Annotated in this window: 60 protein-coding genes, 1 tRNA gene and 1 riboswitch (2 of these 62 running past the window's edge); of the genes, 28 read left to right on the top strand and 33 right to left on the bottom strand. The window is 64.6% G+C overall.

What is annotated here, in order from left to right; genetic code table 11:
- Positions 1–771, bottom strand: partial view of a lipopolysaccharide assembly protein LapB gene (locus tag KUL97_RS09340; protein WP_217796724.1) — the 5' portion only. It extends 78 nt beyond the left edge of the window; 771 of the gene's 849 nt are visible here — the first part of the coding sequence; the start codon lies at positions 769–771; the stop codon falls past the left edge of the window.
- Positions 772–874: 103 nt separating this feature from the next.
- Between KUL97_RS09340 and KUL97_RS09335 the strand changes: the two genes are divergently transcribed.
- From KUL97_RS09335 to KUL97_RS09315, 5 genes are read left to right on the top strand one after another with little or no spacing between them, the layout of a single operon-like run.
- A complete protein-coding gene (locus KUL97_RS09335) occupies positions 875–1,531 on the top strand; it encodes a hypothetical protein (protein WP_217796723.1) in 657 nt (218 codons plus the stop codon).
- Between the two features lie 2 nt (positions 1,532–1,533).
- Positions 1,534–2,190: a hypothetical protein gene (locus KUL97_RS09330; RefSeq protein ID WP_217796722.1), complete on the top strand. Its 657-nt coding sequence runs from the start codon at positions 1,534–1,536 to the stop codon at positions 2,188–2,190.
- Complete coding sequence (gene larC / locus KUL97_RS09325) at positions 2,190–3,419, top strand: nickel pincer cofactor biosynthesis protein LarC (protein ID WP_217796721.1); 1,230 nt, start codon at positions 2,190–2,192, stop codon at positions 3,417–3,419. Before KUL97_RS09330 ends, larC begins: the two co-directional genes overlap by 1 nt.
- Positions 3,416–4,390, top strand: coding sequence for a lysylphosphatidylglycerol synthase domain-containing protein (locus tag KUL97_RS09320; RefSeq protein ID WP_217796720.1), 975 nt, complete (start codon positions 3,416–3,418; stop codon positions 4,388–4,390). Before larC ends, KUL97_RS09320 begins: the two co-directional genes overlap by 4 nt.
- Before the next feature lie 22 nt (positions 4,391–4,412).
- A complete protein-coding gene (locus KUL97_RS09315) occupies positions 4,413–4,895 on the top strand; it encodes a Fur family transcriptional regulator (RefSeq protein WP_217796719.1) in 483 nt (160 codons plus the stop codon).
- Here the strand turns inward: KUL97_RS09315 and KUL97_RS09310 are convergent.
- The 4 genes from KUL97_RS09310 to KUL97_RS09295 all read right to left on the bottom strand — a co-directional run bounded on the left by KUL97_RS09310 (position 4,875) and on the right by KUL97_RS09295 (position 7,870).
- The gene (locus tag KUL97_RS09310) at positions 4,875–5,021 is read right to left on the bottom strand and encodes a hypothetical protein (protein ID WP_217796718.1); all 147 of its coding nucleotides are present in this window, start codon (positions 5,019–5,021) and stop codon (positions 4,875–4,877) included. The two genes, KUL97_RS09315 and KUL97_RS09310, sit on opposite strands and share 21 nt — an antisense overlap.
- A gap of 65 nt (positions 5,022–5,086) precedes the next feature.
- Positions 5,087–5,662, bottom strand: coding sequence for a HupE/UreJ family protein (locus KUL97_RS09305; RefSeq protein WP_217796717.1), 576 nt, complete (start codon positions 5,660–5,662; stop codon positions 5,087–5,089).
- 29 nt (positions 5,663–5,691) lie between these two features.
- Positions 5,692–5,854, bottom strand: a riboswitch (cobalamin riboswitch).
- Positions 5,855–7,039, bottom strand: a complete 1,185-nt coding sequence (locus tag KUL97_RS09300; RefSeq protein ID WP_217796716.1) for a GTP-binding protein — start codon at positions 7,037–7,039, stop codon at positions 5,855–5,857.
- Between the two features lie 75 nt (positions 7,040–7,114).
- A complete protein-coding gene (locus KUL97_RS09295; protein WP_254896380.1) occupies positions 7,115–7,870 on the bottom strand; it encodes an amino acid ABC transporter ATP-binding protein in 756 nt (251 codons plus the stop codon).
- Positions 7,871–7,896: 26 nt separating this feature from the next.
- Between KUL97_RS09295 and KUL97_RS09290 the strand changes: the two genes are divergently transcribed.
- From KUL97_RS09290 to KUL97_RS09280, 3 genes are all read left to right on the top strand, one after another.
- Positions 7,897–9,402: an ABC transporter permease subunit gene (locus tag KUL97_RS09290; RefSeq protein ID WP_217796714.1), complete on the top strand. Its 1,506-nt coding sequence runs from the start codon at positions 7,897–7,899 to the stop codon at positions 9,400–9,402.
- A 62-nt stretch (positions 9,403–9,464) separates the two neighbouring features.
- Entirely contained in the window at positions 9,465–9,947 is a 483-nt protein-coding gene (locus tag KUL97_RS09285; RefSeq protein ID WP_217796713.1) for a Dps family protein, read from the top strand.
- 96 nt (positions 9,948–10,043) lie between these two features.
- A complete protein-coding gene (locus KUL97_RS09280) occupies positions 10,044–10,583 on the top strand; it encodes a ferritin (RefSeq protein ID WP_217796712.1) in 540 nt (179 codons plus the stop codon).
- A gap of 269 nt (positions 10,584–10,852) precedes the next feature.
- Here the strand turns inward: KUL97_RS09280 and KUL97_RS09275 are convergent, their stop codons facing one another.
- Positions 10,853–11,833 (bottom strand): metal ABC transporter substrate-binding protein, encoded by a 981-nt coding sequence (locus tag KUL97_RS09275; protein WP_217796711.1) that lies wholly within the window; start codon positions 11,831–11,833, stop codon positions 10,853–10,855.
- Positions 11,834–11,869: 36 nt separating this feature from the next.
- Positions 11,870–13,354: an iron uptake porin gene (locus tag KUL97_RS09270; protein ID WP_254896379.1), complete on the bottom strand. Its 1,485-nt coding sequence runs from the start codon at positions 13,352–13,354 to the stop codon at positions 11,870–11,872.
- Between the two features lie 72 nt (positions 13,355–13,426).
- On the opposite strand from KUL97_RS09270, the gene KUL97_RS09265 reads away from it, so the two are divergent.
- A complete protein-coding gene (locus KUL97_RS09265; RefSeq protein WP_217796710.1) occupies positions 13,427–14,119 on the top strand; it encodes an ABC transporter ATP-binding protein in 693 nt (230 codons plus the stop codon).
- Here the strand turns inward: KUL97_RS09265 and KUL97_RS09260 are convergent.
- Positions 14,116–14,517, bottom strand: coding sequence for a Fur family transcriptional regulator (locus KUL97_RS09260; protein WP_217796709.1), 402 nt, complete (start codon positions 14,515–14,517; stop codon positions 14,116–14,118). The two genes, KUL97_RS09265 and KUL97_RS09260, sit on opposite strands and share 4 nt — an antisense overlap.
- Before the next feature lie 32 nt (positions 14,518–14,549).
- On the opposite strand from KUL97_RS09260, the gene KUL97_RS09255 reads away from it, so the two are divergent.
- Complete coding sequence (locus KUL97_RS09255) at positions 14,550–15,341, top strand: metal ABC transporter permease (RefSeq protein ID WP_217796708.1); 792 nt, start codon at positions 14,550–14,552, stop codon at positions 15,339–15,341.
- Here KUL97_RS09255 and KUL97_RS09250 read toward each other — a convergent pair.
- The 4 genes from KUL97_RS09250 to KUL97_RS09235 are packed head-to-tail and all read right to left on the bottom strand — an operon-like array spanning position 15,327 to position 18,738.
- A complete protein-coding gene (locus KUL97_RS09250; RefSeq protein WP_217796707.1) occupies positions 15,327–16,649 on the bottom strand; it encodes a hypothetical protein in 1,323 nt (440 codons plus the stop codon). The two genes, KUL97_RS09255 and KUL97_RS09250, sit on opposite strands and share 15 nt — an antisense overlap.
- Entirely contained in the window at positions 16,646–17,317 is a 672-nt protein-coding gene (locus tag KUL97_RS09245; protein WP_217796706.1) for a TIGR03943 family protein, read from the bottom strand. The genes KUL97_RS09250 and KUL97_RS09245 overlap by 4 nt, the downstream gene beginning before the upstream one ends.
- The gene (locus tag KUL97_RS09240) at positions 17,293–18,246 is read right to left on the bottom strand and encodes a permease (RefSeq protein WP_217796705.1); all 954 of its coding nucleotides are present in this window, start codon (positions 18,244–18,246) and stop codon (positions 17,293–17,295) included. The genes KUL97_RS09245 and KUL97_RS09240 overlap by 25 nt, the downstream gene beginning before the upstream one ends.
- A gap of 39 nt (positions 18,247–18,285) precedes the next feature.
- Positions 18,286–18,738: a M23 family metallopeptidase gene (locus tag KUL97_RS09235; RefSeq protein WP_217796704.1), complete on the bottom strand. Its 453-nt coding sequence runs from the start codon at positions 18,736–18,738 to the stop codon at positions 18,286–18,288.
- A 193-nt stretch (positions 18,739–18,931) separates the two neighbouring features.
- Between KUL97_RS09235 and katG the strand changes: the two genes are divergently transcribed.
- Positions 18,932–21,139 (top strand): catalase/peroxidase HPI, encoded by a 2,208-nt coding sequence (gene katG / locus KUL97_RS09230; protein ID WP_217796703.1) that lies wholly within the window; start codon positions 18,932–18,934, stop codon positions 21,137–21,139.
- Positions 21,140–21,154: 15 nt separating this feature from the next.
- Here the strand turns inward: katG and KUL97_RS09225 are convergent, their stop codons facing one another.
- A complete protein-coding gene (locus KUL97_RS09225) occupies positions 21,155–21,631 on the bottom strand; it encodes a 6-carboxytetrahydropterin synthase (RefSeq protein WP_217796702.1) in 477 nt (158 codons plus the stop codon).
- 49 nt (positions 21,632–21,680) lie between these two features.
- Here KUL97_RS09225 and hisIE point away from each other — a divergent pair, with 49 nt between their 5' ends.
- Positions 21,681–22,376 (top strand): bifunctional phosphoribosyl-AMP cyclohydrolase/phosphoribosyl-ATP diphosphatase HisIE, encoded by a 696-nt coding sequence (gene hisIE, locus KUL97_RS09220; protein WP_217796701.1) that lies wholly within the window; start codon positions 21,681–21,683, stop codon positions 22,374–22,376.
- A gap of 1 nt (position 22,377) precedes the next feature.
- Here hisIE and KUL97_RS09215 read toward each other — a convergent pair whose 3' ends face one another.
- The 4 genes from KUL97_RS09215 to KUL97_RS09200 are packed head-to-tail and all read right to left on the bottom strand — an operon-like array spanning position 22,378 to position 27,807.
- Complete coding sequence (locus KUL97_RS09215) at positions 22,378–23,490, bottom strand: efflux RND transporter periplasmic adaptor subunit (protein ID WP_254896378.1); 1,113 nt, start codon at positions 23,488–23,490, stop codon at positions 22,378–22,380.
- Positions 23,483–26,638, bottom strand: a complete 3,156-nt coding sequence (locus KUL97_RS09210) for an efflux RND transporter permease subunit (protein ID WP_217796699.1) — start codon at positions 26,636–26,638, stop codon at positions 23,483–23,485. The genes KUL97_RS09215 and KUL97_RS09210 overlap by 8 nt, the downstream gene beginning before the upstream one ends.
- Entirely contained in the window at positions 26,635–27,288 is a 654-nt protein-coding gene (locus tag KUL97_RS09205) for a peptidase (RefSeq protein ID WP_368656130.1), read from the bottom strand. Before KUL97_RS09205 ends, KUL97_RS09210 begins: the two co-directional genes overlap by 4 nt.
- 6 nt (positions 27,289–27,294) lie before the next feature.
- A complete protein-coding gene (locus tag KUL97_RS09200; RefSeq protein WP_217796698.1) occupies positions 27,295–27,807 on the bottom strand; it encodes a DUF2214 family protein in 513 nt (170 codons plus the stop codon).
- Between the two features lie 264 nt (positions 27,808–28,071).
- On the opposite strand from KUL97_RS09200, the gene KUL97_RS09195 reads away from it, so the two are divergent.
- The 5 genes from KUL97_RS09195 to KUL97_RS09175 are packed head-to-tail and all read left to right on the top strand — an operon-like array spanning position 28,072 to position 30,558.
- Positions 28,072–29,001 carry an RNA polymerase sigma factor RpoD/SigA gene (locus tag KUL97_RS09195; protein WP_217796697.1) on the top strand — a complete coding sequence of 310 codons (930 nt, stop codon included), beginning with the start codon at positions 28,072–28,074 and terminating at the stop codon, positions 28,999–29,001.
- Between the two features lie 3 nt (positions 29,002–29,004).
- On the top strand, positions 29,005–29,394 hold the full coding sequence (locus KUL97_RS09190; protein ID WP_217796696.1) for a DUF1232 domain-containing protein: 390 nt from the start codon (positions 29,005–29,007) through the stop codon (positions 29,392–29,394).
- Positions 29,394–29,723: a hypothetical protein gene (locus KUL97_RS09185; protein WP_217796695.1), complete on the top strand. Its 330-nt coding sequence runs from the start codon at positions 29,394–29,396 to the stop codon at positions 29,721–29,723. The genes KUL97_RS09190 and KUL97_RS09185 overlap by 1 nt, the downstream gene beginning before the upstream one ends.
- Positions 29,724–29,770: 47 nt before the next feature.
- Positions 29,771–30,037 (top strand): hypothetical protein, encoded by a 267-nt coding sequence (locus KUL97_RS09180; protein WP_217796761.1) that lies wholly within the window; start codon positions 29,771–29,773, stop codon positions 30,035–30,037.
- 11 nt (positions 30,038–30,048) lie between these two features.
- Positions 30,049–30,558, top strand: a complete 510-nt coding sequence (locus KUL97_RS09175) for a phosphate-starvation-inducible PsiE family protein (RefSeq protein WP_217796694.1) — start codon at positions 30,049–30,051, stop codon at positions 30,556–30,558.
- On the opposite strand, the gene KUL97_RS09170 is transcribed toward KUL97_RS09175, so the two are convergent.
- Together KUL97_RS09170 and KUL97_RS09165 are read right to left on the bottom strand one after the other, a co-directional pair.
- Complete coding sequence (locus tag KUL97_RS09170) at positions 30,470–31,015, bottom strand: Nif11 domain/cupin domain-containing protein (RefSeq protein ID WP_217796693.1); 546 nt, start codon at positions 31,013–31,015, stop codon at positions 30,470–30,472. The two genes, KUL97_RS09175 and KUL97_RS09170, sit on opposite strands and share 89 nt — an antisense overlap.
- Positions 31,016–31,019: 4 nt before the next feature.
- Positions 31,020–31,493, bottom strand: a complete 474-nt coding sequence (locus KUL97_RS09165; RefSeq protein WP_217796692.1) for a GNAT family N-acetyltransferase — start codon at positions 31,491–31,493, stop codon at positions 31,020–31,022.
- Positions 31,494–31,623: 130 nt separating this feature from the next.
- Here KUL97_RS09165 and KUL97_RS09160 point away from each other — a divergent pair, with 130 nt between their 5' ends.
- Entirely contained in the window at positions 31,624–31,989 is a 366-nt protein-coding gene (locus tag KUL97_RS09160; protein ID WP_217796691.1) for an AbrB family transcriptional regulator, read from the top strand.
- A gap of 18 nt (positions 31,990–32,007) precedes the next feature.
- On the opposite strand, the gene KUL97_RS09155 is transcribed toward KUL97_RS09160, so the two are convergent.
- Positions 32,008–34,740 carry an AAA family ATPase gene (locus tag KUL97_RS09155; RefSeq protein ID WP_217796690.1) on the bottom strand — a complete coding sequence of 911 codons (2,733 nt, stop codon included), beginning with the start codon at positions 34,738–34,740 and terminating at the stop codon, positions 32,008–32,010.
- Positions 34,731–35,939, bottom strand: coding sequence for a DNA repair exonuclease (locus KUL97_RS09150; protein WP_254896377.1), 1,209 nt, complete (start codon positions 35,937–35,939; stop codon positions 34,731–34,733). Before KUL97_RS09150 ends, KUL97_RS09155 begins: the two co-directional genes overlap by 10 nt.
- 130 nt (positions 35,940–36,069) lie before the next feature.
- Between KUL97_RS09150 and KUL97_RS09145 the strand changes: the two genes are divergently transcribed.
- Positions 36,070–36,363 carry a c-type cytochrome gene (locus KUL97_RS09145; protein ID WP_254896396.1) on the top strand — a complete coding sequence of 98 codons (294 nt, stop codon included), beginning with the start codon at positions 36,070–36,072 and terminating at the stop codon, positions 36,361–36,363.
- A gap of 2 nt (positions 36,364–36,365) precedes the next feature.
- Here KUL97_RS09145 and KUL97_RS09140 read toward each other — a convergent pair whose 3' ends face one another.
- The 5 genes from KUL97_RS09140 to KUL97_RS09120 form a co-directional block, all read right to left on the bottom strand.
- A complete protein-coding gene (locus tag KUL97_RS09140; RefSeq protein WP_217796688.1) occupies positions 36,366–36,632 on the bottom strand; it encodes a YciI family protein in 267 nt (88 codons plus the stop codon).
- Positions 36,633–36,659: 27 nt separating this feature from the next.
- A complete protein-coding gene (locus tag KUL97_RS09135) occupies positions 36,660–36,974 on the bottom strand; it encodes a hypothetical protein (RefSeq protein WP_217796687.1) in 315 nt (104 codons plus the stop codon).
- 72 nt (positions 36,975–37,046) lie between these two features.
- Positions 37,047–37,859 (bottom strand): tryptophan synthase subunit alpha, encoded by an 813-nt coding sequence (gene trpA / locus KUL97_RS09130; protein ID WP_217796686.1) that lies wholly within the window; start codon positions 37,857–37,859, stop codon positions 37,047–37,049.
- A 47-nt stretch (positions 37,860–37,906) separates the two neighbouring features.
- Positions 37,907–38,254, bottom strand: coding sequence for a DUF3007 family protein (locus KUL97_RS09125; RefSeq protein WP_254896376.1), 348 nt, complete (start codon positions 38,252–38,254; stop codon positions 37,907–37,909).
- Positions 38,254–38,505 (bottom strand): NAD(P)H-quinone oxidoreductase subunit L, encoded by a 252-nt coding sequence (locus KUL97_RS09120; RefSeq protein WP_217796685.1) that lies wholly within the window; start codon positions 38,503–38,505, stop codon positions 38,254–38,256. Before KUL97_RS09120 ends, KUL97_RS09125 begins: the two co-directional genes overlap by 1 nt.
- A 67-nt stretch (positions 38,506–38,572) precedes the next feature.
- Here KUL97_RS09120 and KUL97_RS09115 point away from each other — a divergent pair.
- The 9 genes from KUL97_RS09115 to KUL97_RS09075 all read left to right on the top strand — a co-directional run bounded on the left by KUL97_RS09115 (position 38,573) and on the right by KUL97_RS09075 (position 49,011).
- A tRNA-Leu gene (locus tag KUL97_RS09115) sits at positions 38,573–38,656 on the top strand.
- Between the two features lie 128 nt (positions 38,657–38,784).
- Positions 38,785–39,285 carry a DUF2231 domain-containing protein gene (locus KUL97_RS09110; protein WP_217796684.1) on the top strand — a complete coding sequence of 167 codons (501 nt, stop codon included), beginning with the start codon at positions 38,785–38,787 and terminating at the stop codon, positions 39,283–39,285.
- Complete coding sequence (locus KUL97_RS09105; protein ID WP_217796683.1) at positions 39,282–39,902, top strand: DUF2231 domain-containing protein; 621 nt, start codon at positions 39,282–39,284, stop codon at positions 39,900–39,902. Before KUL97_RS09110 ends, KUL97_RS09105 begins: the two co-directional genes overlap by 4 nt.
- A complete protein-coding gene (locus KUL97_RS09100; RefSeq protein ID WP_217796682.1) occupies positions 39,899–40,846 on the top strand; it encodes a cytochrome c oxidase subunit II in 948 nt (315 codons plus the stop codon). The genes KUL97_RS09105 and KUL97_RS09100 overlap by 4 nt, the downstream gene beginning before the upstream one ends.
- Before the next feature lie 6 nt (positions 40,847–40,852).
- Positions 40,853–42,541, top strand: a complete 1,689-nt coding sequence (locus KUL97_RS09095; protein WP_010310146.1) for a cbb3-type cytochrome c oxidase subunit I — start codon at positions 40,853–40,855, stop codon at positions 42,539–42,541.
- Positions 42,542–42,544: 3 nt separating this feature from the next.
- On the top strand, positions 42,545–43,150 hold the full coding sequence (locus tag KUL97_RS09090) for a heme-copper oxidase subunit III (RefSeq protein ID WP_217796681.1): 606 nt from the start codon (positions 42,545–42,547) through the stop codon (positions 43,148–43,150).
- A gap of 3 nt (positions 43,151–43,153) precedes the next feature.
- Entirely contained in the window at positions 43,154–44,668 is a 1,515-nt protein-coding gene (locus KUL97_RS09085; protein ID WP_217796680.1) for a GMC oxidoreductase, read from the top strand.
- Positions 44,669–44,712: 44 nt separating this feature from the next.
- Positions 44,713–47,355, top strand: coding sequence for a glucosidase (locus KUL97_RS09080; RefSeq protein WP_217796679.1), 2,643 nt, complete (start codon positions 44,713–44,715; stop codon positions 47,353–47,355).
- A gap of 57 nt (positions 47,356–47,412) precedes the next feature.
- Positions 47,413–49,011 carry a GMC family oxidoreductase gene (locus KUL97_RS09075; protein ID WP_217796678.1) on the top strand — a complete coding sequence of 533 codons (1,599 nt, stop codon included), beginning with the start codon at positions 47,413–47,415 and terminating at the stop codon, positions 49,009–49,011.
- Between the two features lie 22 nt (positions 49,012–49,033).
- Here KUL97_RS09075 and KUL97_RS09070 read toward each other — a convergent pair whose 3' ends face one another.
- The 7 genes in view from KUL97_RS09070 to KUL97_RS09040 are tightly spaced (at most 60 nt apart) and all read right to left on the bottom strand, a layout consistent with a single transcriptional unit that may run on beyond the window.
- The gene (locus KUL97_RS09070; protein WP_217796677.1) at positions 49,034–49,534 is read right to left on the bottom strand and encodes a DoxX family protein; all 501 of its coding nucleotides are present in this window, start codon (positions 49,532–49,534) and stop codon (positions 49,034–49,036) included.
- A gap of 60 nt (positions 49,535–49,594) precedes the next feature.
- On the bottom strand, positions 49,595–50,602 hold the full coding sequence (locus KUL97_RS09065) for a VOC family protein (RefSeq protein WP_254896375.1): 1,008 nt from the start codon (positions 50,600–50,602) through the stop codon (positions 49,595–49,597).
- Positions 50,592–51,020 (bottom strand): heme-binding protein, encoded by a 429-nt coding sequence (locus tag KUL97_RS09060; protein ID WP_217796676.1) that lies wholly within the window; start codon positions 51,018–51,020, stop codon positions 50,592–50,594. The genes KUL97_RS09065 and KUL97_RS09060 overlap by 11 nt, the downstream gene beginning before the upstream one ends.
- 7 nt (positions 51,021–51,027) lie before the next feature.
- Positions 51,028–51,285: a Nif11-like leader peptide family natural product precursor gene (locus tag KUL97_RS09055; RefSeq protein ID WP_217796675.1), complete on the bottom strand. Its 258-nt coding sequence runs from the start codon at positions 51,283–51,285 to the stop codon at positions 51,028–51,030.
- A 26-nt stretch (positions 51,286–51,311) separates the two neighbouring features.
- The gene (locus KUL97_RS09050; RefSeq protein ID WP_217796674.1) at positions 51,312–52,232 is read right to left on the bottom strand and encodes an SMP-30/gluconolactonase/LRE family protein; all 921 of its coding nucleotides are present in this window, start codon (positions 52,230–52,232) and stop codon (positions 51,312–51,314) included.
- Positions 52,229–52,690 (bottom strand): cupin domain-containing protein, encoded by a 462-nt coding sequence (locus KUL97_RS09045; RefSeq protein WP_217796673.1) that lies wholly within the window; start codon positions 52,688–52,690, stop codon positions 52,229–52,231. The genes KUL97_RS09050 and KUL97_RS09045 overlap by 4 nt, the downstream gene beginning before the upstream one ends.
- 11 nt (positions 52,691–52,701) lie before the next feature.
- Positions 52,702–53,008, bottom strand: partial view of a Rid family detoxifying hydrolase gene (locus KUL97_RS09040; RefSeq protein ID WP_217796672.1) — the 3' portion only. It continues 98 nt past the right edge of the window; 307 of the gene's 405 nt are visible here — the last part of the coding sequence; the start codon falls outside the window, past its right edge — the gene reads right to left on this strand; it ends in the stop codon at positions 52,702–52,704.

Below are 53,008 nucleotides of genomic sequence, written 5' to 3'. Positions count from 1 at the left end.
GTTGCTGATGCCCCAGCTGGCGGCCACCTGATCAAGGCGGGTGTCTTTGCTGCCCGGTTGGCGGCTGCGCGCCTGGGCTAGGGCCTCCTGGGCTCCTTTGCTGTCGCCTTGCTCCTGGCGGAGGAGGGCCAGGGCCAGCAGCGGCCGGGGGTCGCGGGGAAAGTCAGCGGCGAGCTTGGTGTAAGTGGCAGAAGCGGCGGCTTTCTGGCCCATGCGCTGCTGCAGATCACCCAACAGCAGGCCCAGGGGCAGCACCTGGGGTTGAACCGCTGGTTTGCTGGCCCGTTCGATCTGGGCCTTGAGCTGGGCCTGGGCCTCGCTGCCCCGCCCTTGTTCGAACTGCAGCAGGGCCATCAGCTGCAGGGCTTCGATGCGGTTGGGGCTCAGGTTGAGCAGCTGGCGCAGCTCCCGCTGAGCGGCGCTGCGGTTGTTGTTGTTGCGATGCAGTTCCGCCAGAAGCAGCCGCAGTTGCCAGCGCTGCGGCTGCTGGTCAGCCAGTTGCTCCAGCAGGGCGGTGGCTTCCTCCTGTTGGTTCAACGCCAGCAGCAGTTGCACCAGCCGTTGTTGCTCGGCTTCGCTGGCGGTGCCTTCCGCCAGGCGCTGGCGGAGCTGATCGGCCTGCCGTTCCACGGCCGCCTGGGCGTTGCTGCTGCCGGAGCGATGGCTGCGTTGCCCCAGCCACCAGCCGCCCGCCAGTGATCCGCCCACCAGAGCGATGGCGCCAAGGCTGATCAGCAGCCCTCGGGCGTTGGTGCTGGCGCGTGGCGGCATGGTGCAGCGCATGGATGCGCCTCAGTCTGGGGCCATGGCAAGGGCTGGTTACATTGGCGGCCGGGCCATGGACAACACGAGCGCCCAGAGGGTTTCAGCCACGATGCGTCAGCACCCCATTTCACCGGTCACCGAACCGATGCAGTACCGGGCCATCGGTGTGGTGCGGGGGACCTATGTGCCCGAAGACCCCGATCAGCTCACCCGCGGCAGCCTGAAGGCTGAAGACGGCACCGAGATCGAAGCCGTGGTGCTCGGTCGGGTGCTCACCCTGATGCGTCGTCACCTCGATCTCAGCAAGCCCCATCTCTGGGTGGCCTATCCCCGCTTCCGCGATCCTGAAAAGTTGCATCTGCAGCTGGTGGGCGTGTGGGAACCCAGCACCCTGGCCGCCACCGAGATCGCCACCCAAAGCGCAGCCGATGGGGACTCCACTCCTGCTCCCACCGATGATCTGCCCGAGGGGGATGGCTACTTCTCCGTGCGCGGCGAGTTGATCTACACCCGTCCGGAGGACGGAGACCTGGTGGTGAAGATCCGCCAGCAGCCCCGCGCCGATGGCTCACGCCCCATACCCTTCAAGTTGCAGTTGCGCGGTGAGATCGCGCCGGAGCATCTGCGCCATTTCGTCTCGCTGGATCTCCGCCGCCAGGGGCAGCAGCTGCAGCTCGAACAGCATGAGGTGATTGCGCCAGTGCCGCAGCGCGCCGGCAAGGGGCGTGGCCCCGGCCGGGGTGGCCGACCTGGCGGTCGGCGCTGAGTATGGCTGCGCCGGAGCGCTTCCCAGGCTCCGATCAGGGCTCCACTGGGGCTCTGTCCGCCGGTGCTGCCGTTGCGGCGATCACGGTGCTGGCCGTGGCCGGACCTCCCCTGGGGCTGTCGCCCTGGCTGATCGCCCTGGCGGCCGGTGGCGGCATGGTGGCGCTCACCTTGGATGCCGCGCGCTTTGGAGGGCTCGGCGGCCATCTGCTGGCGGAAGCCCTGCCGGCGGGCATTGGCCGGGCACGCTTGCGGCGCATCGCCATTCATGAGGCGGGCCACGTGTTGGTGGCGGCCGACAACAACCTGCCGGTGAAGCAGGTGCTGGTGGGCAGTCGTGCCTGCCTGCGCGAGGGCCTCAGCGCCAATGGCAGCACCCAATTGGAGCCCCCCGCCCACGCCAAGTTGGCGTTGGAAGACCTGCGGCGCTGGAGCCGGGTGCTCCAGGCAGGAATGATTGCCGAGCAACTGGTGTATGGCGGCTCCCGCGGTGGTGCCGATGACCGGGCCCTGCTGGGCCGGCTCTGGGGTCTCTCCGGGTACGACGTGGCGACGGCCCAGCAGGAGCAGCGCCGCGCCCGCCGGGAGGTGGAGCAGTGGTTGCGGCAACGCCGCGCTGATCTCGATCAGCAGGCCGACACCTTGTTGGCCCAGGTGTGATGCAACAGCCGGGCCGGCTCGCCGTGGTGGACTGCCCTACGGGCTTGGCGGGCAACATGCTGCTGGCGGCCCTCTTGGATCTGGGCCTTCCGGAAGCGGTGGTGCATGAGCCCCTGTCGGCCCTCGGCCTGGCGGAGGCGTATCGCTTCGAGCTCCAGGAGGCCCGTAGCGGTGGCTTGCGGGGGCTCCAGCTGCAGGTGGCCCTCACCGAGCCCTCTCCGCCCCATCGCCATTGGGGTGCGCTGCGCACCCAGTTGGCGGCAGCTCCCTTGGAGCCCCAGCTCCAGCAGCGGGTGTTGGCGGTGTTCAGCCAGTTGGCCAATGCCGAGGCGGCCGTGCATGGCACCGGGGCTGATCAGGTGCATTTCCACGAGGTGGGCGCGGTGGATGCGCTGGTGGATGTGGTGGGTGTGTGCGCTGGTTTGCAGCATTTCGGCATCACCGAGCTGATCTGCACACCGCCCCCCGCCGGCCATGGCCGCGTCTCCACCGCCCATGGTTGGCTGCCCCTGCCGGCGCCGGCGGTGCTTGAGCTGGCGCGGGCGCGGCAGCTGCCCCTCGCCAGCAGCGAGGGCTTCCCGCCGGCGGAGCTCACCACCCCCACGGGTATGGCCTTGATGGCCGCCTGGGCGGATCGCTTCGCGCAGGCCCCGGCGCTGGTACCGGAGGCGGTGGGTGTGGGGCTGGGCACGCGCCAACTCGATCGGCCCAACCTGCTGCGGTTGGTGTTGGCCCAACCCCAAGGGGTGAGCGGCGAACATCAGGAAACCCTGCTGCAGCAACAGGCCCAAATCGATGACGCCAGCGGGGAAGATCTGGCGTTTTTGATGGACGCCCTGCGCAACAGCGGTGCCCTGGAGGTGTTTTCCCAGGCGCTGCAGATGAAGAAGGGGCGGCCGGCCAGCTTGATCACGGTGCTGGCGCGGCCGGAGCAGGCCGAGGCGTTGCGCGCCGTGTGGTGGCGTTATGGCAGCAGCCTCGGGGTGCGGGAGCAGCAGCTGCAGCGCTGGTCGTTGCCGCGGGAGCAGGGGGTGGTGGAGACCCCCTGGGGGCCTGTGCGGATCAAGCGCTCCCGTCGCCCCGATGGCAGTTGGCTCTGCAAGCCGGAGGCGGATGATCTGGTGGTGTTGGCCCTGCGCCATCAGCTGCCGCTGGCCCGCCTGCGGCGGGCAGTGTTGGCGCTGGTCGACGATGACCTCACCACTGCGGCGCCGCCGCCTCATCCATGATCAACAGGCTTCGTTTGCCGGGGGGTGCGCGCCTGTGGGTCACCCTCGCCAGCGCCGGCTTCCTGCTGGCGGCCCTGGCGAGTCACGGGCGTCAGCTGCTGCAGCTCAGCGTGGATGCCCAGGGCTGGTGCTGGTTGCTGCTGGGTGTGGGCTTGAGCCTGCTCAGCCTGTTGGCCAATGCAGCGGCCTGGGGGGTGGTGCTGCGCTGGCTGGGGCATCAGCCGCGATGGAGCGCCGCCGTTGTCTTGTTCCTCAGCTCGAACCTGCGTAAATACCTTCCGGGTGGCGTGTGGCACCTGCTGGCACGGGTGCGGGCTCTGCAGGCGGAACCCAGTGCAGAATCGCCGCTGCAGGGGGCGCCACTGCGCACGCCCCAGGCGCTGGTGGCCGTGCTGCTGGATCCGTTGCTGGCGGCCGTGGCCGCCTTGGCCCTGGTGCCGATTGGCGGTTGGCAGGCCGGCTTGGGGCTCCTCTGCCTGCTGCCCTTGTTGGTGCTTCTGCCCCGCTGGCTCAATCCACTGATGCGGCGGCTCGAGCAGCAACGGGCCCGCCAGCTGTTGGAGCGCGGTTTGCTCGACAAGGCCGGGGCGGAGACCGCACTGGATGTGCCGCCGGCCCTCCCGGGCTATCCCTGGCCGCCTCTGCTGGCGCAGTTGGGGTTTGTGCTGTTGCGCTTTGCCGGTTTCGCCTGCTGCGTTCAGGCCTTCGACCTGGCGTTTGCGATCGGTTGGGGCGGGTGGTTGGCCGGGTTTGCCCTGGCCTGGACAGCGGGGCTGGTGGTGCCCGGCGCCCCCGGTGGGCTCGGGGTGTTTGAGGCGGTGCTGCTGATGCGCTTGGCCGCGGTGGTGCCGGAGGCCCCGTTGCTGGCGGTGGTGATCAGCTATCGCTTGGTGAGCACGGTGGCGGATTTGCTGGGGGCGCTCACGGCTCGGGCCGACCTGGCGGCTGTTCGCAACAGGCGTTACTGTTGAGAACAGCGCCGCCGTACCGCTGATGCCCGCCGTCCCGGCGCCTGAGTTGCCCGCTGAGGCGCTGCGCAGCAGCCTGCACGGCCGAGGCCAGCGGCTCACCCCCCAGCGGCAGCGGGTGTTGGCGCTCTTTGAGCGCCTGGGAGAAGGCACCCACCTCAGCGCAGAGGAAGTGCACCAGCGCTTGTTACGCGCTGAGGAGCGGGTGTCGCTCGCCACGGTGTACCGCACCCTGCGTTTGCTCAGCTCGATGGAGCTGCTGCGGGAGCTGGAGCTGCCAGAAGGCGGGCGCCGCTTTGAGCTGGCCAGCGATGACGACCATCGCGACCACCATCACCTGGTGTGCGTCCGCTGCGGCCACACCGAAGAATTTGAGAGCGAAGCCGTGCTCTCTGCCGGCGAGCAAGCGGCAGGGTTGCACGGCTTTCGCCTGCTGGAATGCGTACTCAACGTTCGGGCACTGTGCCCGAGCTGCGCTGCGGCTGAATCAGCCCTGGTAACGGTTTGAGCGAACGGGTACCAGCACGGGCTGCATCAGGCCGCCACCCCCGTTGTCGTCATCAGAACCAGCCGCCAGCCAGGCGATCACACCGGCGAGGGTGATCACGGCAGAAAGCAGCAGCAGATCGGCCAAAGCGCTGGACGCGATTGCCCGCACGCTAGCGGGATCCTCCAGCGCTGGTGTTGCAATCGATGCCGTTACAGCGGTGCGAGGGCCAGAACACCACCAAGCAGCAGCAGGCCGCCGGCAGCAAGCAGGTTCTGGCGTTGGTTCAGCTGACGGCCTGCCACGAAACTCACCCCAATCGTGAGCACAGAAGCCAGCAGTGCACCCAGCCACCAGCTGGAGGTGCCGGCCGCTTCTTGCCCATGCAGCAGGGCGTGCACAGCCACGCCGCTACCGAGTACGGCGCCCACCACGGGGAGTGGCCGTTGCAGTTTGTCGCTCAGCAGCAGCACTGCGCCCACGGCGCTCACGGCCAGGGCTGCCAGCAGTTCGGCACCCGGCAGCTGGCCGCCGAAGCTGCCGAACACGCTGCCCAGCAGCGCTCCGCCCAGGGCAAAGCCCAACAGCAGAGGCCCGAAACGCGCTGCGGTAAGACCCACGCCCACCAGGAGCAGCAGGTGGTCGAGCCCCAGCAGCGGATGCAGGGCTCCGGCCATCACGCCGGCATCGGCGCTGCCATGGGCACCGGCGGGCAGGGCAGAGAGCAGGCTCAGGCCGAAGCCGGCTGCACTGCTGAGCAGAAGGGAGCGGGTGAGTTGGGTGGGCATGAGCAGGGCCGGTCCGCGCCGGTGCTGAGGGGGATCAATGTGAAAGCGGCGAGCGTTCTGACTGAGAAGCGGGCGGAAGCCTGCTCCATCACAGCTGCGGGACAGTGCCGGACTGGGGCCATAGCCCTCCACCGAACTTTCCTCGTTGCCTTCCCGGTCTGAATCCGGGAAACCGCTGCTTGCAGTATCGCTTCAGGCGAAGCCTTTGCCAGCATCCTTGGCCACACAGGCCTGGAGCTGCTTGCGCAGCTGGGGGTGGTCGAGGTTTTTGCCGATCAGCACCAGTTGGTTTTTGCGCTCGCCCGCAGAGCCCCACTCGCTGTCATCGATGGAGAAGCGCTTGCCCGCCAGGTGAAACACGTGGCGTTTGTCGCTCTCGTTAAACCAGAGGATGCCCTTGGCGCGGAACACGCCAGCAGGGAGCTGGTTATCGAGGAAGTTTTGGAATTTGCGCAGTGCGAAGGGGCCATCGCTGCTGAAGGAGAGCGAGGTGAAGCCTTCGATCGCCAGGTGGTCGGGGTTGCCGTGGCTGTGGTCGTGGTCGTGGCTGTGATCGTGCCCGTGGGAATGGCCGTGCTCGTGCTCGCAGTGCCCGTGGTCGTGATCGCAGTTGCTGTGATCGTGGTGGCTGTGATCGTGATGGTCGTGTGTATGGCCGTGGTCGTGGTCATGCACGCAATGACCGTGGTCGTGATCGCAGTCGTCGTGGTTCTGCTCGGCGGCCACCTTGTCGCTTTCGAACAGGCCCACGCTCAGCAGCAACGGCAGGCTCACATCGCCTTTCACCGAGCGCAGGATGCGGGCATCGGTTTTGATTTCCCGCAACCGGCTTTCCACGTCGGCCAGGCGCTCCTCGCTCACCAGGTCGCATTTGTTGAGGAGCAGGATGTCGCCGTACACCACCTGGGCGCGGGCCACTTCGCCATCGAGGATTTCGTCGCTGAAGTTTTCCGCATCGATCAGCGTAATGATCGAATCCAGGCGGGTGGCGTCGCGCAGATCGCTGCCCAGGAAGGTCATCGCCACGGGCAGGGGGTCCGCCAGGCCGGTGGTCTCCACCACCAGGTAGTCCACCGGGTCCGGGCGATCGAGGATGCGATACACCGCATCGAGCAGTTCACCGTTGATCGAGCAGCAGATGCAGCCGTTGCTCAGCTCCACCATGTCTTCGCCGGTGGCAATGATCAGATCGTTATCGATGCCGATCTCGCCGAATTCGTTCACCAGCACAGCCGTTTTCACGCCCTGCTGGTTGCTGAGGATGTGGTTGAGCAGCGTGGTTTTGCCGGCACCCAGGAATCCGGTGAGGATCGTGACCGGCAGAGGGCTTGAGGCGGTGAGAGGTTCGCGGGCGGGGCTTGTCGCGCTGGCGGTCACGAGGCTGCGTGGGGCAAGGCTGAAGGCAGTCTGATCCTCAGGCCCTCTGAATGGTGCTCGGCTGGTGCGGGATGGCTACTGCCGGGCCAGGAAGGTGCGCAGTCGTTCGCTTTTGGGCTGTGCGAACACCTCGGCAGGGTCGCCCTGTTCTTCGATCAAACCGTTGTTGAAGAACAGCACGCGGTTGGACACCTCCCGGGCGAAACGCATCTCGTGGGTCACCACCAGCATCGTCATGCCGCTTTCGGCCAGTAGGCGCATCACCTGCAGCACCTCGCCGACCAGTTCTGGGTCGAGGGCGCTGGTGGGCTCATCGAACAGCATCACCGCAGGTTCCATGCAGAGGCTGCGGGCGATGGCCACACGTTGTTTTTGGCCACCGGAAAGCTGGCCTGGGTAGGTATCGGCGCGTTCGCTCAAGCCCACCTGCTCCAGATGAACACGGGCGCGCTGTTCGCAGACTGGCAGGGGCAACTGCAGCACCTGCCTGGGGGCCAGCACTAGGTTTTCGAGAACGGTGAGGTGCGGAAACAGGTTGAACTGTTGAAACACCATGCCAACGCTGATGCGCAGGCGGCGCAGCTGGCGCCAGTGCATCGCGCCGCCCGGTACGAAGCGCCCCATCACCTGCAGCTGGCCCTGCTCAAAACTTTCAAGGCGGTTGAGGCAACGCAGAAACGTGCTCTTGCCACATCCGGAGGGCCCGATGATCGACACCACATCACCTTCATGCACTGTGGTGCTCACCCCCCGGAGCACCTGCAGCGCGCCGTAGCTTTTGTGCAGATCACTGCACTGCAGCACGGGTTCTGCAGCTGTTGTGCTGATCATTGGGAGATCCAAGGGTTCGCCACGCCATGGCCCATCGGCCCAGACGCAGTTTGCTGCAGCTGTTGCGGACCTGGCGTCTGCAGTTGCTGGCACTGCTCGTGGCGCTGGCCGTGCTGGTGCCCCTTGGCAGTCGTGCTGCCCCATCAAGCCCATGGCGGGTGGGTACGGATCCCACGTTTCCCCCCTTTGAGTTCCGCAACCCGCAGACCGACTCCCTCAGCGGCTTCGACATCGAGCTGATGCAGGCCATCGGCGAGGTGGCGGGGCATCCGATTACCTGGGTGCCGTTGCCCTTTGATGGTTTGATTCCGGCCTTGCAGGCCCGCAGCGTGGATGCGGCCATCAGCGCCATGACGATCACGGCTGAGCGCGCCAGGGCGATCGAGTTCAGCCGCCCTTATTTCGAGGCGGGCCAGGCGATTGTGGTGCGTGAGAACGGCCCCGCCTTCGATAGCCTCGAGGCCCTGAAGGATCGGCGCATCGCCGTTCAGATCGGCACCACGGGCGCGATTGAGGCCGCCAGGGTGCCCGGTGCACGGGTGAGCAGTTTCGATTCCACGCCTTTAGCTCTGCAGGAGTTGGCGAATGGCAATGCCGATGCGGTGGTGAGTGATGTGCCGGCGATTCTTTATGCGATTGATCAGGCCAAGCTCACCGGATTGCGCATCTCCGGTGAACACCTGAGCACGGAGTACTACGGGATTGCGCTGCCCACCAATGCGCCGATCACCGCTGCGGTGAATGAGGCACTCACCACCTTGATCACCAATGGGCGGTATGCCGAGCTTTACCGGCATTGGTTTGCGGCTGAGCCGCCTGCGCTTCCGACGCGTGCTCCGGCACTTGAGGGTGCAGATTCTCCGCTCGCGGGCCTGGATCTTCAGTTGCTGGCTGGGAATCTGCTCAAGGGCGCGGCCATCACCTTGATGCTGACGGCACTCTCCTTCAGCTTCGGGCTCCTGGGGGGCACCGCGCTAGCCGTGTTGCTCCAGGCGCCGTGGCGTGGGGTTCACCTGCTCTGCCGCCTCTACATCGATTTTTTCCGCGGCACCCCGATGCTGGTGCAGCTGTTCCTGATCTATTTCGGTCTGCCGGCTCTGCTGCAGAGCCTGGAGGTGCCCTTCAGCATCAATCGGCTGGCGGCGGCGGTGACCGCCCTCAGCCTCAATGTGGCGGCCTACCTCGCCGAAACCTTGCGCAGTGGCATTGAGTCGATTGATCGCGGCCAGTGGGAGGCTGCCGATGCGCTCGGTCTCAGCCCGATCGCGCGGATGCGTTTCGTGATCGCGCCGCAGGCGCTGCGCCGGGTGCTGCCACCGCTGGCCAACGAATTCATCACCCTGATCAAAGACACCAGTCTCGCGGCGGTGATCGGCTTCGATGAGCTGTTCCGCCAGGGGCAGCTGATGGTGGCCACCACCTATCGCGCCTTCGAGATCTACATCGCGGTGGCCCTGGTGTATCTGCTGATGACCACCACAGCCTCCCTCCTGTTCAAGCGCCTGGAGGCCCGCTGGCGGCTGCCGGCCTGATCCGAGCTGACACCGCTGGCCACGGTCCCTAGAACGGAGGCATTCCTGCTCGCAACACGCCCATGGCTGTCGCACCTCCCATCGATATCGGCATTCCCGCTGAGCAGCGCGCTCGGATCGCTGAGGGTCTGGGCCGGGTGCTGGCGGACAGCACTGTTCTGTATGCGAAGACCCATGGGTTCCATTGGAACGTAACGGGGCCGATGTTCAACACGCTCCATTTGATGTTTATGGAGCAATACACCGAGTTGTGGACAGCGCTCGACGAGATTGCTGAACGGATCCGTGCTCTGGGCCATCAGGCGCCCTTTGGCGGCTCGATCTATCGCGACTTGGCCTCGATTCCGGAAACCCAGGGGGTGCCCCCTGCTCTGGAGATGGTGCGCGAGCTGGTGCAGGGCCATGAAGCCGTGGCCCGCACGATTCGCAGCGTTTTTTCCATCGCGGATGAAGCCAATGATCAGCCCACGGCTGATTTGCTCACCCAGCGCCTCCAGATCCATGAGAAAACGGCCTGGATGTTGCGCAGTTTGTTGGAAAGCTGACGCGAGCCGGAATCATTGATCACCTCCAGGTGTGTCTGGCATCTGGAGGTGTGTTGTGATCCGCTAGAACCCGTCTATTGCCACCGGATTTTGAGGATGAAGGAGCTCACCCGAGCCATCAATGATCACCTGGCCTCGGAGTTTCAGGCGAGCCACACCTATCTGGCGATGTCGATCTGGCTTCGCGAGAAGGATCTGGTGGGATTTTCCGCGTACATGCTCACCAAGAGCAATGAAGAGCGCGGTCATGCCTCACGGATGATCGCCTATCTCGTGGATAGCGATCAGGATGTTGAACTGCCCACCATTGAAGCTCCCCAGCGGGACTGGGGTTCAGTTCAGGCCTTATTTGATCACGTGTATGAGCTGGAAAAGGGAGTCACTGCCTCGATCCATCACCTCTACACCCTGGCGGAAGGATTGGGCGAGCGCAGCGCCACGGCCATGCTGGATTGGTTTGTTTCCGAGCAGTTGCAGGAAGAAGCCGAAGCGCGTTTTGTCTGTAAGCGGTTGCGCTTGGCCGGTGAGAACAGTGCGGCGCTCTTGCTGCTCGACCAGCAGTTCCTGGAAGGCACGGCCCTGGCCCATGTGAAAGGCGGGATGGGTGCTGCTGGTGAATCGGGGCCAGTCGCTTAGTGGCGGCTCAGTCGCGTCCGCAGCGGCATTGGCCGCCTTTCCAGTGGGAGCACTTCTTCTGTTTGCAGCCCTTTTTCTTGGCGTGAGCTGTGGTGGCGCGCTGGATGGGCGTCACGTCTCCTGAGGAGCCACCGATCTGTTGAGCCATGGCGCGGTAAGACGCTGCTGTTGAGAATCAATCGCATCGTATGCCGTTTGAGCGGGCGCGGTCGTGCTCTGCGCGCTCGAGCACGGGCTGATGTGCCATTGGTTACATCGGTGCGCCCGGTTCAGCGGATGGTGCTCCAAGCCCGCACCAGGTCGGCTCCACTGGCTTGGTTGCAGCGGCCCCCCAGGGCATCCACGATCAAGCAGGTGTTGGCGGTGAGGGTGGCCATCAGGTTGTCGCCGGCGGTGTCGGCCAGCAGCGGTTGCTCTGCCAAGGGGACGCCACTGAGGCTGCTGATGCGTTGCAGCGCCTTGCTGGCGGGTTGTTGTTCAGCAAAGAGGCTGCGCACGCCCTGCTGTTGCAGCGTGTTCACCGCGCGGGCCAGGGTCTGCGGCCGCAGCGCCTCGCTGGTGCTGCCTTCATCCACCACGGCCAATTCCTGCAGCTGGTACGCCCTCGCCAGGCTGGCGAAAGCCCGATGGCCGCTGGCCAGGATCCGAGGAGCGGTGATCGTGGCGAATTGCTGGCGATTCCAGCGGTGGAGATCGTTGAGGCTTCGCTGCATGGCTTGAGCCCGCGCCTGGATCTGTGGCGCGGCTTGTGGCCGGAGCTGTTGGAGCCGTTGGCTCACCAGGCTCAGCATGGCCTGGGCTTGGCGTGGGTCGTGCCACACATGGGGATCGCGGTCGCCATGGGCATGGGCGGCTGCGTCGTGCGCTCCGTGCTCATGGTCGTCATGGGTCTCGTGCTTCTCGCTCGGGGCTCCTGATCGCTTGAGCTGCGGACTGTCTGGCACGGCAAGCTCTGCCACTTTCACGGCGTTGCCGAGATCCTCAAGGGCTGGTGTGAGCCCGTAGCCATTGATCAGCACCAGCTGGGCTTGATGGATCTGGCGGGTCTGTGCCGGTGTGAGTTGCAGTTGGTGGGGGTCGTCGGTTGGACTCAGCAGGCAGGTCACGTTGAGCTGGTTGGCGGCCAGTCGGCGGGTGAGGTCGCACAGGGCGCCGTCGGCCGCGATCACGTCCACGCTCGGGGGTGGGCTGCAGGCCTGGCTGAGGGCCACGGCAAGAGCCGCTGTGGAGGCTGCTGCGATGCGCCGCATCCGGACAAGCGTTTGTTTTTGCAATGATAACGGTTCTCAGAACCGCAGGGTCGTTTTCAGGAGGGCGCCGAGCTGTCTAAAGCTTTCGCCGGAAGGGGTTTCGGCGCCCAGGGGGCGACTGAGTAGAAACAGGGCTGGCGTCACCGCCAGGTTGTCGCTCACCTGAATCTTGTACCACCACTCCCAGGCGTAGTTGCCATCGCGAGGGATGTCTCCTCCGTACAGCGAGGTGGCGAAGATCGGCTGGCCCACGGCCATGCCCAGGGCATTGCCGCGTGTAAAAGCATCACTCCATTGCAAGCCCACGCTCCATGATTGGCTCGTGGCCACAAGGCCCTGCCGATCCACCTCAGCGGCGTAGTTGGTGCGATTAAACCCCCAGCCGGCGCTGATTGAAGGCAGCCAGCCGGATTGTTTGGGTTGCCAATAGCCGCTGAGTCCAAAAGCCGTGGTGTGCCCGGGATTGCTCAGGCTGTTGAGCGTGAAATTGGTGGCGTAATCAATCACTCCACCGAGGTTTTGCACGGAGCTCACCACGGCTGCAGCAGCCCATTGGTCGCTCCTGTAGGCGAGTTGCACGCTGCCTGTACTGGCTGCATTCGCCGTGCCGATACCTCCCTGGCTGGGATTGCCATCGCTTCCGTGGCCTGCCACATAGTTGGCACTCACGCTGAATCCACCGGGGGATTGCCACCACAGCCCTGCGCCTGCCCCCAGCTGATAGTTGTACGCCGCTGGTGCTCCCTTGAGCGTAAACAGATCGAGGATTGTTTCAGCGGGGTAGAGGCTGGGCCTGATGGCGAAGAGATCCAGCTGGCCGATCCGTGGCCCAAAGCTGGCGGTGAATCCTTTGCCTAAAGGGAACTGGTAGTAGAGCCGGTTCACCGAAACGATGTCGGGCCCCGATTGCTCCTGAAAGGCTGTTTCCAGGATGGATAATTTGCTGGGCCCAGCTCCGTAGAAACTGTTGCTCGATCGATCGAAATTGCCACTGCGAAGGCGAGCGCGCAGGAGGTCTTGCCCCGTGAAGCTGGTGTCGAGGTAGAGCTTGAGGTCGTAGTTGAAGCTGGTGGCGCCGAATTTGGATCGGCTTCTGTTCACCTTGGCTTGGTCGCTGCCCTGGAAGCTGTTGCCACCCAGCACCATGCTGGCGAGGCCCTTGAGCTTGGTGGTGGGAGAAAACTGCGTGGCCTCCAGGATCTCCACGCGCTGATCGAGTTGCTGCAGCTCCTGCCCGAGCTGCAGCAGCAGCGGTGCGAGTTCCGGCGTGCTGCCATGGCGATGCGCCAGGCAGTCCTGAAGCAGTGCAGCCGCGCTGAAGCGTGAGATCGCGAGCCCCTTGTTGAGCCTCTCCTCTGAGGTGGCTGTGGAGCAACCGTGCTGCACCCGCAGGGCGCTCAGACGCTGATAAGCCCAGTCGTCTGGTTGCAGCAGTTGGCGTTCCGTTTGGGCCGAAGCGGAACCCGCTGATGCACCCAGTAGGGCGAGACCTCCCGCCACGGCAACGATGGTGCGCAGCATCAACGGTGCACGAGCAGCGCCTCGATTCAAGCGCGATTGCTCTTTAACTTGGAATGAGTGACGCCTGCTGCGGTGCTCAGCGTTGATCAGCTGTGTGTGCGCCGCGGGCCGGAGCTGGTGCTGGATCAGTTGTCCTTCACCCTGCCGCCGGGCAGCCTCACCGCTCTGGTGGGACCCAATGGGGCGGGGAAGAGCACGCTGTTGCAGGCCCTCGAGGGGCAGCTGAGCCTCTCGGAGGGTTCGATCACTTGGGAGGGAAGCCCGCTCACCCCGGCGCTGGCGCGGCAGCAGTTGGCCCTGATGCCTCAACGCGGGGAGATCGCCTGGAGTTTCCCGATCACCGTGAGGGAGCTCGTGGCACTTGGGCGGCTGGCGGCCCAGCGGCCCGGTTGTTGTGATGTGGAAGCAGCGCTGCAACGGGTCGGGCTGGTGGGTCTGGCGCGGCGCCGCCTGGATCAACTCTCGGGCGGTCAGCAGCAGCGCGCTCTGCTGGCGCGCACCCTGGTGCAACCCGCGCGGGTGCTCTTGCTGGATGAACCCTGCGCCGCCATTGATCCGCCCTCGCGCACAGAGTTGCTGCGGGTGATGCGGCAACTCAGTGATGCCGGCCTCACCTTGTTGGTGAGCAGTCACGACTGGGGGCGCGATCTCGATGCCTACGACCGCGTACTCGTGCTCGATCGCCAGCTTCTGGCGGATGGCACGCCCCAGCAGGTTCGCCAGGCCCTGGGCGATCTGCGGGTGGGCAATCACTGCTGCGGTTAGGCGCTCTGGCGCGCCTGGCAGTTGCGGCACAAGCCGAAAAACTCCAGGGTGTGGAACAGCAACTGAAAGCCTTCGGCTTGATCGCCGTGCAATTGCACGTTGTGCATGGGGCACTGCTCCAGCACCAGCGTGGTGCCGCAATCCACGCAGGTGAGGTGGTGTTCATCGCGCTCCACCGGCGCAAACAAGGCCTCGCCGCTGGGGAGGTGGCGACAGCGCACGAGCCCCTGCTGCTGCAGTTGCCGCAGGTGCCGGTACACCGTGGCCAGGCCCATGGATTGGGGGCCCTGGCGCAGCAGGGCGTGGAGATCCTGGCCGGAGAGTTCCCGATCGGCCAGCTTCAGTTGCTCCAGCAGCAGCAGCTGGCGATCACCTGAGGCGGCAACCTGGGAGGGCATGGCCGAACCAGCGGGGCAGGGGCCCTGATCCTATGGAGCAGGTGTGGTGGCTGCTGCCGCTCGCGGTGGCGTTGGTAGTGGGGGGGCTCTGCCCACTCGCCGGCACGCTGTTGCTGGTGCAGCGACGCTTGTTCCTGGTCAATCTCGTGTCGCACGCGGTGCTTCCCGGGCTGGCCCTGGCGGTGGCCCTGCGCATCGATCCGGGTGTGGGGGGTGTGATCAGCGGTCTGGCGGGTGCCCTGCTGGCGGAGCGCTTCAGCGCCACGGCGCGCCCTGGTCAGCCCGGTGATGAGGCGGTGCTGAACACCGTATTGGCGGGCTTTCTTGGGCTAGGGGTGTTGCTCATCCCCCTGCTGGGCATCCGCGTGGATCTCGAAGCGGTGCTGTTCGGCGATCTGCTGGCTGCAGGACCCACTGATCTGGCCCGCAGCCTGCTGGCTCTGCTGGCCATGCTGCTGCTGCTGGCCTGGCGCTACCACCACTACGTGTATCTAGGGGTGGACCCCCTGGGTGCCACCAGCGCTGGCTTGCCGGTGCGGCGCCTGCGCTTGCTGCTCACGTTGGTGACAGCCTTCACCGTGGTGAGTGCGATGACGGCCGTTGGGGTGGTGCTGGTGATCGGCCTGATGGCCGCTCCGGCGCTGCTGGCCCTGCCGGGAGCCAGCAGCCTGCGCCAGGCCCTGTGGCGTTCAGCGCTGCTTGGAACACTGCTGAGCGGCGGTGGCTTGGCGCTATCCATTCAGCCCTGGGTGAACCTGCCGCCGGGTCCCTTGATCGGTGTGTTGTGTCTGCTGCTCTTGCCGTTGCAGCTAGCCAGGCGGTAGCCACAGGCTTTGGCGCACACCCTTCTGCACCGGTTGCAGCGTGAGATCCCGCACGGGAATCAGCACCGGCTGGGCCTCTGGGTGACCCTGCGGCCGAAGGGTGAGCAGCAGCTGTTGGCGGGTGGGGTCGTAGGCCATCGGCACGCCCGGCTCCACCTCCCAGCCGCTCAGATCCCGTTCACGCACGATCTGCCCCTGACGGTTGAGTTCCAGCAGTCGGGTGTGCTGGGCATTGCGCCAATGACTCAGCAGCAGCCACACCCGTTCCCCACCGCGGTCACAGGCGCTGCTGAGTACAGCGTCTTGGCCGAGCCACAGCTGCCTGGGCGCCAAGCCGGGCTCCACCAGTTCCAGGGAGCGGCGGAAATCAGGCCAGTGCCGCACCAGCAGGGCACGGCCGCTCACGGGGCAGAAACTGCTCAGATCGCGGCTGCCCGGCAGGAGCTGCCGCCGCTGGGGCTTGCCCGGCAGGTTGCGCAAACTGAGGCCTTCGATCTCCGGCACCACGAGGGCGGCACCCTCGGGTAGGAGCTGCATCGGCCCCGAGGCCTCCAGGTTGAGCTGCTCTGGCCGGGCGCTCTGTTGGCCTTCGGCCCAGAAGCTGGTGATCGAGCGCCCCAGGGCGCGGGCGCTCCATTGCACCAACAGATCGCCGCGGCGGTTGCTGCTCAGGTGCGCAAAGATCAATGGCTCCGGCAACAGGGCCTGCAGGCGCCCGGCTTGAACAGCTTCGGGTTTCGCCGCCGTCTGAGGCTGCAGGGCGCTTTGTTGGAGCGGCAGCAACCACAGCCGTTCGCCCTCGGCTTCCCGGGTGGTGAGGGCGATCCCCGTGCCATTCCCCAGGGGCTGCACGGCCGTGATCTGCTCCAGCACTGGGGTGAGCGGTTGCCAGCGGCCATCGCGTTGCTGCAGCTGCAGTTGTTCACCCTGATCTACGGGCACCACCGCCAGCAGCCTGGGCCGGGGATCCCAGCGCCAGCGCTGCGGCGGCAGGGTTAAACCGCGTTGATCCCGGCCGCGGATCACCAGGGCCATGGCGCTGTGGATCGGCTGCTGCGACGTGAGCAGCAGCCGCAGGGCATCTCCCGATCCCAACCACTGATGGGGAGCGGTGGGATTCAAGCTGCTCAGCGCCGCCAGGCTGGCCCGATTCATCGGGCGGCTGAATCGCAGCGACAGCGCCGCCGGGCCGGAGCTGGCCGAGCTGGAGACCAGGTCCAGCAGCCGAGGCGGGCGGCGCAGCAGGAGCTGTTGCTGCAGGGCTGCCAACAGCACTCCACCGGCCAGCAGCAACGGGAGGGGCTTCATGGTTCCAGCGGCCGCGCGGGCCGTGGAATCGGACGGATCCGGCTGGGGAGCACCACGCTGCGCGGTTGTCCGGCGATGGTCTCCACACCCATGGTTCCCTCCACTGCCAGCCACTGATCTGCGGGGGGTGTAGCTCCGGCGGGCCAGCGCACGGGAAGGCCAATGGGAGTGGCATCCGCCAGGCAGCAGCGCACGAGCAGCCGTCCCAGTTGGGGCGGCCCGTCGGGTTGTGTCAGCACGAAACCGCTAATCCTCACTGGATCGCCTGCGTAGAGGGCTGGGTCGGGCTGGCTGCGTAGCAGCCGCACCCAGTCGGTGAGGCTCCGTTGGCTGGGTGGCAGGAGGAAATCGAGCTCAACGGCCTCACCGAGATCGCTGTTGCGGTTGGCGGCCAGATCGCTGAAGGATGGATTGGGCGGCATGGCCAGCACGGCGATCGCCAGCAGTGCACTCAAGGCCCAACCGCGGTTCCAGCGCTGGTCCTGCCGGCCCCTCAGCACCTGTTGCAGCGCCAGAGCGAGCAGGGCGACACCGCTGAGGCCCACCAGTGGGTGGAACACACCGCGCAAGAGCAGATCCAGGCGACCAGAGAGGGTGCTCCAGAGCAGCACCGCGCCCCAGAGCGCCAGGGTGATTGGACGGATCACAGCAGCCAGAGATTCACCCATTGGCCGATCAACAACACAACAACGCAGGCGCCAGCGGCGGTGAGTGCGATGGCGCGGGGCCGAAGCACCACCCCGAATAGGCCCAGCAGCTTCAGGTCGACCACAGGCCCCAGCACCAGAAAAGCGAGCAGGGCGCCAGGGGTGATCTGGGCTGCGAAACCCAGGGCGAGGAAGGCATCCACGCTGGAGCACACCGACACCACCACCGCCATCAGCATCAGGCTCAACACCGAGAGGGTGGGGGCTCCTCCAACTGCCAGCAGCCAGGTGCGCGGCAGCAGGGTTTGCACCACGGCGGCGATCGCACAGCCCAGCACCAACAGCCCCGCCAGATCCAGAAACTCGCGGCTGCTGTGATCCAGCACGCTGGCCAGGCTGGGACGCTCCGCTGGGGCAGGTGGCATCGGGGCCACGCTTCCCACCAGGCCACTGCGCCGTTCCAGCAGCCCCACCTGGTCGAGGGGCTGGCTCAAGCGCCGCTCCTCCAGCAGCGCCGGCTCCAGCAGAGCCACTTCCGGTAGCTGCTGCAACAGGGCTGAGAGGGCCAGGGCCACCAGCAGAGCTGCCAAGGGACGGGCCGCCAGCAGCCAGGGTTGATCCGGAAAAGCCGCCCAGGTGCTGGCCAGCACGATCGGGTTGAGCACCGGTGCGGCGAACAGAAACCCCAGGGCTGAGCCCAGGGGGGCACCCCCGGCAAGCAGGCGCCGCGCCACCGGCACATTGCCGCATTCACAGGCCGGCAGGGCAAAGCCCAGGGCTGCGCCGGTGAGCGGGGCCAGCAGGGGTCGGCGGGGGAGGCGCTGCAGCCAGCGGCCGCCTGGGGCAAGCCAGCGCGCCAGGCCTGCGATCAGTACACCGATCAGCAGAAAGGGCAGGGCCTCCAGCAGCAACCCCTGAAAGATGGCCCAGATCGTGGCCAGCCTGTTCAACGAGGATGGGCCACGGGTGTGGCTGGGTTCAGCGGCCCATCATGGCCTCGGTGTGAGGGCATTGGGTGAACCGCCGGTGGCCACCGGTGCGTTCGGCTCCACAAGGCCGTTAGGCACAGGCTCCTCATCGGTGCTGAGGGATCCCAGCAGCTGGGGGCGGTTGGATTCGAAGTGCAGATGCGGGCCGCTGCTCCAGATGCCGGTGTTGCCGCAGGTTCCGATCTGGTCTCCCCGTTTGTAGAAACCGGCGGGCATGGCGGTGTGCAGATGGCTGTAGCTGGTTTCCAGGCCATCGGAGCCGCGCAGCTCAAAGGTGGTGCCGTGGGTGCGGCTGCGGCGCACGCTGCCCTCGCCATCGTGAGCCGCCCGCACAGGCGTGCCCGTGATGCAGGCGATGTCGATGGCGGGATGCCCTTCGCGCACTCCCTGGGTGATCACCCCTGGCATGGGGTGGAGCAACTGCAGGGCGGGCAACAGAAGGGCGATGGGCAACAGGCTTCCGCGGGATGAACGTCCGCGTCACAAAAGTGAAGCGAATCTTAAGTTACGACTCCCGAGACCCGTCTGTTGTCTATGCGACCGGATCGGCGTGCCCGGGTTCGTGTAACAGCGGTCGCAGAAACGCTGTCGCCCTGAGCTGCCATCCCTAGCTTCCGGCCAGTGCCCACGCCCCGCAGCGACTGCGATGACCGAACTCGGCAAGTACCCCTTCAGCGGCCACGGCTCCGCGGTGATGCCGGTGGCCGGTCGTGGTCCCTCCCCGCGGGACTGGTGGCCTCAGCAGGTGAATCTCGCGATCCTGCACCAACACCATCCGGCCTCCAATCCACTCGGAGACGCCTTCAGCTACCGCCAAGCTTTTCAGCAACTCGACTATCGCTCCCTCAAGCGGGATCTGCTCGCTCTGATGACCGATTCGCAGGAGTGGTGGCCGGCCGACTGGGGGCATTACGGCGGCCTGTTCATCCGTATGGCCTGGCACAGCGCCGGCACCTACCGCACCGCCGATGGTCGTGGTGGTGGGGGCACAGGCAATCAGCGCTTCGCTCCGATCAACAGCTGGCCGGACAACGGCAATCTGGATAAAGCTCGCCGCCTGCTTTGGCCGATCAAGCAGAAGTACGGCAACCGCATCTCTTGGGCTGATCTGATCATCCTGGCCGGCACGAGTGCCCTCGAATCCATGGGGCTCAAGACCTATGGCTTCGCTGGCGGCCGCGCCGATATCTGGCAGCCCGAGGAGGACATCTACTGGGGGAATGAGCGCACCTGGCTGGGCGATGAGCGCTACAGCGACGGCCGCCAGCTGGAGAACCCGCTGGCGGCCGTGCAGATGGGTTTGATCTACGTGAACCCAGAGGGTCCCAACGGGGAACCTGATCCCGTGGCCTCAGGCCGCGATGTGCGCGAGACCTTCGCTCGGATGGCGATGAACGACGAGGAGACCGTGGCCCTCACCGCGGGCGGCCACACCTTCGGTAAAGCCCATGGCGCTGGTCCCGAGGCTTTGGTGGGGCCCGCTCCAGAAGGCGCCCCGCTGCAGGAGATGGGCCTGGGCTGGCACAACAGCCATGGCAGCGGCAAGGGGGCCGATACCACCACCAGCGGTATTGAAGGGGCCTGGAAACCTCACCCCACCCGCTGGGATATGGGCTACTTCGACATGCTCTTCGGTTACGAGTGGGAGCTGATCAAGAGCCCTGCCGGTGCCTGGCAGTGGCAGGCGAAAGATTGCCGCGAGGAGCACCTCATCCCCGATGCACACCGCCCTGGCCTCAAGCATCCGCCGATGATGACCACAGCGGATCTTTCGCTGCGGTTTGATCCGATTTACGAGCCGATCTCGCGCCATTTCCATCAAAACCCCGACGCCTTCGCCGAGGCCTTTGCCCGCGCCTGGTTCAAGCTCACCCACCGCGATATGGGGCCCCGCAGCCTCTACCTGGGCCCAGAGGCACCTGCTGAGGAGCTGATCTGGCAAGACCCAATCCCACCTCTGGATCATCCGGTGGTGGATGAGCCGGCCATCGCTGATCTCAAGCAGCGCATTCAGCGCAGCGGCCTCAGCGTGTCTGAGCTGGTGGCGACCGCCTGGGCTTCGGCATCCACCTTCCGCGGCTCCGACAAACGCGGTGGCGCCAACGGTGGCCGGGTGCGTCTCGCGCCCCAGAGTGCCTGGGCGGTTAACCAGCCGCAGCAGTTGCAGAGGGTGATCGGCTATCTGGAGAGCATCCAGCAGGCCTTCAACGACTCCCGCCAGGGGGACATGCGCGTGTCGTTGGCCGACCTGATCGTGCTGGCCGGCAGCGTGGCTGTGGAGCAGGCAGCGGCGGCGGCTGGCCATCCGCTTGAGGTGCCGTTCACGCCCGGGCGGATGGATGCCAGCCAGGAGCAGACCGACATCGCCTCCTTCGCCGTGATGGAGCCTCAGGCTGACGGCTTCCGCAACTGGCAGAAGGGGTCGATGCGCGTGACCGCTGAACACCTGTTGGTGGATCGCGCCCAGCTACTGGGCCTGAGCGCTCCGGAGATGACTGTGCTCGTGGGTGGCTTGCGCGTGCTTGGCGCTAACACCGACGGGGTGCGCCATGGCGTGTTCACCGAGCGGATCGGCGTTCTGAGCACGGATTTCTTCGTGAACCTGCTCGATATGGCCACCACCTGGGAGCCAACCGATGAGCATGGCGAGGTGTTCGTTGGCTCCGACCGCAGCAGCGGCGCCCAGCGCTGGACCGCCACCCGAGTGGATCTGGTGTTCGGCTCCAACTCTCAGCTGCGCGCCATCGCTGAGGTGTATGCCCAGAGCGACGGGGCCCAGCGGTTCGTGGCTGATTTCGTGGCCGCCTGGGTGAAGGTGATGAATGCGGATCGCTTTGATCTGATGGCGTGCTGATCTCCTTGCGCCTGTTCAGCGTCCGGCTGGGGCGGCGTTAAACCACTCCGGCGTGGCTTCAAAGCAGGCGGCGTTTTTCTCGTTCTCGCGGGCTTCCACCTTCCAGCAGCAGCTGCGACCGCTGTCGCGGCCGAGCAGCAGTTGGTTGGCCCAGGTCCACACCAGCTGGGCGCTGGCTTCCATGCCCACGTTGTCCATCACCCTGAGGTCGAGAGCTCCCTGCTCGTGCAGCGCCTGCCACTGCTCCAGCAGGGGATCGTCGGCATTCACCAGAAAGGTGTGGTCGAACTGGTGGGCCAGTTGGGTTTGCAGGGCCCCCAGGCTGGAGAAATCCACCACAAACCCGTTCTGATCGAGCTCGCTGGCTCTGAACCAGCAGGTGAAGCTGCGGCTGTAGCCGTGCACGTAGCGGCAATGGCCGCCATGGCGCCATTGGCGGTGACAGCACGGGAAACCGCTGAAGGTTTTCGTGCAGCTGAAGGCGGCGCTCATTCCCTGGCGTGTTGAGGGGTGAATCGGTGTTGCGGGAGGATCGGGTGAGATGGATCGGCAGCCCTTGCAGGCATCCTTTCAGCTTCCGGATCCGGCCCTGATCGGTTCCCTTCGTTTTAACGACGCCGGCCTGATTCCCGCCGTGGCGCAGGACTGGCTCGATGGCGCCGTGCTGATGGTGGCCTGGATGAACCGCGAGGCGATCGAGCGCAGTCTCAGCAGCGGTGAGGTGCACTACTGGAGCCGTTCCCGCCAGGAGTTGTGGCACAAGGGCGCCACCAGCGGCCACATCCAGCGCCTGCGCGGCCTCCGGTACGACTGCGATGCCGACGTGCTGCTGCTCACGATCGAGCAGACCGGCGATGTGGCCTGCCATACCGGCGCTCGCAGCTGCTTCTACGACGAGGGTCCGGTCGCGACGGCCGGCGGTGCCGCAGCTGCCCCCCCTCCGGCCGATGTGTGCACGGAGCTGATGCGGGTGATTGAGGGGCGCCGGGATCAACCCGAACCCGGCAGCTACACCAACAAGCTGCTGGAGGGGGGCGACAACCGCATCCTCAAGAAGATCGGCGAGGAGAGTGCCGAATTCGTGATGGCCTGCAAAGACAACAATCCCGCCGAGATCGCCGGCGAGGCTGCTGACATCGTGTTTCACCTGCAGGTAGCCCTGGCCCATCACGGTGTGAGCTGGCGCGAGGTGCAGCAGGTGCTCGCCCAGCGGCGCGGCGCACCGCGGCGCGAGTGAGTTAGCGGGTGAGCTGGATCGGGCTGCCGTGGCGCAGGCCCAGGCTGCCGCTGAGGATCACCCGGTCGTTGGCGCTTAGGCCGGAGAGCACCGGGTAGTGGTCGCCCTGCAGGGGGCCCAGGTTTACAGGCTTCTGCAGGGCCAGCAGCGTCCCCTTGGGCAGCCGGCGCAGGGCGTCCAGGTTGGCTTTGCCTGGGTCGCGCTCCAGGTCTTGCAGTGTGCCCACCACAAATACGAAGCTCTGGCCGAAGCTGCGGGTGACGGCGCTGAAGGGCACGGCCAGCTGGCGTTCGGCCCCGAGGATCACCCGCGTGCGCAGGCGCTGGCCATTGCGCAGCAGCCCCTGCGGGTTGGTGATCGAGGCCTTGGCCAGCAAGGTTTGGGAGGCGTTGTTCACCCCTGGATCGAGAAGGTTGATCCGCCCCTCCGCCAATGGGCGTGGGTTGATGCCGTCGAGGAGTTGCACCCGCTGCCCCTTGGCCACGGCATTGGCCTGGTTTGCCGGGATGTCGATGCGGGCCTGCAGTCGGTCGTTGCGGATGATGCGGCTGAAGGGGGTGCCGGCCTGAACCACATCGCCGGCTTTGATGCTCACATCCCCCATCACGCCGCTGATCGGGGCGCGCACGTCCTTGTAAGCGAGGTCGGCCTGCTTGGCGCGCAGCGCCTCTTGGGATCCGATGGCCTTGGAGCGTTTTTCATCGCGTTCCAGGGCCGTGGCCGCGCCTTTGCTCACCAGGCTGCTGAAGCGCTGGTAGGTGATCGCATCGGTTTCGGCCGCGGCCTTGAGGGCGGCCACATCAGCGCGGAGCTGGGTCTGGTCGAGCACCACCAGCAGCTGGCCGGCGTTCACGCTCTGGCCCCCTTGCACCAACACGCTTTGCACCCGGCCTCCGGCCTGGGAGGCCAATTCGATTTCGTCGGTGGCTTCCAGGGTGCTCACCGTGTCGAGGCTGCGCACAAAGGCTTCCTGGCGGGGACGTTCGGCCTGCACCCGCACCGGTGGCCGGGCGCTGGGGCGACCGCTGCAGCCCACCACCAGCTGAGCTATCACCGCAGCGCCGATCAGCAGGTTCAGGCCGCTCGGCATCACCGGGCTCCAGGCTTTAGCCATGCTGCCCTCCATGCAGCTGGCGCCGTGGCCGTGCCAGCTCCCACCCCTTGATCACGCGGTAGACACCAGGCACCACAAACAGGCTCAAGCCTGTGGCCACCAGCAGGCCGGAAAACACCACCGTGCCGATGCTGATGCGGCTGCTGGCGCTCGCACCGCTCGCCAACAGCAAGGGCAGAAAGCCCGCCAGCGAGGAGATGGCGGTGAGCAGGATCGGGCGCAGACGGCTGATGGAGGCCTCGCGGATGGCGGCATCCAGGGGCAGGCCTTCCCGGAGGCGTTGATTGGCGAATTCCACGATCAAGATGCCGTTTTTGGCGGCGAGGGCCACCAGCACCAAGAGCCCCATCTGGCCATACACATCCAGTGGCAAGCCGCGCAGGATCAGCCCCACCAGCGCCCCCAGCAGGGCTAGGGGAACAGTGATCAGGATGATCAAGGGATCGAGCAGGTTTTCGTAGAGGGCCCCGAGGAGCAACCCCATCACCAGCACCGCCAGGGCAAAGGCCCGGATGCTGCCGCCGCCGGCCTGCCGCTCTTCGCGGGCCAGGCCAGCCCACTCCAGCTCCACCGTGCTGTTGCCCTGCTGGCGCTGGATCTGCTCGAGGGTGGCCATGGCCTGGCCGGTGCTCACACCCGGGGCCGGCAGGGCCTGCACCGTGATGGAACGCACCAGGCGGCTGTGGTTGATCACGCTCGGTCCGGTGGAGGGCACCACCTGCACGAGCTGGCCGATCGGGATCAGCTGGCCGCTGCGGTTGCGCACCTGCAGAGCAAGCACATCGTTCACGTCGCGGCGCCCCTGACCCTCCAGCTGCACGATCACGCGGCGCACCTGATCGCCTTCAAAGCTGTCGTTCACATAGGCGCTGCCGAAGCTGGCCTGGAGGGTGTCGACCAGTTCATCGAGATCCACCGCCAACGAAGCCAGCTGGAGACGATCAGGCTCGAGGCGCAACACCGGTGAATCGGCATTGAAGCGGGTCGAGACCCGGGTGAACTGGCCGCTGGCGTTGGCAGCCTGGATGAAGCGCTGCACCTGCTGAGCGAACTGCTGAATGTTGAGCTGGCCGTTGCTGGTGTCGAGCAATTCCAGTTGCAGGCCGCCTTCGCTGCTGAAGCCCCGCACCGTGGGCGCTTCGCTCAGCATCACCACCGCCCCTTGCACGCGCTGCATCAGTTGGCGGTTGAGCCGCTGCGCCACATCGGCGGTGGAGGGTCCCCCCTCACCGCGTTGGCCGATGGGATAAAGGCGCACAAAAAAGATGCCCTTGTTGGGGCTGCTGTCGCCAAAGGAACGGCCGGCATAGAAGTTGGCGCTGCGCAGGGCTGGCTCCTCCGCCAGGGTGCTGCGCACTTGCTCCATCACCCCCTGGGTGCGTTGCAGCGAAGATCCCTCCGGCAACACCACCACGCCGCGCAGTTGGCCGTTGTCTTCCTGGGGAATAAAGGCGCTTGGCCGCAGGCTCAGGCCAGCGGCTGTGAGCACCAGGCCCAAGGCGAGGGCGGTGAGCATGCGGCCGCGGTGCTGCAAGCTCCGTTCCAGCCAGCGCCCGTAGGGCTGCTCGAGCCCTTCCAGCCAGCGGCGCGGGGGATCGATCCAGCGCAGCAGCCAGGCGGGTTCGCGCTGCTCGGCATGGAGGATGCGGCTGGCGGCCACCGGCGTGAAGCTGATGGCGTTGAACGTGGACACCACGATCGTGGCGCCGATCGTGATCGCAATCGGGGCGTAGAGCCGGCCCACGCTGCCCTGCATGCCCAGCACCGGCAGGAACACCACCAGCAGCACCAGGGATGTGGCCACCACGGCCCCGCCCAGTTCGGCCATGGCAGCGCGGGCGGCCGCGCGTGGGGAAGCACCTTGCTCGAGGCGGCGACCGATGTCTTCGCTCACCACGATGGCGTCGTCGACCACCAGCCCCGAGGCCAGCACCATGCCAAACAGGCTGAGGGTGTTGATCGAGGTGCCGCTCAGGTTGATGAGGGTGATCGAACCCAGCAGGGATACCGGCACCGCCAGGGCGCTGATGAGGGCCAGGCGGCTGTTGCCCAGCCCCAGCAGCAGGGCCAGGAACACCAGCAGCACGGCATCCCGCAGGCTGCCGGCGGCTTCGCCAATGCTCTGGCGCACCGTATCGGCCTCATTCACGATCAGCTGCAGATCCATCCCCGGAGGGAAGCGCGGCTCCAGTTCGGCCAGGGCCCGCTCCACCGCTTCACTCACTTGCAGGGCGTTGCTGCCATCGCGCTGGAATACCCCCAGCGCAACGGTGGGATCACCCTTGAGGTTGGTGGCCACGTTGCCGTAGCTCTCGCTGCCCAGGCTCACCCGCCCGATATCGCGCAGCAGCACCACACCCCCATCGGGCCCACGCCCCACCACCAGCTGCTCGAGGGTTTCGGGGCTGCGAAGTCGGCCTTCCATCTGCAAGGGCAGGGAGGTGGCCTGCCCCGGGGGCACCGGTTCATCACCCACCTGGCCCAGGGCGGCCAACACGTTCTGGGCTTCCAGTGCCTGGCGCACATCGTTGATGGTGAGCTGGCGCTCCAACAGCGCCGCCGGGTTGAGCCAAAGGCGGAAGGCCAGGGGACTGCCACCGAAGAGGGTCACGTTGCCCACGCCTTCCACCCGCTGCAGCCGCTCTTTCACCACCTGGTTCACCCAGCCACTGAGGAAGAGATCGCTGTAGCGGCCTCGTTCGGCGCTGAAGCTGAGCACCATCAGCAGGTCGTCGGAGCTGCGGCGCACCTGCACCCCTAGCCGCGCCACCTGGGCCGGCAGTTGGCGCAGCACCTGGCTCACTTCGTTCTGGGCGTTCACCTGATTGAGCTCTGGGGCGCCGCCGCGGAAGCTGAGGCTGATGCTGCTGCTGCCAGAGGTGCTGGTGGAGCGGATCGTGTCGAGCCGCTCGAGCCCGTTGAGCTGGCGTTCCAGCAGGGCGGTGACCCCCTGCTCCACCACCTCAGGGCTGCCGCCGGGGTAGCTGCTGCTCACACTCACGCGCCCTGGGGCGATCGGCGGCAGGTTCTCCACCTGCAGCTGCAACAAGCTGAGGGCTCCCATCAACAGCAGCAGGGCGCTGAGCACCAGGCTCAGCACCGGCCGGCGCAGGAACAGATCCGAGATCGTGCGCTTGGGCTGGCTCATGGAGCAGTGGGTGGCTGCAGGCCGGGCTGCTGTTGCAGCCAACGCAGGGTGCGCTGGTCGCGGGGGCTCAGCTCCAGGATGGGCGTTGCGGTGGGGTGAACAGCCATGGCATCGCCGGCTTGATCGCTGTGGCCCCAGAGGCCAAAGGCATGGCCCAGCTCATGTAGGGCCGTGGCCTGAATCGCCGTTTGGGCTTGGCCTGGACTGATCAAGACAGTGACTTTGGGCTCGAGTTCCCAGAGGCCGGCGCGCCGCACCTCCAGGAGCTCGAGCACGGCGCGGCCGTGGCTGGCGCGGTTGTTGAGCCGGGGAGGCCGCCGCCGCTCCACCAGCACCTGAGCACGCTCCGGCTGCTGCACCAGCGTGATCGGCAGGTGCTGTTGCCAGGTGATCACGGCCTCGCTCACCGCCGCGTGCCAGCGCTGCTCCCAGATGCCGGTGGGCCCGCCGTCGCGCACCGGCTCCACCCAAACGCACCAGTGCTGGCGGATCGGCCAGCCGGCCGGGGTGGGTTTGAGCCGATGGCGGTAGTCGGGCAGCGACGGCTCAGCCGCTGGGGGAGGCTCTGGAGCAGAACCGTTCGCCGCACTCCAGGGCCGGATCTCTGCCGCGACCGCGCAGGCTGTGGATGGTGGTGCTGGCAGCTCCACCAGGGCTCAGCCGCCGATGCTGCCGGGCAGCCCCACACCGCGGGCCATCAAGGTGGCCAGCAGGGGAATCAGGGCAAAGCCCACGAGTTCAATATTGAGAATCCAGGCCAGGCGGTTGGCGAGGGCTTCACTCACCTGGGGCAACTCGCCTTTGCGCAGCGGAATCGCCCAGAGGATGTAGGTGATGGTGGGGTAGAGCGACAGGCCTCCCACGCTCAGATAGAGGCCAACCTTCCACCAGAAGAGAGGATTTTCGGTGTAGAAGCTGCCGCCCTGGCCGAAATACATCACCCGCAAGATGCCGCTCACCAGCAGGGCCAGAGCCGCCATGCCGTACACCACATCGGTGATCACCATCAAGGTGGTGTCTTGCTTGCTGGGGTTGGGGCGAATCAGTCGCCGCTCAAGCACCAGGGCGCCGAAGCAGAGCATGAAGCTCAGGTAGTGGACGTAGGCCACACCAGCTCTGGGCAGCACATCGCTGGGGAGCTCGGCGAGCAGGGCCGCAACGGCGGTCATGGGGTGGGGCTGACACGAAGGCAAGACCGTAGCGGGCTTCTTCGCCGCTAGGGGGTGATCCCGAGGTGTTCCCGTTGGCGCCCATGGTGATGGCGTGTGTTGCGCCTGGGGCAGTTTGCACCGGAAAACTTCCGCTTTTGATGTGGATCTGTTTCGTTAGTGGTGTGCAACTTGGGAAGCAAAGTTGAAACCTGGAAGCCTTTTGGTTGCTTTCCTCGTTGAGCGAAAAAGCTTCTAGGTTCAATTCAGTGGATAGAACCCTGCATGGCCAGCTCTCTGAGTGCCTTCCTCGGCGAAATCGGCCGCCATCAGTTACTCACTCCTGAACAGGAGTTGATGCTGGGCCGAAAGGTGCAGGCCATGGTGGCGCTGCACGAGCGTTGCCACAGCGCTGGCGGTGTGGGAGAAGCCTGCTCCTACAACGACATCGAAAAGCGCACGATGCGAGTGGGTGAGCGCGCCAAGGATCAGATGATCACCGCCAACCTGCGCCTGGTGGTGAATCTGGCCAAGCGCTATCAGGGCAAGGGCCTGGATCTGCTCGACCTGATCCAGGAGGGCACCCTGGGCCTCACCCGGGCCGTGGAGAAATACGACCCCACCCGCGGCCATCGCTTCAGCACCTATGCCTATTGGTGGATTCGCCAGGGGCTTAACCGTGCCCTCTCCACCCAGAGCCGCACCATTCGCATTCCCGTAAATGTGAATGAGAAGCTCACGCGCCTGCGCGCCGCCAAGGCCCGTCTGCTGCAGCGCCATGGCAGCCAGCCATCGCCGAAACAGCTCTCAGCGGCGATGGATCTTCCCCTTCAGGAGGTGGAAGATCTGCTGGGGTGTGAGCTGCGCAGCGTCACGGTGAGTTTGCAGGGGGTGGTGAAGTCGAAATCCGATCCCACGGAGCTGGTGGATGTGCTCCCGAGCGAGGATCTGCCGCCGATGGAGCGCTGCGAGCTGGCGGAGCGCAATGCGGCGGTGTGGAAGTTGTTGGATCAATCCAACCTCACGCCCAAGGAGCGCACGGTGGTGATGTTGCGCTTTGGCCTCGATGGGAGCCATGAATGGCGCACCCTGGCGGAGGTGGCGCGCCTGCTGGGTTGCAGCCGTGAGTATTGCCGCCAGGTGGTGCAACGGGCCCTGCGCAAATTGCGTAAGGCGGGTATCCAGGCCGGCTTGGTCGAGGTTGGCGCCCCATGATGGATGGGTTGGTCCCCTGAGGTTTTGCCCGTGACGGCCAAGTCCACCCACGTTGTTGACGCCGAGGTGCTCGGCAGCACCGAAGTGGATGAGGGGGCGTTGCGGCGCTTGCTGCGCCGTGCGGGCCGAACCCTTGCCCGCCCCGCGCTCGAGTGCCTCGAGTTGCTGCTCGATGCCAACACCCCACCGCAGGTGAGGCTCACGATGCTCGCGGCCCTCACCTACCTGCTGCTGCCGCTGGATTTGATTCCTGATTTCATTCCGGCCGCCGGCTTCAGCGATGACCTGGTGGCCCTCACCGCCCTGCTGGGCTTGTGCAGCACCCACATCAACGACACGATTCGGTTGCGGGCGCAGCGCAAACTGGATCGCTGGTTTCCCCTCGGACGCTGATGGCCGTGCTCACCGCCGAGCAGCTGGATGACCTCCAGACGTTCCTGAAGGATTGGCTGCGTCACAGCGGCCGGACTCAATCTGATCTGCGCCGGGCGCTGCGGGCCAGTTCGATCCGAATGCCTGTGCTCCTCGATGAACTGGCGCGGGTGCACAGCCGCGATGGGCTCACCGGTCTGGCGCAACGCCTGTGTGAGATCGAAGCGCTCTGGCAGGGCGAAGACCAGGGATTGGAGGGAGAGGATCAGCCACCGCTGTCCCTCGATGACTCCCTCGGGCAGCTTGATCTGTTGCTTCAGGAAATCCGGCTCGATGCCGGCGAGGCCTGACGCTCCCGCGGAGACACGTCAGAGTGGGGGCACGCTCCGTCGCCGTCATGTCGTTGCCTCGTCTGTTCGCCTCTCCGGCCACCCTCGGCCTCAAGCTGTTTGCGGGTCTGGTGATCGGGGGGCTGGAGTTGCCGGCGCTGGCCCAGGTGGAGAGTTTTCTGTGGGGTCCCGGCAGCAATGTGGGGCCCGAAACGAAGGTGGAACCCCAGAACTGCGTGACTGGGCCCGACGGCAGCATCACCTGCGACACCAAAGTGGTAAACCCTCCTGGTGATACGCCCGCCAAGCCTCAATACCGGCCCTTCAGCTACTGAGCCGCGGCCTGATGCGTTTGTTTGACGACCGATCGTTTCTGCGGGCGATCACAGCCTTTGAGCGCGCCTTGGCCAAGGTGCTCTCGGTGGTGCTCACCGCTGTGCTGGTGGTCGCCAGCCTGCAGCTCATCCTCTTCCTCGGCAGCGATCTCCTCGATCTCAATGTCAATTGGACGGGCGAGGGCTTGATTCGCCTGCTGGATCAGGTGTTGGTGATCCTGATCGCGCTGGAAGTGCTGCAGAACCTCACCGCCTACATGCGGGAGCATGTGGTGCAGATCGAGCTGGTGTTGGTGACGGCGCTCACGGCGGTGGCTCGCAAGGTGATCGTGATGCCGCCCGGTGTGCAAAAGAACCCTGCCGATCTGATCGGTCTCGGCTTTGCGGTGTTGTCGCTAGCAGGCGCCTATTGGCTGGTTCGCCAATCCCATGTCAGGCGTCTGCCCACCAGAAGAGAGCAAGCCAGAGAGTCCCTGGAGCTGGATCTGTCGACACAACCCGGTGACGGCGGTGAGGACTGATCAGCAGGCTGTCGCCCACGCACAAATCACGCGGTTGCGCTTCATCCTCGAATTGCAGTTGGGCGCTCCCGCGCAGCACCATTACCCACTCGCTCTCGTGTTGGTCGTACCAGACGTCTGAGGGGCTGCTGGCCAGGCAGGAATGGATGCGCTCGAGTCGCCAACCAGGGCCTTGCTGCAGGCAATCCACCCGTTCTTCCCCTGGTGCAGGGCAGGAGCTCGAGAACAGGTTGGCTTGATCATTGGGGCGCGATGCCGCTTCATGCGCCGCCGTGCTGCGATCACCCCAGCGGCGCCCAATCTCGAAGCCATGCTCGGCTGCCAGGGCCACCACTTCATGGTGTTGATCGCAAGCGCGCAGCGCATCCCGCACAGCCGGTTGGGCTTCGCTCAAGGCCACAAAGGCATTGAGCTGGCGCACTTTCTCGAGGAATTGCTGGAGCTGGGCTTCGGCCATCGGCTCAGTATCCCTGGCCCAGGAGCTTGTGCATGCGAAAACGCTTGAAGTTCACCCCGCCGATGCGGAGTTCCTCCCGCCAGCTCACCTGCCAACCCAACCGCTCGAACAATGGTTTCGAGATCAGGCTGGCTTCGGTGCGCAACATGGCGATCGCTTGGGCCCGGGAGCGTTGTTCGATCGCTTCGAGCAAGCGCTGGCCGCAGCCCTGGCGCTGGGCGGCAGGATGGCAATAGAGGAGCGCAACACGATCGCTGGGATGGCGCAGGCTGAACGCCTGGGGTTGATCGTGTGGATCGCACACCACAAATCCTTCGCCCTGGTGCAGCTGTAATCGCAGGGTGTGGCACTGCTCTGCCCAGGCTTGTTGCTGTGCTGCGCTGTAGAGCGCCGCGGTGGAACCCAGCACCGCCTGGCGATAGATCTCCACCACAGCATCGTGATCCTGGCCCTGCAGGCAACGAACCGGGCGGAACATGTCTGATCCTCGGCAGGATGTGGACTCCATTGTGGTTCGTTGTGCAGCGGGATGTAGGTGGTTGAACCGATGGCTGTGGGGATCGCAATGTTGTAAGTTGCGATTGTGTTGTTCATTCTGTTGCCAAGCAATGCTCACTGGATCTGATCTGCTGGCTAAGGTGAAGGAGCTCGGTGATGTGGGTAAATCGGAGATCGTTCGCTCCTGTGGGTATGTGTCCACCAAGAAAGACGGTGGTGAGCGCCTGAACTTCACCGCTTTCTATGAAGCCCTGCTTGAAGCCAAGGGTGTGGAGCTGGGCGGTGCCAGCAAGGTGGGCAAAGGCGGTCGCAAGCTCAGCTATGTGGCCACCGTGCAGGGCAACGGCAACCTGTTGATTGGTAAGGCTTACACCGCCATGCTCGACCTGCAGCCCGGCGATGAGTTTGAAATCAAGCTCGGCCGCAAGCAGATTCGTTTGATCCCCGTTGGCGGCACCGACGAAGACGAAGAGTGATCCCCTGAGCCTGCTGCCTTAGTCCAGGCTCACCATCACCCGATTGCTTCCTCCAGCCATCCCCTCGACCAGTTCGGGGGGGTGGTCTTTTCGCATGGTCTGTGCCTGGTTTTGGTCTGCTCCCAACAGCGCTGTGTAGTCGCTCGGGTGGCAGGTGAGCAACACGATCTGGATCCCGTGCTCCATCCCGCGCTCGAGCATTTTGTGCAGGCCCAGCTGCCGTTCCCGGTCGCTATTGGTAAAGGCATCATCGAACACCAACGGCAATACATCGGCGTAGGCGGGCTTCAGCACTTCGGCCATGGCCAGCCGCACCGTGGCTGCCAGTTGTTCCCGCATGCCGCCACTGAGGCGTTCAAAGGCGAAGGCTTCGTCGCCTTGGCGCAGTTGCAGGTTGTGGAAGCCCTGCTGCGGATCGAAGCCGAGGAGCGGTTGCTGGGGTGCATCGGCCAGCGCCGCCAGGTAGGGCGCAATCGCGGCGCGCAGCGGATCGCTGTAGCGGTTGGCCAGGTTGCTCTGGGCGCTGTGAAAGCGATCCAGCAACAGGCGTAGGGCTTGGCCCCGCTGCTCGAGGGCATGGCGTTCGGCCTCCGCTTCCTCCCAGGCCACCTGCCGCTGCTCCAGTTCGGCCAGGGGGTTGCTGGCGCCCAGGCTCAGGGTGCGCTGTTGCGTCTGGCCGCGCTGGCTCAGCAGCCGGTCTTTCTCCAGATCGAGCGCTTCGAGTTGTGCCGCCGCATCCTCGGGCGCCTGGCCTTGGCCCCCCCTGCCCCGTGCTGCGTGCAGTTGGCTGAGTTCGTGGTGCAGGGCCTGCAGCTGCTGCTGTTGGGCCTGGAGATCGGCGCTCACGGGCTGGGTGCTGTTCAGTTGCCGGAGGCGCTCCCCCAGCACCTGCAGTGAGCCCTCCAGCTGGCCGCTGCGTTGGCGCCGCTGCTCCAGCTGGGTTTGGCGGCTGCGTTGGCTCTGCTCGAGGCTGCGCAGCTGCTGCTGAAAGCGCTCGAGAGTGCGGCTGTGCTCGCTGTTCTGCTGGCGTTGGGCCTCCTGGATGTTGCGCAGCTGGGTGGGATCGAGATCCCCGACTTCGCTCACCCCGAGCTCTTCGGCCAGGGCCTCGAGCAGGGGGCCTTGGCCCGCCAGGCTGTTGTTGAGTTGTTGGCGCCGCGGCGCGAGTTGATCGAGCCGTTGTTGCAGGCCGGACCAGGGAATCGCTTTGGCGGCCTGGCGCAGGTTGGCGAGTTCACGCTCCAACCCTTGGCGCTGCCGTTCGAGCGTTTCTGCCTGGTCGCTGTTGCTGAGCCGGAGCTGCAGCTGCAGCTGCTCCAGCTGCTGGCGGCAGTGCTGCTGTTGCTCCAGTGCCTGCGGCAGCGCCTGGCCGCCGCCGGGGCTGATCTGAATGCGCACACCCGCGCCCACCTCGAGTTGCGCAGCGCTTTCAAGGCGGCGCCGCTCACCGCGGGTGAGCGCTTCGCCGTTGAGGCGGATCGGTTGGTCGGCCGCCACCACCTCCAATCCAGCGGCCATCGCGTCGCAGCGGGCCGTTGCCTGGGCCAAGGCCTGTTCAGCCTGGCGGAGCTGGCGCACCTGCTCCGCCGTGATCTCCGGAAGTGCCGCGAGTTGTTGCTTGAGGGTTTCGGCCTGGTCTTGCAGCCCTTGGAGCTGCTGTTGGTGCTCGCGCAGTTGCCGGGCTTCGTCGTTGAGTTGGTGCCGATCGAGCAACCGCTGCAGCAGCTCCTGGCGCTGCGCTATCTCCTGCACCGCCAGTTGCGCCTGTTGGGCTTGGGTTTGCAGCTGTTGCCGCAGGGTGTCGCCTTGCTCCTGCAGCGCCTGCTCGCTTTGGAGCTGTTGCTGCAGCTGTTGCAGTTCCGTGTGCTCCTGCTGCTGTTGCAACAGCAGTTGCTGGCGCTCTTTCTCCTGCTGCAGCAGTGGATCTAGTTGCGCCTGCAGCAGCTGAGTTTGTTGCTGCAGCTGCAGCTCCCGCTGCAGCGCCGGTCGCTGTTGGCGCTCGATCGTCTCCAGGCGTTCGTTGATGCTGCGCCACTGCTCCATGGCCGCTTCCAGATCGCTCACCTGCTGCTGCGCCAGGGCCAGGGCGGCGGCGGCCTCCTGGCTGCGGCGCTGCGCTTCGGCCAGGGGCGATCCGGCCTTCACCTTGCCCGTGGCGGTGTACAGCGCCGCCACCTGTTGCTGGATCTGCTCCATCACCTGCCGATCCAGCCCCGATTCCAGAGGGTTCTGGCTGCCCTGCAGCTGCAACTGCTCCACCAGCCGCTGGTGGTCGTAGCGGTCTTGGTTGCCGCCGAAGGGGTTGAGCCCTGCTTCGCCCTGGCGCACCCAGAGGTGCGCCCAGCGTTCCGGAAGCTGGGCAATGCGTCGCCCTTCCACCGGGGCCTCAAAGCCCAGCAGCCGCGCCAGCTGCTCTTCCGCCTCTGCACCGCTCAGGGCGAGCCCGCTGCCGTTGCTCAGCTGGCAGGTGCCACTGGCGCCGGCAAAGCGTTTGCGCAACCGCCAGGTTTCCGCTTCGGCTTCAAAGCGAATCTCCACCTCCGGCAAGCCGGCATGCAGGCGTGAGCGCAGCTCCTCCACGCCGCGCCCGGTGGCGGTGGCCCGCAGGAAGAGTGCCTTGTGCAAGGCCTCCACCAGGGTGCTTTTGCCGCTCTCGTTGGCGCCAGCGATCAAGGTGAGCTGGCGGCCAAACTCCAGCTCCAAGGCCCGATGGCGCCGCACGTTTTGCAGCGAGCAGGCGATCAGGCGCATTCGGCCGCTCCTGTTGCGCGCTGCAGCTCAGCCAGCGCCAGTTGCAACACCTGGCGCTGCTCAGCAGCGTTGGCCGCTGCAGCTTGCTCGAGTTCCGCCTGCAGTTCTGCGGCCACGCGGGCGATCAATGGATCCTCGGCCCGTTGTCGCAACAGCTCTAGTTCTTCGGGTGCGGGTTGCTGCTCAATGCGGCCGCGGCGCTTGAGCCGCAGCAGCTGCGCCTCCAGCCGTTCGAGCAGCTGCTCATAGCGTTGGTGCGCTTGGAGGCTGAGGCTGCCGCACTGCTCCAGCAACAACAACTGCTGGCCTGGTTCCGCTTGGAGCAACGGCTCCAGCTGGCGCTCCAGCCGTTCGAGGTCGCCGGCTGTGTTGAGCTGAACGTTCAGCTGTCGCCAGTCGAGGGCAGCGGTGGGGATGGTTGCCACCACGGGCGCCCCGCCCCGCTGCAGCTGCACCTTCAGCACCTGCCCGCCTTGGTAGTCGTCGGTGCGGGGAAAGCGATCCGGTTCCGGTGTGCCGCTGTACCAGGTGCGGCTGTTCACCTGCTTAAGGCCATGCCAGTCCCCAAGAGCCACGTAATCGAGTTGATCCAGCAGGGCTGCATCGAGCTCCAGCCGATTGTTGGCGCTGCTGGGGTTGTCGTCATCAGCATCCAGATCAGCGGCCGCGAAGCCATGCACTGAGCCATGGGCCAGCAGGATGCGGGGGTGATCTGTTGGCAGCTGCTTCCAATCGAGCTGCCGCACCCAGTCGGTGGGATCGCTGCTGTCGCTGCGGCGTAACAGCGGGCATGGCAGCACCACCGCGCCTCCGATCAGTACGGGCTTGCGCTCCAGCAGCACCTGCAGGTTGGGGGCGCGGCGCTGCTGTTCGCTTTGGAAAAAGGGGCTATGCCACACACTGCCTGGCGCCCCATGGTCATGGTTGCCGGGAATCACCAGCACCGGGATCGCCAGCTTGCCAATGGCCTGGCACACCGCTGTGATGTCGCTGCTGCTGGGGGTTGGGGAATCAAAGAGATCGCCGGCCACCATCAGGAAGGCCGGTTGCTCTGGCAGTTGCTCCTGATCCAGCCATGCACCGATGCGCCCGATGGCTTCGATCCGGGCCTGGCGCAGGCGGGCCCGTTTGTCGGGGTCGTGCACGCGGGCATAGGGCTTGCCGATCTGCCAGTCGGCACTGTGCAGAACGGTGAGCATCAACGCAGCGGCAGGCGCACCCATTTCAGCGTGCCCACTGGGTCTGCAGACTGGTTTGACCCTTGCCGAGCCCCAGGTGGCTGATCTGATCCCCCGTTGGCGCCGGTTGGCTGCAGCGTTGTTGGCCGTGATGGCGGCTTTGCTGCTCTGGCCCGGGATCGCTCTGGCTGATGGGGCTCAGCTGTTTGAGCAGCACTGCGCCGGTTGTCATGTGAATGGCGGCAACATCATTCGCCGCGGCAAAACCCTCAAACTCGCGGCGCTGGAGCGGGAAAACCGCGCTTCTGAGGCCGCCATTGCGGCGATTACGGCGGCGGGGGTGGGTCAGATGAGTGGCTACGGCTCGGTGCTCGGCGAGGAGGGCACCGCCGAGGTGGCCGCCTGGGTGTGGCAGCAGGCCTTGGCCGGCTGGCCGAAGGCCTGAGCTCAGAAGGCCTGGATCCAGGGGTACACCTTCAGCTCGGTCCAGATGCCGTTGCGCCAGTAGATGTCGTTGTGGAGCAGCGCTTCCACTTGGTCTTGGCTCTCGGCCTCATAAATGCCGAACACATGGGTGCTGCCCTCGGTGGGGCCGAGGGTGATCAGCACACCGGCTTCTTTCTGCTGTTGCAAACCGGCGAGATGCTCATCGCGGTAGGGCGTGCGCTTCTCGAGGGCGTTGTCGCAATAGGTGCCCCACAGCACGAAACGCATGGCATCAACAGGTGGCAGGGGCGCAACCTACAGCCAGCCCGCAGCGAAGATCGGCTGACGGATGCGAGAGGGGAAGAGGATCGGGCGATCGGTGGGCTTGGCACTGGCCTTGTCGCTCCAGCGCACCTTGCAGGTGAAGGTGTTGCCGCTCTTGCCGCTGTTCACCCAATAGCGGAACTCCTGCACCACGGCTTTCTCGGGCATCAGGTACTGGGCCTGGTTGCAGGCATCCACCTCGGAGATCGCTGACTTGTACTCGCTCCAGCCGGCATGGGCTGCCGCCGGTGCCAGGGACAGGCCGCCCAGCAGCAGACCGGTGGTGAGCAGAGTTCGGGGGGCCATCGCGGCAGCTCGGGTGTGATCGATCGCCTGATTCTGACGGCTCTTGCAAGCCGTCAGGAGGGACGCTGCCGATCAGTGATCCAGGGCGGAGCGCAGGCTGCTGCAGAAGGCACCCGCCGCCGCTGCCACATCCTGCTGCTGGCTGTGAGCTTGTGCCATCACCTTCACCAGCGCACTGCCCACAATCGCGCCATCGGCGCCCCAGTCGCGCACCTGGCGTGCCTGCTCTGGGCCCGAAATTCCAAAGCCCACGGCCACAGGGGTGGGACCCATCGCTTTGAGCTGTTGCACCAGGCCGCCCACGCGGCTTTCCAGGTTGGTGCGCACGCCGGTCACCCCCGTCACGCTCACCAGATAGGTGAACCCGCGGCTGGCGGCGGCGATGCGGCCCATGCGCTCAGCCGGTGTGGTGGGGGCAACGAGCAGCACCAGATCGAGCCCTTGGGCTGCGGCGATGGCGGAGAGCTTTTCCGCTTCTTCAAGGGGGAGGTCCGGCACCACCAGGCCGGCGGCACCGGCGGCAGCCGCATCGCGGCAGAAGGCCTCCATGCCGCGGTTGAGCAGGGGGTTGCTGTAGGTGAACAGGATCACCGGAATCTGCAGCTCCCCCTTGAGGCTGGTGAGCATCTCCAGCACCCGGCCCGGCGTGGTGGCGGATCCCAGCGCCCGGCTGGCGGCTGCCTGAATTACCGGGCCGTCCGCCAGAGGATCGCTGTAGGGAATCCCCAGTTCGATCATGTCTGCGCCCGCTTGCTCCAGAGCCAGCAGTGCTGCACGCGTGGCCGCCAGATCCGGATCACCCGCCATCAGGAAGGGCATCAGGGCGCAGCGGCCCTGCTGTTGAAGCTGGTCGAACCGCTGCTGGATCGGGGTGGTGGTGGTCACGGCAGCGCAGGATCTGCCCGTGAGCCTATGGGGTCGTGTGCGGAGCGCTAAGGCTCGGCCGTGTCGTCGAGTTGGCCCAGCTCACGCAACAGCTTCTCCTGTTCCTCGGGGGGCAAGGATTCAAAGCGCTTCTGCAGCTCGTCGTCGGTGGCGGCTTCGTAGGCGGAGCGGTAACGGCGCCGCTGCTCCATATAAGTCATGTTTCCGGTCACCACCCGGAACAAGTAAGAGCCGGTCCACACCAGCACCACCGCCACCAATACGCCCTGGGCGGCGATGCCAGCCGAAAAGCCTTCAAGGCCAGCGGCTTCAAAGCCCCAGTAGCCCAGGCCCCCCAACGCAAAGACAACCAGCCCAGCCAGCAGAGCCTTGCCGCGGGTGATGCCGGCTCCCATCAAACCTGCCCTTGGCCCTGAAGGCGCAGGTTCACAAACGGTGCCAGGGCAATCAGCCCTGGGAAAAACAGAAACACCAGCCCGTACACAGCGGTGCGCTCCAGCTTGCCCATCACGGTCCAGCGCTTGGCCATCCAAGCCATCAAGGCGGCGGGTACCACCAGGAGATAGGCACCACCGAGGGCGAGATAGGCGCCGATCACCAGCAGTGATTCGCTCGTGAGAGAGCTGAGGAACCCAGGCAGGGGCACGGCAGCAAGGCGGTTGCTAACCAAATCTAGGATGTGCGCCTGGATGCGGGGTTCCCATCCAGCGCCGGGGAGCATGGCGGAATTGGTAGACGCAGCGGACTTAAAATCCGCAGACGGCAACGTTGTGGGGGTTCAAGTCCCCCTGCTCCCACTCCTTCAGACATCGCTTCAGACGCCTCGTCAGGCGAGCGTTTGTGGCGCAGTTGGCAAATCATCACAGCTGCGTGCGGCTTCCGGGTGGGCTGGCCAACCTGGGCTCAGTGCGTGCTGCCCAACCCCATGCTTGAGCTGCTGCCGCCGCTCAACGACAAAAACCTCCCCTGGCTCGACGTCATCCACCCGATCGTCGTTCACTTTGTGATTGCCATGGCCTTGATCAGCGTCGTCTTCGACCTGATCGGCGTGTTGACGCGGCGCCAGAACCTGTTTGAGGTGAGCTTCTGGAATCTGCTGGTCGCCACCGTGGCGATCTTTGTGGCGATCATTTTTGGCCAGGTGGAGGCCGGCCTGGCCAACCCCTACGGCGCCTCCCGCGACATCCTCAACATCCACAGCACCATCGGATGGTCGCTGGCGGGGGTGTTGGCGGTGCTCACCGGCTGGCGCTACGTGGTGCGGCAGAAGGACCCCACCGTGCTGCCCGGCGGTTTTCTGGTGGTGGATGGCCTGTTAGCGGCCTTGGTGTTCACCCAGGTGTATTTGGGCGACAAGTTGGTGTGGGTGTACGGCCTGCACACGGTTCCCGTGGTGGATGCGATTCGCAGCGGAGTGATCTCATGACGCTGTTCGCTGCGATCAGCTCCCCGATCAACGAGATCGTCGATTCGCTCGGAGCGAACGATCTTCCCTACAGCATCCCGATTCATCCCAACCTCGTGCATCTCACGATTGGGTTGTTTTCCATCGGGATTGCTTTTGATTTTGCTGGGGCTTTCTATCCCCTTGAGAAGCGCGTGTTTCGCTTTCTGGCGCTGCCCGTGACCCGCACCGGCTTCCACGATGTGGGTTGGTACAACGTGCTGGCCTGCAGCATCATCACCTTCTTCACGGTGGCAGCAGGCTTCTACGAGATGCTGCTGGCTGTCCCCCTGCCCGGTGTGAAAACTGTGCTCGGTCAGGGGGCGATCACCACGATGCTCTGGCACGCCGTGGGCGGTGTTGCCCTGCTGCTGATCATCGTGGCGATGACCATCTGGCGGGGGTATCAGCGCTTTGTTTGGCGCAAGGATCTGGGCCGGCAGGTGAGTTGGATCTATCTGGGCTGCGGGGTATTGATCCTGCTGCTGATGGGCATTCACGGCAGCCTTGGCGCCTGGCTGGCCAGCGAATTCGGTGTGCACATCACAGCTGATCAATTGTTGGCTGCGGGTGCTGATCTCAAGGAGGCTCTGCCATGACCTCAGCTGCTCCCAAGCCCTCAGGCGGGCTGCCTCTGCGCTTGATCGTGGTGGTGTTGGTGTCGGTGGTGCTCGATGCCCTCGCCAGTCTCCAGATCGCCCGCGCTTCACTGGGCTGGTTGCCGGTGCCGGCATCCACCGCGGCTCCCTATGTGGATGGGTTGTTTCAGGTGGAAGTGGGCATCGGCGCCTTCATCTTCCTGGGTTGCACCGGCTTCATTCTCTGGGCCGTGCTGTTCAACCGCGCCGACAAATACGACGAGACGGATGGTTTGCCGATTGAAGGCAACACGAAGCTGGAGATCACCTGGACCTTGATTCCCTTCGTGATCGTGATGGTGCTGGCCTATCAGGCCATTCACGTGAGCGAAACTCTCGCGGCTCTTGGGCCCAAGGCCAAGTACGACCTGGAATCCGGCAGCAGTCCCACCACGGTGGAGCGGCCGGATGTTCGCCAGAGCTATGGGCCGATTCAAGTGTTGGCACGCCAGTGGAATTGGGAGTTTGTGTATCCCAACGGGGTGCGCAGTTCAGAGCTGCATCTGCCGATCGATCAGCGGGCTAATTTCCAGCTCAGCAGCGAGGACGTGATCCATGGCTTCTATGTGCCGGCATTTCGTCTGAAGCAAGACATCATCCCCGGCAGCGTGATCTCCTACAGCATCACCCCCACGCGGGAGGGCCGCTATCGCCTGCGGGATTCCCATTTCAGTGGCGCTTATTTCTCCCAGAACCAAACCGATGTGGTGGTGGAGTCGGCTGATGCTTTCCAGGCCTGGCTCGAGCAGGCCTCCCGCAAACCGCTGGTGCCTGGTCTCAGCCAGGCCAGCGGTTTGTATGCCGATCGCCTCGCGAAGGGCGACAAGGGCTGGGCAACGGTGAAGCCTGCTCCTCCTCCCATGGTCAACGACCCCGGCACCCCTGATGCTCCCCACGAGGCCTGATTCACGATGACCAGTACCAACTACGACCCTCGGGTGCTCAAGGCGCTCCACCCCGTGCCGGGAGCTCCGGACAACTGGAAGAGGTTTTTCACGTTCAATACGGATGCCAAGGTGATTGGCATTCAATACATCGCGCTAGCGCTCTTCTTTCTGCTGGTTGGCGGTTTGCTGGCCATGGTGATGCGCGGGGAGTTGATCACTCCGCCGGCTGATCTCGTGGATCCCACGGTGTACAACGGCCTTTACACCATGCATGGAACAGTGATGCTGTTCCTGTTTCTGTTTCCGATTCTCAACGGCTTCAACAACCTGTTGATTCCCACGATGATCGGCGCCCCCGACATGGCCTTCCCGAAGGTGAACGCTGCGGCGTTCTGGTTGGTGCCGGTGTTTGGTGTGGTGTTGATGGCCAGTTTCTTTGTGCCGGGAGGGCCGGCTTCATCCGGCTGGTGGTCGTACCCGCCGGTGAGTATCCAGAACCCCCTGGGGCATTTCATCAACGGTCAGTTCCTCTGGATCCTGGCCGTGGCGCTCTCGGGGGTGTCCTCGATCATGGGTGCGATCAATTTCGTAACCACGATCATCCGGATGCGGGCTCCCGGCATGGGCTTTTTCCGCATGCCGGTGTTTGTCTGGACCGCCTGGGCCGCACAAACACTGCAGCTGGTGGGCCTGCCGGCGCTCACGGGCGGCGCCATCATGCTGCTGTTCGACTTGAGCTTTGGCACCAGCTTTTTCCGCCCTGAAGGTGGTGGTGATCCGGTGCTCTACCAGCACTTCTTTTGGTTCTACTCCCACCCGGCGGTGTACGTGATGGTGCTGCCGGTGTTCGGAATCTTCTCCGAACTGATCACCGTTTATTCCCGTAAGCCGCTGTTCGGCTACAAATTTGTGGCCCTGGCCTCCTTTGTGATCACCTTCCTGGGGTTGATCGTGTGGGTGCACCACATGTTCTATTCGGGCACCCCCCAATGGATGCGCAACATCTTCATCGTGACCACGATGTTGATTGCGGTTCCCACTGGCGTGAAGGTGTTTGCCTGGCTGGGTACCCTCTGGGGCGGCAAAATCCGGCTCACAACGCCGATGCTGTTTGTGCTGGGCGGGCTGGTGAATTTCATCCTGGGTGGCATCACCGGCATCATGCTCGGCACCGCGCCGGTGGATATTCATGTGGGCAACACCTATTTCGTGGTGGCCCACTTCCACTATGTGATCTTCAACACGATCGGTTTCGGGATCTTCGCCGGCATCTATCACTGGTTCCCGAAGTTCACCGGGCGGATGTATTACGAGGGCCTGGGCAAGGTGCATTTCCTGCTTACCTTCATCGGTGCCACACTCAACTGGCTGCCTTTGCACTGGGCCGGGCTCTATGGCATGCCGCGCCGGGTGGCGTCCTACGACCCGGAATTCGCAATCTGGAATGTGATTGCCAGCATCGGCGCCTTCATGGTGGGTGTGGCGGCAATTCCGTTCATCCTCAATATCGTGAGCTCCTGGGCGCGCGGAGCGAAGGCTCCTCCCAATCCCTGGAATGCCATCGGCCTGGAGTGGCTGCTCCCTTCTCCGCCACCCGCTGAAAACTTTGAGGATGATGTTCCCACCGTGATCAGTGGTCCCTACGGCTATGGCCTCGGCCAGCCGCTGGTGGAAGACGAGGAGTATTACGTACGCCGCGCGCTGGAGGCCTGATCGATGACTACCACCAATCCTGATCTACCGCTGAATCATCGGCCCGGCCACATCAAGCATGATGGCCATAACCTCACCGGCTTTGTCATTTTTCTCTGCTCTGAGAGCATCATCTTCCTGGCCTTCTTCAGTGGCTTCGCGCTGCTGAAGATCACGGCTCCGGAGTGGTTGCCCCAGGGGGTGGAGGGCCTGGAAACGCGTCTTCCCCTGATCAACACGGTGGTGCTGGTGAGCTCCAGCTTCGTGGCTTATTTCGCAGAGCGCTATCTCCACAAGGAAAACCTCTGGGGCTTCCGTGGCCTATGGCTGCTCACCATGGCCATGGGCACCTACTTCGTGTATGGGCAATATGTGGAATGGTCGAATCTACCGTTTGCTCTGAGCAGCGGTGTGTTCGGTGGCACCTTCTATCTGCTGACCGGCTTCCACGGCCTGCACGTGATCACAGGCATTCTGCTGATGGGCTTGATGCTCTATCGCTCCTTCCTGCCGAACAACTACGCCAAAGGGGAGATGGGTGTAACGGCGGTGAGTTTGTTCTGGCACTTCGTGGATGTGATTTGGATCATCCTCTACATCCTTATCTACGTGTGGCAACGCACCACCTGAACCATGATCATCGACGACCTTCATTACGACGTCATCGTGATCGGCTCTGGGGCCGCCGGTGGCACCCTGGCTGATCGGTTGTCCGCAACAGGGAAATCTGTGCTGCTGTTGGAGCGTGGCTCGCGGCTGGCGCTGGCTGACCAAAACGTGGCCGATGTGGATCTGTTCCGCAAAGATCGCTACCACCCGGGCGAGCAGTGGTTCGGCCCCGATGGCGATCCCTTCTTCCCCCAGACGGTGTATGCCCTTGGCGGCAACACCAAGATCTGGGGTGGTGTGCTCGAGCGGATGCGCGAGAAGGAGTTCACCGGTCTCGCTTATCAGGAGGCATCCGCTCCAGATTGGGGCCTGCGCTACGGAGATCTGGAGCCCTATTACGACCAGGCCGAGCAGCTGTTCCGCGTGCATGGTGAGTCGGGCGTCGATCCTTCAGAGCCGCATCGACACCAGGGCTATGCCCACCAGCCCAAGCCCATTGAGCCTTTGATGCAGGAGCTCAAACTCTCGCTCGAGCGCCAGGGCACCCATCCTTATCACTTGCCGCTCACCTGGTCGGAATCAGCCCAGGACCCCAGCGGCGATAGCGAGCTGTTTGGGATCGATCCCGCCAGCAAACGCTCCACGGTTCAGATCCGCGATCGAGCCAGGGTGCGCCGTCTGCATGTGAATCCCACCGGCACCGAAGTGCGTGGCGTGGAGGCCGAAATTGAGGGAACCACCTGGCTGTTCCGATCGCATGTGGTGGTGCTGGCTGCCGGTGCCATCAACACCGCTGAAATCCTGTTGCGCTCGGCCACCGAGCACCACAGCCGTGGTCTCTCCAATGGTTCCGACCAGGTTGGTCGCAACCTGATGAAGCCGCAGCTCACCTCGGTGATTCAGTTGGCGGCGGAGCCCAATTCGGGTCGCTACGGCCGCAGCCTGGGCATCACCGACTACTACTGGGGCGACAAAAATGTGAGTTTCCCGCTCGGCTCGATCGCCAGTGGCGGTGGCGTCTTGCAGGACGCGTTATTTGCGGAATCACCGCCGGTGCTGTCGCTGGTCACCAAGCTTCTGCCGAATTTCGGGCTGGAGCAGTTGGCGGCTCGTTCGGTGTCGTGGTGGGCGATGAGTGCCGTGCTGCCAGATCCGCATAACCGCATCACGCTGCGGGGACAGCAGCTGCAGATCAACTACCTGCCCAACAATCGCGAAGCCCACGACCGCCTGGTGTATCGCTGGATTGACACCCTCAAGCAGGTGGAAGCCGATCCCGAATGCCATGTGGTGAAGCCAGCGCCTACCCATCCCCGCGGTGAGGCCCCGCTCACAGTGATGGGCAGCGTTTGCGGCACTTGCCGGATGGGCTCCAATCCCGCCACATCGGTTGTGGATCTTCAGGGCCGGAGCCATGAGCTCACCAACCTCTACATCGCTGATGCCAGTGTCTTTCCCAGCTGCCCTGGGATCGGCATTGGTCTCACGGTGATCGCCAACGCCCTGCGCGTTGGTGACCAGGTTTTGCAAGCCCTATGACCTCTCTGAGCGGGGCATCGCCCGAAGGATCTGAACTGCGGCGGATGGCCGAGCGCGACCGGGAGGGTGTGCGCTGGGATCTTTGGGGCAGCTATTTGCCGGAGCGGCAGTGGGGAACCGTTCGCGAGGACTATTCCGCTGATGGCAACGCCTGGAATTCCTTCCCCCATGATCACGCCCGCTCACGGGTGTATCGCTGGGGGGAAGACGGCCTGCTGGGCATCTGTGATAGCCAATGCCGCCTCTGTTTCTCCGTGGCGCTCTGGAACGGAGTGGATCCAATCCTCAAGGAACGCCCCTTTGGCCTTGCCAATGAAGAAGGTAACCACGGCGAAGACATCAAAGATTACTACTTTCATATCGCTAATACTCCCACCCACAGCTTCATGCGTGGGCTCTACAAATATCCGCAGCAGCGTTTCCCCTACGAGCAACTCCTCGAGGAAAATCGCCGTCGCGGTCGCGATCAGCCCGAATACGAGCTGGTGGATACCGGCATTTTTGATGAGAGCCGCTATTTCGATGTGTTCATCGAATACGCCAAGGCGGGGCCAGACGATATTGCGATTCGGATCCGAGCCATCAACCGCGGTCCGGATCCAGCACCCCTCACCCTGCTGCCCACCCTTTGGTTGCGCAACACCTGGAGCTGGGGTTATCCGGATGAACACGAGCATCCGATGCAGCTCGAGGGGGATGCCGTTCAGGCCACCGTCGGGGGCGGGGTTGGCACCTATCGGCTGAGTTGTCAGAACCAGGGCACCTGGCTGTTCACCGATAACGAGACCAATACACAGCGGCTCTACCAGAAGCCCAACGCCCGTCCGTTCCAGAAGGATGGATTTCACCGCTTTCTGATCAACGGCGATCAGGAGGCCATCAATCCTTCCCAACGCGGCACCAAGGTGGCCCGGCATCTGCAGCGCACGCTGCAACCCGGAGAGGAATGGCAGGTGGATCTGCGTCTCAGCGGACCGGTCAGTTCTGCGGATGCGCCGGCTGTGAGCAGCGAGGTGGATCTGCTGTTCCGCATGCGTGAACAGGAATGGCGAGAGTTCTTTGAGAGCCGAGTTCCCCATCTCAGCGAGGAAGATCGCCTCATCCACAGCAGCGCGGCTGCTGGTTTGCTCTGGTGCAAGAAGTATTACGGCTGGAGTGTGCAGCGCTGGCTTGATGGTGATCCCACCTCTGCCCAGCCATCGCCACAGCGCTGGCACACCCAAAATGCCTCGTGGCAGCGGCTGCATGCTCACGACGTGATCTCCATGCCCGATGCATGGGAATACCCCTACTTCTGCCAGTGGGATCTGATGTTCCATGCGGTGGCCTTCACCGTGTTCGATCCCGCCACCGCCAAGCAGCAGTGCATGTTGCTGCGCTCGCCGCACTACACGGCTCCCAATGCTCAGACCCCGGCTTACGAGTGGGCGCTCTCCGATCCCAATCCCCCGATCGGCGCCTGGGCCGCGATGCGGGTCTTCCAGATCGATCGCAAGAGCACCGAAGAGCCTGATCTTGGCTTTCTTCGCGCGGCGTTGCGCAAGTTGATTCTTGAATACGGCTGGTGGGCTAACCGCAACGATCGTTCCGGCGACAATGTGTTTGAAGGTGGTTTTCTCGGCCTCGATAACATCGCTGTTTTTGATCGCCGCTATCCCCTCGCCGATGGCAGCCGCATCGAGCAGTGTGATGGCACGGCCTGGATGGCTTCGCTTAGCCTCAATCTGCTCAATATCAGTGTTGAGCTCAGCCGCGAGGAGCCGGAATATGCCGATATGTGTGAGCGCTTTGTCTACGACTACCTCTCCCTGGCTCTCACCCTCAATACGCCGGGTAGTCGGGGCTATGTGAACTGGGATGAGGAGGACGGCTTCTACTACGACGTGATCAAGCGTCCGGATGGCAGCAGCACGTTCCTGCGCACCCGATCGGTATCAGGGCTGGTTCCTCTGCTTGCGGTGACCAGTTTTGATGTGGACACCGTGAAGCGGCTGCCGGTTCTGGATGTGGCCAGCAGCATGAAGTGGTTGTTGCACGAGCGGGCCCGGCCCCAATGGTTTGTTGACAACTTCACCGAGTGGCGCAACGACCGTTTGCTGTTTGCCCTTGTGCCCGAGCAGCGTCTGCGCCGCATCTGTGAGCGGCTCTTTGATGAGGATGAGTTTCTCTCGCCCTATGGCATCCGCGCCCTCTCCAAGGTGTATGAAGAGCACCCTTACACCTTCACCGAGGGCAGTGACTCCCAGACCCTCGGCTACAGCCCGGCTGATAGCCCGGTTCCGATGTTTGGCGGCAACTCCAACTGGCGCGGGCCTGTGTGGATGCCGATCAACTTCCTGTTGATTGAGGCCCTGCAGAAGTTTGGTCATTATTACGGTGATTCCTTCAAGGTGGAGTTTCCGACGCGTTCAGGTAACTGGATTAGTCTTTGGGATGCTTCTCTGCAGTTGGAACATCGCTTGGTGGATTTGTTTCGGCGCGGCTCTGATGGTCGTCGTCCGTTCAATGGTGCTGTGGATCTCTTCCAGAACGATCCGCATTGGCGGGATCTGATTCTGTTTAACGAGTATTTCCATGGCGACAACGGCAGTGGTGTCGGTGCCAGTCACCAGACAGGCTGGACCGCCATGGTGTGCAAGATGATCAACCAACTCAGCCGCTACCCCAGCTCCGCCACAGGCTCGTGACAATGCGGAGACAGAGTCAGATCCCGCTTCTAATTTGCGGGTAGTGATCATGGTTCCGTGGATTTACTCCAGTCGCTCGGACAGCTGCAGAAGCCGGAGACGAGCCACTTTGATCTGATCATCGTCGGCAGTGGTGCCGGCGGTGGCACGTTGGCGCGGGTGTTGGCTCCCACTGGGCTGCGGATCCTGATTCTCGAGCGTGGCGACTGGCTGCCGCAGGAGCCGCAGAACTGGGATGCCGATGAGGTGTTCCAGAAGGGCCGCTATCTCAGCAAAGACATCTGGTACGACGGCAAGGGCAACCCGTTCCAGCCGGGAACGCATTACTTCGTGGGCGGTGCCACCAAGATGTATGGCGCCCATCATTTCCGCCTCCGCCAGCGCGACTTTGAGGAGCTGGAGCATCACGACGGCATCTCACCAGCCTGGCCCCTGCGTTACAGCGATTTCGAGCCCTGGTATCAGCAGGCTGAGGCCACGTATCACGTGCATGGCCTGCGCGGTGAAGATCCCACGGATCCCCCCAGTTCTGTGCCCTACCCCCATCCGCCGATCTCACACGAGCCGCGGATTCAGAAGTTGGCGGATGATCTACGCAGTGCCGGTCTGCATCCGTTTCATGCCCCCAGCGGCGTGATGCTCGATGAGAGCAACATGCCTTATAGCCGTTGCCGGCGCTGCAACAACTGTGATGGTTTCCCCTGTCTGGTGCATGCCAAAGGGGATGCCGAAGTGTGCGGCGTCCGCCCTGCCCTGGCTGCCAGTGCCAACGTGTCGTTGCTCACTCGCGCTGAGGTGAAGCGGTTGGTGACTGATGCAGCCGGCACCACGGTGACGGGTGTTGAGCTGGTGCGCGATGGCGAGGAGCTGCGCTATTCAGCGGATCTGGTGGTGGTGAGCTGCGGCGCGGCCAATACGGCCCGTCTGCTGTTGATGTCGGCCAACGACAAGCACCCCCGTGGCCTGGCCAATGGCTCTGATCAGGTGGGCCGCAACTACATGTTCCACAACAGCAAGGCGGCGGTGGCTCTCTCCCATGAGCCTAATCCCACCATCTTCCAGAAAACGATTTCGATCAACGACTGGTATTTCGGCGATACCGATTACGACTACCCCATGGGCAACATCCAGATGACGGGTAAGACCCGCGGGGCGATCATGAAGGGCTACGCGCCGCTGGAAACCTTCCTGATGCCCAACTGGAGCATGGATGAAATTGCGGCCCATGCCCTTGATTTCTGGATCACCACGGAGGATCTCCCCGACCCCAACAATCGCGTGACGATTGATTCGGCGGGCCACATTCACCTCAACTACACGGTGAATAACCAAACCTCAGCGGATCGGCTCTGGGGCCGCCTGCAGGGGATGCTCGACAAGCTCTATCTGAAGAAGCACCTGATCGAGCGCCAGATCTACATCAAAAATCCGATGGGCATTGCCGCTGTGGGGCACCAGGCCGGCACCTGCCGTTTCGGCACCGATCCCGCGACCTCTGTGCTCGATGTGAACTGCAAGGCCCACGAGCTCGACAACCTCTACGTGGTGGATACGAGCTTCTTCCCCAGCATCGGTGCGGTGAATCCCTCGCTCACCGCGATCGCCAATGCGATCCGCGTGGGCCATCACCTCAAGGAGCGCATGGGGGCCCGCTGACGCGGGCCCGGCCGCGAAGCTGTCAGACCCCGAGCCAGATTCGCAGGAGATCCTCGAGCAACAGGGTGTCGAGCGAGAGCATGCCGCCGCCGCAGCAGATCAGCACCAGGCACATCACCACATACATGGCGGCTTTCTCCCAGCTGGGCGGCTCACCCACGCCCATCGGGCCGGCGTAGTCGCCTTCAGGGATCAGATAGGGGTCGGCGGCGATAAAGGGGAAACCACCCTTGATTTCCAGCACCATCGCGTAGGCCATCGACACCAGGATGGCGAAGGAGGCCAGTGGGGTGAGGAAGCCCACGATGAGGGCGATGCCGCCCGCCCACATCGATCCGGCCGAGAGGAAGCACAGCCAGGCGGGGGTTTTCAGCATCTGAGCCCAGGTCTGCAGGTTGCGCAGCTTCGGCCACCCGTGTCGGATGAAGCAGATGCCCATGAACACCCGCAGCAGTAGCAATGCCGCCTGGGCGAAGGGGGACGGTGCCGCCGGCACCAGCAACTCCACAACGGTGATGTCCATGGGTTTGAGAGGGTTGGCTGAAAGGTAGAGGGGTGGTGCAGAAGCGCAGCAATGCTGTGATCAGCTGCTCACGATTTGCAGTTGATGGCCATCGGGGTCGCGGATCTGCAGGGCTCGGTTGAAGCCGAGGGCCGTGGCCTGCTCAGCGGAGAGATCCACGATGCCGGGGCTCACCCAGCTGCCGCCATAGCTCTCCAACTGAGAGGCGATGGCCTCGAGATCCCTCACTTGAAGGCGGATCTGCCAATGGGCTCGGTCGGCGCTGTTCTGGTCGGCCGGCAGGGGCCGCCCGCCCGCCGGTTGCAGGTAGTTGAGGCATTCGATGCCGGGGCCTTCTGGGCAGCGGTGCCCTGTGATCCGCACTTCGGTTTCGCTCAGGCCATCGAGATGGTCTTGTTCGATGCCGCTGTTCACGCCATCGCCGCCGAGCCGCAATCCCAGCAGCTCGTCGTAGAACCTGCAGCTGCGTGGCGTGTCGGCATTGGCAATGGCGCTGTGGTCGATGCCGAGAAACGGTGATCCCGCCGCGGTTCGGTGCCAGCGCGGTTCGCCCTTGTCTTGCGGAAACTGCAGCAGCTCCAGGCAATGGCCTTCAGGATCGTGAAATTTGAACGCCTGGATCCCGGCGGCCGCCTGGTTCCAGCTGGGTAGGGTTTGCGGGGAGCTGGAGATTCGCTGCAGCTGGCCTTGCTGGATGAGCTTCTGCACCGGCCCGGCGGCGGCGGCTATGTCGGCCACCACGATGCAGATGTGCTGGAACCAGAGGTCGTTGCTGCGGGACTCGGCGGGAATGGAGCGGCCGGCTCGCAGGTTCGGCCCCAGCTCCAGCACTTCCAAGAGTTCCAGCTGCTCGTCGCCGAGCCGCAACCGCAGCAGTTTGAGGCGGCTGCCCGGGAGTCCGATCAGTTCGGCGTAGTCGCCGGCCTCGAGCTCCAGGCACTCCTGGCGGAGGCAACCCAGATGGCTTGTGTAGAAGCTGGCCAGGGCCTCGGCATTGCGGCAGGTGAAGCCAAGGCTGCGGATGTGGGGCGTGCGCATGGATCGCTCGGCGAGGTGCTCAGCAGCCAAGGGTTTGCAGGGCGGTCGCTGCAGCGGCGGCAATGGCGCCATCGAGATCGGGTGTCATCCCCGACACACCCACGGCTCCGATGCAGGTGCCGTTGTGCAACAGCGGCAGGCCGCCGCCCATCGCTACTGCCGACTCTTTGAACACTGCGGCCAGTTGCAGCAGGGCCGGCCGCTCGCCGTTGATGGCGGCCTCCTGATCGGCGGTGGCTTTGCCGTTTAGCGCGGCCATCCGCGCTTTGGCCATGGCCACGGCGGTGCTGGAGGGGCTTGCCCCATCGAGCCGCACCACCAGCAGGGGATGGCCCCCGGCATCACAGATGGCCAGGCTCACTGTGGCCAGGTGTTGCGCGGCCATCGCCTCCGCGGCGGCGGCGATATGGCGGCAGTCGGCGAGTTCGAGCGTGGCAACGGTGCGCATCGTTGGCTCAGCCCCACACGATCTTCATCAGCCAGAGGTGCCCCTCCAGCTCCACCCCGGCGGCGGCTGCTTCGAGATCGCTTTCGCTGAGCCGCAGCGTGGCTTCGGCCTGGTGCTTCACCAGATCCACGCCGCTGAAGCTGAAGCCCTGCTCAGCGCCCAGGGCTGCAATGGCATTGAGGTTGGGGCAGGCGCTGAAACGCTCCAGCAGGGCTGGATCGCCTTTCACCTGCTTGAGGAACGTTTCGAGCTGTGGGTTGGCCATGGGTTGGGTTGGATTGGGTTGGACCTTCACTGCGGCCAGGTGGCGCCGCGGGTGGCGGTGAACAGGCTGTAGATCGCGGTGGAGGCGCACATGAACAGGCGGCTGCCGTAGCGATCGCCGAAGCAAACGTTCGACACGCGCTTCGGCACGAGCACCTTGCCGATCAAGGCGCCATCGGGTGCGATCACGTGCACGCCATCGGCAGCCCCGCACCAGAGGTTGCCGTGCTCATCCACGCGGAAGCCATCGGCCCAGCCCGGGTTGATCTTGTGGAAGATCTCACCGCCGCTGAGGCTGCGGCCATCGCCGTTCACCTGGAAGCGGCGGATGTACTGCCGGGGCTCAGGCACGCCGGGGGCACCGGATTCGGCCACATACAACAGCTGTTCATCCGGGGAGAAGGCCAGGCCGTTGGGTCCGTCGAAATCGGTGGCGACGGCCTGGATCTCGCCGCTGCTGGGATCCAGGCGGTAGAGGGCCGGGGGCTGTTCTGAGTGCTGGCGGCCGCCCTCGTAGTCGTTCAGCAGGCCATAGAGCGGATCGCTGAACCAGATCGAGCCATCGCTCTTCACCACCACATCGTTGGGAGCGTTGAGGCGACGGCCATGGGCCTGCGACACCAGCGTGGTGATGCTGCCGTTGTGCTCCAGGCGCGTGAGGCAACGGCTGCGGTGATGGCATTGGATCAGTCGGCCTTGGCGATCGCGCGTTTGGCCGTTGGCGAATTCCGAAGGCTCCAGAAAGGTGCTGACGCCGTGCTGTTCGCTCCAGCGCAGGGTGCGATTACCCGGGATGTCGCTGAAGAACAGACAGCGCTGATCGCCAAACCACACGGGTCCCTCAAGCCAGCGGAAGCCCTCGGCCAGCTGTTCGAGCTCAGCGTTGAACAACACCAAGGCTTCGAAGCGCGGGTCGTAGCTCTCGGTGCAGCTGGAGGGATGGTTCATTGGAAGAAGCCCGGCGGGGCTTGCCGCCAGGCAGCGTCGTTGCGCTGGATGATCAGCTGCACGCAGGGCTCATCGCCCACCTGGGCGGAGAGATGCCCCTTGTGCCCTTCCGGGGTGGCGATGCAGCCCTGATCACCGCCGAAGGAGTACTCGCCGGCGCGCATGATCGCGATCTGCCCATCCATGCTCTGCACTGACCAGGCGCCCCGCAGCACATAGATCCACTTGGGCACATGGTTTTCGTGCCAGTCGGCCGTCCACCCCACCGGCAGGTAGGTGACGAAGGCATTGCCCTGATCAAACAGGGGCCTTGAGAACTGAGGGGAATCTCCGGGTCCCAGCTGCCCGAGCTGGAACTGGTTGATCGTGCACTGCTGTTGGCGGCTGATGCCATCGGTGCCGGTCCAGAGATGCCAATAGGTCTCCGGTTGGGGAGCCAGGCTGAAGGGATCGCTCATGGCTGGTGGGCTCAGTCTTTGATGGCGATGGCGGAGATTTCGAGCTGGATGCCCAGCACCAGAGCCGATACCTCCACCACGGCGCGAGAGGGGTAGGCCATGGGGTCGGGGAAATACTCCTGCCACACGGCGTCGAAGGTGTCGAGCTTGTTGATGTCGGTGAGGTACACCGTGGCGCTCACCAGGTGCTCGAATCCGAACCCGGCTTCCTCGAGCACCGCCTGCATATTCCGCATCACCTGCCGCGATTCCAGGGTGATGTCGCCATCGCCCACCTTGAGATTGGTGGTGGGATCCACCGGCAGCTGCCCGGTGATG

Source organism: Synechococcus sp. HK05 (assembly GCF_019104765.1).
GTDB lineage: Bacteria > Cyanobacteriota > Cyanobacteriia > PCC-6307 > Cyanobiaceae > Vulcanococcus.
The sequence above is the reverse complement of the archived record's forward strand: the minus strand, read 5'-3'. Positions and strand labels throughout refer to the sequence as shown.

Excerpts from the sequence above, each read along its gene's own strand:
- KUL97_RS09335 (WP_217796723.1), top strand. The coding sequence starts at position 875 with ATGCGTCAGCACCCCATTTCACCGGTCACCGAACCGATGCAGTACCGG.
- KUL97_RS09330 (WP_217796722.1), top strand. The coding sequence starts at position 1,534 with ATGGCTGCGCCGGAGCGCTTCCCAGGCTCCGATCAGGGCTCCACTGGG.
- larC (WP_217796721.1), top strand. The coding sequence starts at position 2,190 with ATGCAACAGCCGGGCCGGCTCGCCGTGGTGGACTGCCCTACGGGCTTG.
- KUL97_RS09320 (WP_217796720.1), top strand. The coding sequence starts at position 3,416 with ATGATCAACAGGCTTCGTTTGCCGGGGGGTGCGCGCCTGTGGGTCACC.
- KUL97_RS09315 (WP_217796719.1), top strand. The coding sequence starts at position 4,413 with ATGCCCGCCGTCCCGGCGCCTGAGTTGCCCGCTGAGGCGCTGCGCAGC.
- KUL97_RS09305 (WP_217796717.1), bottom strand. The coding sequence starts at position 5,662 with ATGCCCACCCAACTCACCCGCTCCCTTCTGCTCAGCAGTGCAGCCGGC.
- KUL97_RS09295 (WP_254896380.1), bottom strand. The coding sequence starts at position 7,870 with ATGATCAGCACAACAGCTGCAGAACCCGTGCTGCAGTGCAGTGATCTG.
- KUL97_RS09290 (WP_217796714.1), top strand. The coding sequence starts at position 7,897 with ATGGCCCATCGGCCCAGACGCAGTTTGCTGCAGCTGTTGCGGACCTGG.
- KUL97_RS09285 (WP_217796713.1), top strand. The coding sequence starts at position 9,465 with ATGGCTGTCGCACCTCCCATCGATATCGGCATTCCCGCTGAGCAGCGC.
- KUL97_RS09280 (WP_217796712.1), top strand. The coding sequence starts at position 10,044 with ATGAAGGAGCTCACCCGAGCCATCAATGATCACCTGGCCTCGGAGTTT.
- KUL97_RS09275 (WP_217796711.1), bottom strand. The coding sequence starts at position 11,833 with ATGCGGCGCATCGCAGCAGCCTCCACAGCGGCTCTTGCCGTGGCCCTC.
- KUL97_RS09270 (WP_254896379.1), bottom strand. The coding sequence starts at position 13,354 with ATGCTGCGCACCATCGTTGCCGTGGCGGGAGGTCTCGCCCTACTGGGT.
- KUL97_RS09260 (WP_217796709.1), bottom strand. The coding sequence starts at position 14,517 with ATGCCCTCCCAGGTTGCCGCCTCAGGTGATCGCCAGCTGCTGCTGCTG.
- KUL97_RS09255 (WP_217796708.1), top strand. The coding sequence starts at position 14,550 with ATGGAGCAGGTGTGGTGGCTGCTGCCGCTCGCGGTGGCGTTGGTAGTG.
- KUL97_RS09250 (WP_217796707.1), bottom strand. The coding sequence starts at position 16,649 with ATGAAGCCCCTCCCGTTGCTGCTGGCCGGTGGAGTGCTGTTGGCAGCC.
- KUL97_RS09245 (WP_217796706.1), bottom strand. The coding sequence starts at position 17,317 with ATGGGTGAATCTCTGGCTGCTGTGATCCGTCCAATCACCCTGGCGCTC.
- katG (WP_217796703.1), top strand. The coding sequence starts at position 18,932 with ATGACCGAACTCGGCAAGTACCCCTTCAGCGGCCACGGCTCCGCGGTG.
- KUL97_RS09225 (WP_217796702.1), bottom strand. The coding sequence starts at position 21,631 with ATGAGCGCCGCCTTCAGCTGCACGAAAACCTTCAGCGGTTTCCCGTGC.
- hisIE (WP_217796701.1), top strand. The coding sequence starts at position 21,681 with ATGGATCGGCAGCCCTTGCAGGCATCCTTTCAGCTTCCGGATCCGGCC.
- KUL97_RS09215 (WP_254896378.1), bottom strand. The coding sequence starts at position 23,490 with ATGGCTAAAGCCTGGAGCCCGGTGATGCCGAGCGGCCTGAACCTGCTG.
- KUL97_RS09210 (WP_217796699.1), bottom strand. The coding sequence starts at position 26,638 with ATGAGCCAGCCCAAGCGCACGATCTCGGATCTGTTCCTGCGCCGGCCG.
- KUL97_RS09200 (WP_217796698.1), bottom strand. The coding sequence starts at position 27,807 with ATGACCGCCGTTGCGGCCCTGCTCGCCGAGCTCCCCAGCGATGTGCTG.
- KUL97_RS09195 (WP_217796697.1), top strand. The coding sequence starts at position 28,072 with ATGGCCAGCTCTCTGAGTGCCTTCCTCGGCGAAATCGGCCGCCATCAG.
- KUL97_RS09190 (WP_217796696.1), top strand. The coding sequence starts at position 29,005 with ATGGGTTGGTCCCCTGAGGTTTTGCCCGTGACGGCCAAGTCCACCCAC.
- KUL97_RS09185 (WP_217796695.1), top strand. The coding sequence starts at position 29,394 with ATGGCCGTGCTCACCGCCGAGCAGCTGGATGACCTCCAGACGTTCCTG.
- KUL97_RS09180 (WP_217796761.1), top strand. The coding sequence starts at position 29,771 with ATGTCGTTGCCTCGTCTGTTCGCCTCTCCGGCCACCCTCGGCCTCAAG.
- KUL97_RS09175 (WP_217796694.1), top strand. The coding sequence starts at position 30,049 with ATGCGTTTGTTTGACGACCGATCGTTTCTGCGGGCGATCACAGCCTTT.
- KUL97_RS09170 (WP_217796693.1), bottom strand. The coding sequence starts at position 31,015 with ATGGCCGAAGCCCAGCTCCAGCAATTCCTCGAGAAAGTGCGCCAGCTC.
- KUL97_RS09165 (WP_217796692.1), bottom strand. The coding sequence starts at position 31,493 with ATGTTCCGCCCGGTTCGTTGCCTGCAGGGCCAGGATCACGATGCTGTG.
- KUL97_RS09160 (WP_217796691.1), top strand. The coding sequence starts at position 31,624 with ATGCTCACTGGATCTGATCTGCTGGCTAAGGTGAAGGAGCTCGGTGAT.
- KUL97_RS09155 (WP_217796690.1), bottom strand. The coding sequence starts at position 34,740 with ATGCGCCTGATCGCCTGCTCGCTGCAAAACGTGCGGCGCCATCGGGCC.
- KUL97_RS09150 (WP_254896377.1), bottom strand. The coding sequence starts at position 35,939 with ATGCTCACCGTTCTGCACAGTGCCGACTGGCAGATCGGCAAGCCCTAT.
- KUL97_RS09145 (WP_254896396.1), top strand. The coding sequence starts at position 36,070 with ATGGCGGCTTTGCTGCTCTGGCCCGGGATCGCTCTGGCTGATGGGGCT.
- KUL97_RS09140 (WP_217796688.1), bottom strand. The coding sequence starts at position 36,632 with ATGCGTTTCGTGCTGTGGGGCACCTATTGCGACAACGCCCTCGAGAAG.
- KUL97_RS09135 (WP_217796687.1), bottom strand. The coding sequence starts at position 36,974 with ATGGCCCCCCGAACTCTGCTCACCACCGGTCTGCTGCTGGGCGGCCTG.
- KUL97_RS09125 (WP_254896376.1), bottom strand. The coding sequence starts at position 38,254 with ATGGGAGCCGGCATCACCCGCGGCAAGGCTCTGCTGGCTGGGCTGGTT.
- KUL97_RS09110 (WP_217796684.1), top strand. The coding sequence starts at position 38,785 with ATGCTTGAGCTGCTGCCGCCGCTCAACGACAAAAACCTCCCCTGGCTC.
- KUL97_RS09105 (WP_217796683.1), top strand. The coding sequence starts at position 39,282 with ATGACGCTGTTCGCTGCGATCAGCTCCCCGATCAACGAGATCGTCGAT.
- KUL97_RS09100 (WP_217796682.1), top strand. The coding sequence starts at position 39,899 with ATGACCTCAGCTGCTCCCAAGCCCTCAGGCGGGCTGCCTCTGCGCTTG.
- KUL97_RS09095 (WP_010310146.1), top strand. The coding sequence starts at position 40,853 with ATGACCAGTACCAACTACGACCCTCGGGTGCTCAAGGCGCTCCACCCC.
- KUL97_RS09090 (WP_217796681.1), top strand. The coding sequence starts at position 42,545 with ATGACTACCACCAATCCTGATCTACCGCTGAATCATCGGCCCGGCCAC.
- KUL97_RS09085 (WP_217796680.1), top strand. The coding sequence starts at position 43,154 with ATGATCATCGACGACCTTCATTACGACGTCATCGTGATCGGCTCTGGG.
- KUL97_RS09080 (WP_217796679.1), top strand. The coding sequence starts at position 44,713 with ATGGCCGAGCGCGACCGGGAGGGTGTGCGCTGGGATCTTTGGGGCAGC.
- KUL97_RS09070 (WP_217796677.1), bottom strand. The coding sequence starts at position 49,534 with ATGGACATCACCGTTGTGGAGTTGCTGGTGCCGGCGGCACCGTCCCCC.
- KUL97_RS09060 (WP_217796676.1), bottom strand. The coding sequence starts at position 51,020 with ATGCGCACCGTTGCCACGCTCGAACTCGCCGACTGCCGCCATATCGCC.
- KUL97_RS09055 (WP_217796675.1), bottom strand. The coding sequence starts at position 51,285 with ATGGCCAACCCACAGCTCGAAACGTTCCTCAAGCAGGTGAAAGGCGAT.
- KUL97_RS09050 (WP_217796674.1), bottom strand. The coding sequence starts at position 52,232 with ATGAACCATCCCTCCAGCTGCACCGAGAGCTACGACCCGCGCTTCGAA.
- KUL97_RS09045 (WP_217796673.1), bottom strand. The coding sequence starts at position 52,690 with ATGAGCGATCCCTTCAGCCTGGCTCCCCAACCGGAGACCTATTGGCAT.